The sequence below is a fragment of the Mesorhizobium sp. P3_A9 genome, assembly GCF_056402975.1.
The window spans coordinates 1-53,810 of record NZ_JBFUGJ010000012.1 but is presented as its reverse complement, the minus strand read 5'-3'; the positions used below and the strand labels follow the sequence as shown (position 1 = coordinate 53,810).

At 63.1% G+C, this 53,810-nt stretch carries 55 protein-coding genes and 1 pseudogene; 30 read left to right on the top strand and 26 right to left on the bottom strand.

Annotation, left to right across the window (positions count from 1 at the left end):
* The coding region (locus tag AC1DX0_RS04150) for a flavin monoamine oxidase family protein (RefSeq protein ID WP_477354319.1) at positions 1 to 1,209 on the bottom strand (1,209 nt) is incomplete at its 3' end.
* A gap of 145 nt (positions 1,210 to 1,354) precedes the next feature.
* Here AC1DX0_RS04150 and AC1DX0_RS04145 point away from each other — a divergent pair.
* Positions 1,355 to 2,152 (top strand): lytic murein transglycosylase, encoded by a 798-nt coding sequence (locus AC1DX0_RS04145; RefSeq protein WP_477224424.1) that lies wholly within the window; start codon positions 1,355 to 1,357, stop codon positions 2,150 to 2,152.
* A gap of 176 nt (positions 2,153 to 2,328) precedes the next feature.
* Here the strand turns inward: AC1DX0_RS04145 and AC1DX0_RS04140 are convergent, their stop codons facing one another.
* The 3 genes from AC1DX0_RS04140 to AC1DX0_RS04130 form a co-directional block, all read right to left on the bottom strand.
* On the bottom strand, positions 2,329 to 2,916 hold the full coding sequence (locus AC1DX0_RS04140) for a hypothetical protein (RefSeq protein ID WP_477224423.1): 588 nt from the start codon (positions 2,914 to 2,916) through the stop codon (positions 2,329 to 2,331).
* Positions 2,913 to 3,227, bottom strand: a complete 315-nt coding sequence (locus AC1DX0_RS04135; RefSeq protein ID WP_477224422.1) for a hypothetical protein — start codon at positions 3,225 to 3,227, stop codon at positions 2,913 to 2,915. Before AC1DX0_RS04135 ends, AC1DX0_RS04140 begins: the two co-directional genes overlap by 4 nt.
* A gap of 122 nt (positions 3,228 to 3,349) precedes the next feature.
* A complete protein-coding gene (locus AC1DX0_RS04130; RefSeq protein WP_477354316.1) occupies positions 3,350 to 4,573 on the bottom strand; it encodes an argininosuccinate synthase in 1,224 nt (407 codons plus the stop codon).
* Between the two features lie 381 nt (positions 4,574 to 4,954).
* Here AC1DX0_RS04130 and AC1DX0_RS04125 point away from each other — a divergent pair, with 381 nt between their 5' ends.
* Positions 4,955 to 7,009 (top strand): putative bifunctional diguanylate cyclase/phosphodiesterase, encoded by a 2,055-nt coding sequence (locus AC1DX0_RS04125; RefSeq protein WP_477224420.1) that lies wholly within the window; start codon positions 4,955 to 4,957, stop codon positions 7,007 to 7,009.
* A 15-nt stretch (positions 7,010 to 7,024) separates the two neighbouring features.
* Here AC1DX0_RS04125 and AC1DX0_RS04120 read toward each other — a convergent pair whose 3' ends face one another.
* Positions 7,025 to 8,386 carry a hypothetical protein gene (locus tag AC1DX0_RS04120; RefSeq protein ID WP_477354313.1) on the bottom strand — a complete coding sequence of 454 codons (1,362 nt, stop codon included), beginning with the start codon at positions 8,384 to 8,386 and terminating at the stop codon, positions 7,025 to 7,027.
* 416 nt (positions 8,387 to 8,802) lie between these two features.
* On the opposite strand from AC1DX0_RS04120, the gene AC1DX0_RS04115 reads away from it, so the two are divergent.
* Positions 8,803 to 9,444 carry a LysE family translocator gene (locus tag AC1DX0_RS04115; protein WP_477224418.1) on the top strand — a complete coding sequence of 214 codons (642 nt, stop codon included), beginning with the start codon at positions 8,803 to 8,805 and terminating at the stop codon, positions 9,442 to 9,444.
* Here AC1DX0_RS04115 and AC1DX0_RS04110 read toward each other — a convergent pair.
* From AC1DX0_RS04110 to rlmN, 3 genes are read right to left on the bottom strand one after another with little or no spacing between them, the layout of a single operon-like run.
* Positions 9,416 to 9,898: a hypothetical protein gene (locus tag AC1DX0_RS04110; RefSeq protein ID WP_477224417.1), complete on the bottom strand. Its 483-nt coding sequence runs from the start codon at positions 9,896 to 9,898 to the stop codon at positions 9,416 to 9,418. The genes AC1DX0_RS04115 and AC1DX0_RS04110 overlap by 29 nt on opposite strands.
* Entirely contained in the window at positions 9,895 to 10,344 is a 450-nt protein-coding gene (locus AC1DX0_RS04105; RefSeq protein WP_477354310.1) for a hypothetical protein, read from the bottom strand. The genes AC1DX0_RS04110 and AC1DX0_RS04105 overlap by 4 nt, the downstream gene beginning before the upstream one ends.
* On the bottom strand, positions 10,341 to 11,573 hold the full coding sequence (gene rlmN, locus AC1DX0_RS04100) for a dual-specificity RNA methyltransferase RlmN (protein ID WP_477354307.1): 1,233 nt from the start codon (positions 11,571 to 11,573) through the stop codon (positions 10,341 to 10,343). The genes AC1DX0_RS04105 and rlmN overlap by 4 nt, the downstream gene beginning before the upstream one ends.
* 129 nt (positions 11,574 to 11,702) lie before the next feature.
* Between rlmN and AC1DX0_RS04095 the strand changes: the two genes are divergently transcribed.
* A complete protein-coding gene (locus tag AC1DX0_RS04095) occupies positions 11,703 to 13,058 on the top strand; it encodes a chloride channel protein (RefSeq protein WP_477224414.1) in 1,356 nt (451 codons plus the stop codon).
* 53 nt (positions 13,059 to 13,111) lie between these two features.
* Here AC1DX0_RS04095 and AC1DX0_RS04090 read toward each other — a convergent pair whose 3' ends face one another.
* The 3 genes from AC1DX0_RS04090 to AC1DX0_RS04080 all read right to left on the bottom strand — a co-directional run bounded on the left by AC1DX0_RS04090 (position 13,112) and on the right by AC1DX0_RS04080 (position 14,677).
* On the bottom strand, positions 13,112 to 13,615 hold the full coding sequence (locus AC1DX0_RS04090) for an invasion associated locus B family protein (protein WP_477354304.1): 504 nt from the start codon (positions 13,613 to 13,615) through the stop codon (positions 13,112 to 13,114).
* Positions 13,616 to 13,889: 274 nt separating this feature from the next.
* The gene (locus AC1DX0_RS04085; protein WP_095202663.1) at positions 13,890 to 14,252 is read right to left on the bottom strand and encodes a YkvA family protein; all 363 of its coding nucleotides are present in this window, start codon (positions 14,250 to 14,252) and stop codon (positions 13,890 to 13,892) included.
* 128 nt (positions 14,253 to 14,380) lie between these two features.
* Positions 14,381 to 14,677, bottom strand: coding sequence for a 4a-hydroxytetrahydrobiopterin dehydratase (locus tag AC1DX0_RS04080; protein WP_477224413.1), 297 nt, complete (start codon positions 14,675 to 14,677; stop codon positions 14,381 to 14,383).
* Positions 14,678 to 14,781: 104 nt separating this feature from the next.
* On the opposite strand from AC1DX0_RS04080, the gene AC1DX0_RS04075 reads away from it, so the two are divergent.
* The gene (locus AC1DX0_RS04075) at positions 14,782 to 15,300 is read left to right on the top strand and encodes a low molecular weight protein-tyrosine-phosphatase (RefSeq protein WP_477224412.1); all 519 of its coding nucleotides are present in this window, start codon (positions 14,782 to 14,784) and stop codon (positions 15,298 to 15,300) included.
* Here AC1DX0_RS04075 and thpR read toward each other — a convergent pair.
* Both thpR and AC1DX0_RS04065 read right to left on the bottom strand, forming a co-directional pair.
* Positions 15,204 to 15,800 (bottom strand): RNA 2',3'-cyclic phosphodiesterase, encoded by a 597-nt coding sequence (gene thpR / locus AC1DX0_RS04070; protein ID WP_477354301.1) that lies wholly within the window; start codon positions 15,798 to 15,800, stop codon positions 15,204 to 15,206. The genes AC1DX0_RS04075 and thpR overlap by 97 nt on opposite strands.
* A gap of 128 nt (positions 15,801 to 15,928) precedes the next feature.
* Entirely contained in the window at positions 15,929 to 16,573 is a 645-nt protein-coding gene (locus AC1DX0_RS04065) for an arylesterase (protein ID WP_477224410.1), read from the bottom strand.
* Between the two features lie 88 nt (positions 16,574 to 16,661).
* On the opposite strand from AC1DX0_RS04065, the gene AC1DX0_RS04060 reads away from it, so the two are divergent.
* From AC1DX0_RS04060 to AC1DX0_RS04045, 4 genes are all read left to right on the top strand, one after another.
* On the top strand, positions 16,662 to 17,357 hold the full coding sequence (locus AC1DX0_RS04060; RefSeq protein ID WP_477224409.1) for an ABC transporter ATP-binding protein: 696 nt from the start codon (positions 16,662 to 16,664) through the stop codon (positions 17,355 to 17,357).
* The gene (locus AC1DX0_RS04055; RefSeq protein WP_477354298.1) at positions 17,357 to 19,906 is read left to right on the top strand and encodes an ABC transporter permease; all 2,550 of its coding nucleotides are present in this window, start codon (positions 17,357 to 17,359) and stop codon (positions 19,904 to 19,906) included. The genes AC1DX0_RS04060 and AC1DX0_RS04055 overlap by 1 nt, the downstream gene beginning before the upstream one ends.
* Before the next feature lie 228 nt (positions 19,907 to 20,134).
* Entirely contained in the window at positions 20,135 to 20,908 is a 774-nt protein-coding gene (locus AC1DX0_RS04050; protein ID WP_477224407.1) for a Bax inhibitor-1/YccA family protein, read from the top strand.
* 119 nt (positions 20,909 to 21,027) lie between these two features.
* On the top strand, positions 21,028 to 21,600 hold the full coding sequence (locus tag AC1DX0_RS04045; protein ID WP_477224406.1) for an N-acetyltransferase family protein: 573 nt from the start codon (positions 21,028 to 21,030) through the stop codon (positions 21,598 to 21,600).
* A gap of 98 nt (positions 21,601 to 21,698) precedes the next feature.
* Here the strand turns inward: AC1DX0_RS04045 and AC1DX0_RS04040 are convergent, their stop codons facing one another.
* Positions 21,699 to 22,085, bottom strand: coding sequence for a DUF2794 domain-containing protein (locus AC1DX0_RS04040; protein WP_477224405.1), 387 nt, complete (start codon positions 22,083 to 22,085; stop codon positions 21,699 to 21,701).
* A 635-nt stretch (positions 22,086 to 22,720) separates the two neighbouring features.
* Entirely contained in the window at positions 22,721 to 23,506 is a 786-nt protein-coding gene (locus tag AC1DX0_RS04035; protein WP_477224404.1) for a DUF1223 domain-containing protein, read from the bottom strand.
* Between the two features lie 178 nt (positions 23,507 to 23,684).
* Here AC1DX0_RS04035 and AC1DX0_RS04030 point away from each other — a divergent pair, with 178 nt between their 5' ends.
* Positions 23,685 to 24,362, top strand: coding sequence for a ceramidase domain-containing protein (locus AC1DX0_RS04030; protein WP_477224403.1), 678 nt, complete (start codon positions 23,685 to 23,687; stop codon positions 24,360 to 24,362).
* A 94-nt stretch (positions 24,363 to 24,456) separates the two neighbouring features.
* Here AC1DX0_RS04030 and acnA read toward each other — a convergent pair whose 3' ends face one another.
* Positions 24,457 to 27,147 (bottom strand): aconitate hydratase AcnA, encoded by a 2,691-nt coding sequence (gene acnA, locus AC1DX0_RS04025; protein WP_477354295.1) that lies wholly within the window; start codon positions 27,145 to 27,147, stop codon positions 24,457 to 24,459.
* A 286-nt stretch (positions 27,148 to 27,433) separates the two neighbouring features.
* Here acnA and ccmA point away from each other — a divergent pair, with 286 nt between their 5' ends.
* The 5 genes from ccmA (at position 27,434) to AC1DX0_RS04000 (ending at position 29,776) form a co-directional block, all read left to right on the top strand.
* Complete coding sequence (gene ccmA, locus AC1DX0_RS04020; RefSeq protein WP_477224401.1) at positions 27,434 to 28,042, top strand: heme ABC exporter ATP-binding protein CcmA; 609 nt, start codon at positions 27,434 to 27,436, stop codon at positions 28,040 to 28,042.
* Between the two features lie 193 nt (positions 28,043 to 28,235).
* A complete protein-coding gene (gene ccmB / locus AC1DX0_RS04015) occupies positions 28,236 to 28,901 on the top strand; it encodes a heme exporter protein CcmB (RefSeq protein ID WP_477224400.1) in 666 nt (221 codons plus the stop codon).
* On the top strand, positions 28,888 to 29,037 hold the full coding sequence (locus AC1DX0_RS04010; protein ID WP_477224399.1) for a hypothetical protein: 150 nt from the start codon (positions 28,888 to 28,890) through the stop codon (positions 29,035 to 29,037). Before ccmB ends, AC1DX0_RS04010 begins: the two co-directional genes overlap by 14 nt.
* On the top strand, positions 29,034 to 29,201 hold the full coding sequence (gene ccmD, locus AC1DX0_RS04005) for a heme exporter protein CcmD (RefSeq protein ID WP_477224398.1): 168 nt from the start codon (positions 29,034 to 29,036) through the stop codon (positions 29,199 to 29,201). Before AC1DX0_RS04010 ends, ccmD begins: the two co-directional genes overlap by 4 nt.
* Positions 29,198 to 29,776, top strand: coding sequence for a DsbE family thiol:disulfide interchange protein (locus AC1DX0_RS04000; RefSeq protein WP_477224397.1), 579 nt, complete (start codon positions 29,198 to 29,200; stop codon positions 29,774 to 29,776). Before ccmD ends, AC1DX0_RS04000 begins: the two co-directional genes overlap by 4 nt.
* A gap of 197 nt (positions 29,777 to 29,973) precedes the next feature.
* On the opposite strand, the gene AC1DX0_RS03995 is transcribed toward AC1DX0_RS04000, so the two are convergent.
* Complete coding sequence (locus AC1DX0_RS03995; RefSeq protein ID WP_477224396.1) at positions 29,974 to 30,138, bottom strand: hypothetical protein; 165 nt, start codon at positions 30,136 to 30,138, stop codon at positions 29,974 to 29,976.
* Between the two features lie 275 nt (positions 30,139 to 30,413).
* Between AC1DX0_RS03995 and AC1DX0_RS03990 the strand changes: the two genes are divergently transcribed.
* Positions 30,414 to 31,334: an SMP-30/gluconolactonase/LRE family protein gene (locus AC1DX0_RS03990; RefSeq protein ID WP_477224395.1), complete on the top strand. Its 921-nt coding sequence runs from the start codon at positions 30,414 to 30,416 to the stop codon at positions 31,332 to 31,334.
* 153 nt (positions 31,335 to 31,487) lie between these two features.
* Positions 31,488 to 31,694, top strand: a complete 207-nt coding sequence (locus AC1DX0_RS03985; RefSeq protein WP_010912352.1) for a tautomerase family protein — start codon at positions 31,488 to 31,490, stop codon at positions 31,692 to 31,694.
* A gap of 68 nt (positions 31,695 to 31,762) precedes the next feature.
* On the opposite strand, the gene AC1DX0_RS03980 is transcribed toward AC1DX0_RS03985, so the two are convergent.
* From AC1DX0_RS03980 to AC1DX0_RS03940, 9 genes are all read right to left on the bottom strand, one after another.
* Entirely contained in the window at positions 31,763 to 32,293 is a 531-nt protein-coding gene (locus tag AC1DX0_RS03980; RefSeq protein ID WP_477224394.1) for an NADPH-dependent FMN reductase, read from the bottom strand.
* Between the two features lie 39 nt (positions 32,294 to 32,332).
* Positions 32,333 to 32,953, bottom strand: coding sequence for a pyridoxamine 5'-phosphate oxidase family protein (locus AC1DX0_RS03975; protein ID WP_477354292.1), 621 nt, complete (start codon positions 32,951 to 32,953; stop codon positions 32,333 to 32,335).
* A 19-nt stretch (positions 32,954 to 32,972) separates the two neighbouring features.
* Entirely contained in the window at positions 32,973 to 33,647 is a 675-nt protein-coding gene (locus AC1DX0_RS03970) for a septation protein A (RefSeq protein ID WP_172222168.1), read from the bottom strand.
* Between the two features lie 45 nt (positions 33,648 to 33,692).
* Positions 33,693 to 35,492: a signal recognition particle-docking protein FtsY gene (ftsY, locus tag AC1DX0_RS03965; RefSeq protein ID WP_477224392.1), complete on the bottom strand. Its 1,800-nt coding sequence runs from the start codon at positions 35,490 to 35,492 to the stop codon at positions 33,693 to 33,695.
* Between the two features lie 12 nt (positions 35,493 to 35,504).
* Entirely contained in the window at positions 35,505 to 36,842 is a 1,338-nt protein-coding gene (gene mtaB, locus AC1DX0_RS03960; protein ID WP_477354289.1) for a tRNA (N(6)-L-threonylcarbamoyladenosine(37)-C(2))-methylthiotransferase MtaB, read from the bottom strand.
* Positions 36,842 to 37,726, bottom strand: a complete 885-nt coding sequence (dapF, locus tag AC1DX0_RS03955; protein ID WP_477224390.1) for a diaminopimelate epimerase — start codon at positions 37,724 to 37,726, stop codon at positions 36,842 to 36,844. The genes mtaB and dapF overlap by 1 nt, the downstream gene beginning before the upstream one ends.
* A gap of 73 nt (positions 37,727 to 37,799) precedes the next feature.
* Positions 37,800 to 37,961 carry a DUF1328 family protein gene (locus tag AC1DX0_RS03950; RefSeq protein WP_027059387.1) on the bottom strand — a complete coding sequence of 54 codons (162 nt, stop codon included), beginning with the start codon at positions 37,959 to 37,961 and terminating at the stop codon, positions 37,800 to 37,802.
* 97 nt (positions 37,962 to 38,058) lie between these two features.
* On the bottom strand, positions 38,059 to 38,625 hold the full coding sequence (locus tag AC1DX0_RS03945) for a hypothetical protein (protein WP_477224389.1): 567 nt from the start codon (positions 38,623 to 38,625) through the stop codon (positions 38,059 to 38,061).
* A 72-nt stretch (positions 38,626 to 38,697) separates the two neighbouring features.
* The gene (locus tag AC1DX0_RS03940; RefSeq protein WP_477224388.1) at positions 38,698 to 39,717 is read right to left on the bottom strand and encodes an MBL fold metallo-hydrolase; all 1,020 of its coding nucleotides are present in this window, start codon (positions 39,715 to 39,717) and stop codon (positions 38,698 to 38,700) included.
* Positions 39,718 to 39,881: 164 nt separating this feature from the next.
* Here AC1DX0_RS03940 and AC1DX0_RS03935 point away from each other — a divergent pair, with 164 nt between their 5' ends.
* The 13 genes and pseudogenes from AC1DX0_RS03935 to AC1DX0_RS03875 form a co-directional block, all read left to right on the top strand.
* Complete coding sequence (locus AC1DX0_RS03935) at positions 39,882 to 41,291, top strand: hypothetical protein (RefSeq protein WP_477224387.1); 1,410 nt, start codon at positions 39,882 to 39,884, stop codon at positions 41,289 to 41,291.
* 180 nt (positions 41,292 to 41,471) lie between these two features.
* Entirely contained in the window at positions 41,472 to 42,011 is a 540-nt protein-coding gene (locus tag AC1DX0_RS03930; RefSeq protein WP_172222184.1) for a protease inhibitor Inh/omp19 family protein, read from the top strand.
* A gap of 82 nt (positions 42,012 to 42,093) precedes the next feature.
* Positions 42,094 to 43,308, top strand: a complete 1,215-nt coding sequence (gene zapE, locus AC1DX0_RS03925; RefSeq protein ID WP_477354286.1) for a cell division protein ZapE — start codon at positions 42,094 to 42,096, stop codon at positions 43,306 to 43,308.
* Positions 43,305 to 44,156 carry an ADP-ribosylglycohydrolase family protein gene (locus tag AC1DX0_RS03920; protein WP_477224385.1) on the top strand — a complete coding sequence of 284 codons (852 nt, stop codon included), beginning with the start codon at positions 43,305 to 43,307 and terminating at the stop codon, positions 44,154 to 44,156. The genes zapE and AC1DX0_RS03920 overlap by 4 nt, the downstream gene beginning before the upstream one ends.
* 331 nt (positions 44,157 to 44,487) lie before the next feature.
* Positions 44,488 to 45,456: a malate dehydrogenase gene (gene mdh, locus AC1DX0_RS03915; RefSeq protein ID WP_477354283.1), complete on the top strand. Its 969-nt coding sequence runs from the start codon at positions 44,488 to 44,490 to the stop codon at positions 45,454 to 45,456.
* Between the two features lie 47 nt (positions 45,457 to 45,503).
* Positions 45,504 to 46,697, top strand: a complete 1,194-nt coding sequence (gene sucC / locus AC1DX0_RS03910) for an ADP-forming succinate--CoA ligase subunit beta (RefSeq protein WP_477224383.1) — start codon at positions 45,504 to 45,506, stop codon at positions 46,695 to 46,697.
* A gap of 4 nt (positions 46,698 to 46,701) precedes the next feature.
* On the top strand, positions 46,702 to 47,073 hold the full coding sequence (locus AC1DX0_RS03905; RefSeq protein WP_477354280.1) for a cupin domain-containing protein: 372 nt from the start codon (positions 46,702 to 46,704) through the stop codon (positions 47,071 to 47,073).
* A 2-nt stretch (positions 47,074 to 47,075) separates the two neighbouring features.
* Positions 47,076 to 47,573 (top strand): DUF1579 family protein, encoded by a 498-nt coding sequence (locus AC1DX0_RS03900; protein ID WP_477224381.1) that lies wholly within the window; start codon positions 47,076 to 47,078, stop codon positions 47,571 to 47,573.
* A 12-nt stretch (positions 47,574 to 47,585) separates the two neighbouring features.
* Positions 47,586 to 48,488, top strand: coding sequence for a succinate--CoA ligase subunit alpha (gene sucD / locus AC1DX0_RS03895; RefSeq protein ID WP_477354277.1), 903 nt, complete (start codon positions 47,586 to 47,588; stop codon positions 48,486 to 48,488).
* A gap of 149 nt (positions 48,489 to 48,637) precedes the next feature.
* Complete coding sequence (locus tag AC1DX0_RS03890) at positions 48,638 to 51,625, top strand: 2-oxoglutarate dehydrogenase E1 component (RefSeq protein ID WP_477354274.1); 2,988 nt, start codon at positions 48,638 to 48,640, stop codon at positions 51,623 to 51,625.
* 51 nt (positions 51,626 to 51,676) lie between these two features.
* Positions 51,677 to 52,966, top strand: a complete 1,290-nt coding sequence (gene odhB, locus AC1DX0_RS03885; RefSeq protein WP_477224378.1) for a 2-oxoglutarate dehydrogenase complex dihydrolipoyllysine-residue succinyltransferase — start codon at positions 51,677 to 51,679, stop codon at positions 52,964 to 52,966.
* Positions 52,967 to 52,976: 10 nt separating this feature from the next.
* Positions 52,977 to 53,558, top strand: coding sequence for a hypothetical protein (locus AC1DX0_RS03880; RefSeq protein ID WP_477224377.1), 582 nt, complete (start codon positions 52,977 to 52,979; stop codon positions 53,556 to 53,558).
* Between the two features lie 2 nt (positions 53,559 to 53,560).
* Positions 53,561 to 53,810: pseudogene (locus AC1DX0_RS03875) on the top strand (hypothetical protein); the annotation flags it as partial.

Sequence of the window (53,810 nt, the reverse complement as noted above, 5' to 3'; positions counted from 1 at the left end):
CGCTTCGCCCGACAGCCGCGCACCGCCGCAGGTCTGGATCAGCGGGCCGGCGAGGTGCTCGCCGGCAAAGAAGATCTTTTCCGCCACCGGCTGCATCAGCGCCGCCCGCGCTTCCGAGCGGCCCGGGCGGGCCGCCGCATAGGCGCCGCGCACGAAGCGTTCGCCTCCCCAATTGGTCATCATGGCGCGGGCGACATGCTTTCTGGTGTCGGCGCCGAAAATGCCGCACAGCCGGTCGACGACGAAATCGATGCCGGCGGCCTCGCCCGCCGCCGACATCTCCCAGGCGAAGTCGCCGCCGACGAAGCCGACCATCAAATCGAGGTCGAAGGGAAAGCACAGGAAATAGATGTCGTGCCGGGCCATGCGCTCGATCAGCAGGTCGTCGAAGGGCTGCAGGCCAAGCCTTGTGCCCCGGATCTCCACCGGCAGCTTGGTCAGCATGCCCATCGGCAGGTCGAAGAAGGCGCCGAAATGCGTGTCGGGCAGAGCCGGCGAGAATTCGATCTCCTCGAAGGCGAGCACTGCCGGCGAGGCGGTGACGATGACCGCCCTGGCGCGGACGGTGCCGCGGTCGGTGACGCAAGCGACGCCGGGCACGTCCCACAGGATCTTGCGCACCGGCGTCGACAATTCGACCGGCAGGTCGGCACCGAAGCGGGCGACCAGCGCTCCGAACCCTTCCTTGCTGAAATAGTTTGGGTCGAGATCGGCCGCGGCCTGGAAATCGCGGATCGAGATCTCGTCCTCGTCGGCGCCGAAATCCATCGGTCCGGCGAAGGTTGCGGCCGCGCGCGGCGCGTGGCCCCTGGCGAGCAGTGCGGAAAGCCGGTCGTCGTCGCCGTCCCTGACCTGATGCTTCGCCAGCAATTCGAACAGCTTCGCATCGGCGGCCTTCATCTCGGCTTCCTCTGCCTCGCTCGCCTTGTGCTGGCGATAGTAGAGGTGGTCGACGTTCATGTCGTGGTGGTGCAGCGTCCAGCCGGCAGCCCGGGCTTCGGGAAAATAGGGATTGCGGTCGGCGGCATGCAGCCAGGCACAGCCGATGTCGAAAGGCACGCCGAAATGCTGGTCGCTGGTCCAGGCCCGGCCGCCGATGCGGCCCATCGCCTCGAGCAGTTTGAAGGAAAGACCGGATGCCTGCAGCGTCCTGGCCGCGGCGAGCCCCGCCGAGCCGGCGCCGATGATCACCACATCAACGTCTTCCATGGCTATTTCGACCCCGCCACAATAATCACTTGATCGTAGGCAAATTCCCCGGCATTCGCCAGCATTGTGCCGCAGACCGTGACAAGTGCGCGTTTCGCTGGCAAATTCGCAGATGGGACGTGAATCAGGCAACCAGGAGAACAACATGGCACTTCTTGCCAAGGGTAGGATTTTTGCGGCCGCGGTGGTGGCGGTGCTTGGGCTGGCGACGGGGGCACAGGCGGCGGCCAGTTGTGGCAGCACCGGTGCCGGCTTCGATGCTTGGAAGCCGGGGTTCGCCGCAGAGGCCAAGGGCGAAGGTGTCGGCGCCAAGGGTCTGGCCGCGCTGGCTGGCGCCACTTACGCGACAAAGACGATCTCCGTCGACCGCGGCATCCACAAGGCTTTCAGCGGCTCRGTGGAAGCCTTCATGAAGCGCCGTGGCGGGGCGGCGATCATTTCCAAGGGCCGTTCGCTGAAAAAGTCGAATGCGGCGCTGTTCAGCCAGATCGAAAGCAATTACGGCGTGTCGCCGGGTGTGCTGCTGGCGATCTGGGGTATGGAGACCGGCTTCGGTTCGTCCATGGGCAACCAGAATACGGTTTCCGCCATTTTGACGCTTGCCTATGATTGCCGCCGCCCGGCGTTTTTCCACCCACATGCCATTGCGGCCCTGAAGCTGGTTGATCGCGGGGCTTTGAGCTCCTCGTCGGTCGGCGCCGCGCATGGCGAGATCGGCCATACGCAGTTCCTGCCCGGGAATGTCCTGAAATATGGCGTCGGCAGCGGAAACCTGCGCGACAAGGCGACCGCATTGGCTTCCACCGCCAATTTCCTCAAGGCCCATGGCTGGCGGCGGGGTGCGAGCGCTTCGGCCAATATCGGGGCAATTGCCGGCTGGAACGACGCAAACGTCTACCAGCAGGCCATCGTGCTCATCGCCACGGCGATCGATGGCGATTGATTGAAAGCTCTGTTCGACAGAAGAGCCCGGCCATGCGCCGGGCTTTTTTGTTGATGGAACCATCATGGACATTCGGGAATGCCTGAAGCCTCCCCAACTTCGTCATTCTAGGGTCTGCGCCGCGTCGCTACGCTCCTTGCTCCGCCCGTGGATGACGAAGCGATTGATGTTCCCGGCTAATCGCCAACATCAACCGCGTAGGAACAGCCGGCCAGCGTCTTGCCGGGGTGGGTGCCGACGGTCGAGACATTGAGCGTGATGCTCGTGGAAAGACTGATGCCGCCGGTTTCCTCGGTGCTTTCGGTCACCACCTTCTCGCCAAGGAATTTATCCGGCGTCGAGACCATCGCTGGGACCCCGAGCTGCCGGGCGAGGTCGGGCGCGGCGATGCCCTCAAGCACGGCCATCGGCCCTGTCGCGGTAAAGACGATTGTTCCCGTCTCGCGCCCGAAGACGTGGACCGGAGCGGGCAGTTCATATTGGCTGAGAAATGGATTGCCTGATGCAACCCCTTTCCAGCCAAGCGTCTCCACCGCACCCGGCTCGCCGCTCAGCCAAAGGGCAAAGCCGTTATAGGCCGGCACGTCGGCCTTGCATTCGATGAGCGCGGCGAGGTCGAGGGAGACGGGATCGAAATCCTCGGCCACGGCGGTCACGGGACTCGTTAGAACAACCAGCGGCGTCAGCCATCCGCCGAGATTGCGCAGCCAGGCTGGGCACAAAATGCCGACTCCCACCGATGGTTCCGATGCGGCGACGGTCATTTGCCCTTTATGATCCTCCAAACGTCGGTGGATTGGTTGGTCTGCAGCCTGTTTATGTCGGAGAGGGTCAGTCGCCCGCTAAGCATCGCATCGACCAGGCGTCGGCAGAAGACGGTCGGCATGTTTGCCGCCGAAACGCCCATGAAAGCGGTGGCTTCGTGCTTGGCCGTGATGTTCCAGGTCGCGACATTTGCCATGCATCGGCCAAATGCCGCCTTTGGGTCCTGCTTCACAGCCTCCTGGCTGCTCTGGCAGCCAGCCAATGCGACGATCATCGCAGACACTGTCAAAAATCGGACCTTCATGATCAATCGCCCCAAACCCGTTGCGACGAGGCTAGATAAGACCCTGTAAAGATCAAGTAAGAAAGCGCTGATATAGTGGGCTCTTCAATCAAAAACCCGGCATTGGCCGGGTTTTTATTGTTGAACAATCAGCCGTTGCGGTTGCGCGCGGCGAGCGTGCGCAGCCTCAGCGCGTTGAGGCGGATGAAGCCGGCGGCGTCCTTCTGGTCGTAGGCGCCGCGGTCGTCCTCGAAGGTGACCAGCGCGTCGGAATAGAGCGTCTTCTTCGACTTGCGGCCGGTGACGATGACATTGCCCTTGTAGAGCTTCAGCCGCACCGTGCCTTCGACGTCTTCCTGGCTCTTGTCGATCATCGCCTGCAGCATCAGGCGCTCGGGCGAGAACCAGAAGCCATTGTAGATGAGCTCGGCATAGCGCGGCATGAACTCGTCCTTGAGGTGGCCTGCACCCCTGTCGAGCGTGATCGATTCGATGGCACGGTGGGCCACGATCAGGATGGCGCCACCGGGCGTCTCGTAGACGCCGCGCGATTTCATGCCGACGAAGCGGTTCTCGACCAGGTCGAGCCGGCCGATGCCATTGTCGCGGCCGAGATCGTTGAGCGCGGCCAGCATGGTCGCCGGCGACAGCTTCTTGCCGTTGAGCGCGATCGGATCGCCCTTCAGGAACTCGATCTCGATCTCGGTGACCTCGTCGGGCGCATCCATCGGCGAAACGGTGCGCTGGTGGACGAATTCAGGCGGCTCCACCCACGGATCTTCCAGCACCTTGCCCTCGGAAGAGGAGTGCAGGAGGTTGGCKTCAACCGAGAACGGCGCCTCGCCCCGCTTGTCCTTGGCCACCGGAATCTGGTGCTGCTCGGCGAAGTTGATCAGGTCGGTGCGCGACTTGAAAGACCAGTCGCGCCACGGCGCGATGACCTTGATGTCRGGGTTCAGCGCATAGGCCGAMAGCTCGAAACGCACCTGRTCGTTGCCYTTGCCGGTGGCGCCRTGMGCGATCGCRTCGGCGCCGGTCTCYYTGGCGATCTCGACSAGGTGCTTKGAGATCAGCGGCCGRGCGATCGAGGTGCCGAGCAGRTAGGTGCCYTCGTAGACGGTGTTGGCGCGGAACATCGGGAAGACGAAGTCGGAGACGAATTCCTCGCGCACATCGACGACGCGGATGTCCTTGATGCCCATCATCTCGGCTTTCTGGCGCGCCGGCTCCAGCTCGCCACCCTGACCGAGATCGGCGGTGAAGGTGACGACCTCGGCGCCGAGTTCGGTCTGCAGCCATTTCAGGATGATGGATGTGTCGAGACCGCCGGAATAGGCGAGCACGACTTTCTTGACGTCTTTGGTCTTGGACATTTCTGCTCCGTCGATGGCGGACGCTCGGGCAAGGGCGTCACGGATTGTCGGAGCGCCTTTTAGCAGGAACGGCAAAGCGAGCAAGCGCGCGAGGCGCCAGACTGCTGATCCAGCGCGAGACGGCGGGATCATGCCTGTTTGTTGGAGCATGATCTCAGGACAAACGGAAACCGTTTGCCCGAGAAAACCGGTTGCCACTTTTCGGGATCATGCTCTGGGGAAACAACCTGGTACAATCATGGGCTGCATTTATGCCCAGGATTTAAGCAAGTTTTCATGTCCTGCCGCTAAATCAGCGAGACAGAGCTGCACTGGCCACGCGAGTGCCGAAGCGGCTTTTGCCCGCGCAATGCGGGTGTTCTCGGGCTTGGACCATTCCTGATGCGCGTTATATCATGCATCGTCACGGAGCATAATCTGTGGCTCGTCCTGCTGGCGGCGCTGATGTGCGTCACCGGCTGCTGGGTGACGATCGGTCTCCTGGACCGCGCCAGGAAAACCGTCGGCGTGCAGATGCGGGGATGGCTGTTCCTGACCGCGGTCGCCGCCGGGTCTTCGATCTGGTGCACGCATTTCATCGCCATGCTGGCCTATCAGCCCGGCGCGCCGATCACCTTCGATCCGGCGCTCACCATGATATCGCTGGTCATCGCCATGGTTGGAACCGGCGCGGGCTTCGGCCTTGCCCTGGACAAAGGCCGCGGCCTGGCGCCGGAATGGGGCGGATGCGTCGTCGGGCTGGCGATCTCGGCCATGCATTATACCGGCATGATGGCCTATCACGTGGCCGGCATCGTCGAATGGGACGCCCGCTATGTTGTAGCTTCGGTGCTGATCGCGATGGCGTTCTCCGCCGCGGCGATCGGCCAGGCGGCGCGCCGGCCCTATCGCTGGTCGCACTATCTCGGCATAGGGCTTTTGGTACTGGCGATCGTCGGCCTGCATTTCACGGCGATGGCGGCGGTGGCGGTGACGCCGCTCTCCTTCATCACCACCGGCACCAATCCCGATATCCTCGAAGCGATGGCCGTCGCTGTCGCCGTGGTCGGCATGATCGTCGCGGCCACCGGGTTCGCCAGCTATCTGATCGACGAACGCGGCCGGCTCGACAGCTTCGAGCGGCTGCAGCATCTGGCGCTGAACGACTCGCTCACCGGCCTTGCCAACCGGGTCTCCTTCAATGACCGCCTCGACCATGAGATCGAGCGGGCGGGCGAGGATAAGGACACGAAGACCGCCGTCATCGTCATCGATCTCGACCGCTTCAAGGAAATCAACGACCTCAGGGGACACGCGGCCGGCGACCAGGCGCTCAAGATCATTGCCCGCAGGTTGGCGAAACTGGCCGGCGACGGCGAGTTCGTCGCCCGGCTCGGCGGCGACGAATTTGCCGCCATCAAGCGCTTCAAGGACCAGAACGACCTGCTCGGCCTGGTGTCGCGGCTGGAAAAATCATTGTTCCAGCCGTTGCGGATCGACGATTTCGAGACAGTCACCGGCGCCAGCATCGGCGTCGCCGTTTATCCGCGCGACGGCGCCGACCGGGAGAGGCTGGTCAGCAATGCGGATCTGGCCATGTACCGGGCCAAGAACGATGTGACGCGGGCCGTCTGCTTCTACGAATCGACCATGGACGAGACGGCGCGGGCGCGCCGGGCGCTCGCCACCGACCTTCGCCTGGCGATCGAGCGCGGCGAGCTCTCACTGCACTATCAGGTGCAGACCTCGGTCGCGACCGGCGCCACCTGCGGCTACGAGGCGTTGCTGCGCTGGACCCATCCCGTGCACGGCATGGTCCCGCCGGCCGAATTCATTCCGATCGCCGAGGAGAATGGCTCCATTCTGCCGATCGGCGAGTGGGTGCTGCGCACCGCCTGCCGCCAGGCGGCGTCCTGGGACAATGGCCACAAGATCGCGGTCAATCTGTCGCCGGTGCAGTTCGCCCATGCCGACCTCGCCAAGCTCGTCCATCAGATCCTGATCGAGACCGGCCTTTCGCCGAAGCGTCTCGAGCTCGAGCTCACCGAATCGACGATCGTCGCCGACAAGGTGCGCACGCTGCACGTGCTGCGCCAGATCAAGGCGCTGGGCGTGACGATCGCGATCGACGATTTCGGCACCGGCTATTCGTCGCTCGACACGCTGCGCTCGTTCCCGTTCGACAAGATCAAGCTCGACCGCTCCTTCATGGCCGATGTCGAGCGCAGCCCGCAGGCCAAGGCGATCATCCGCGCCGTGCTGACACTGGGGCGCAGCCTCGACATTCCCGTGCTTGCCGAAGGCGTCGAAACCCACGTCCAGCTCACCATCCTGCAGGTCGAAGGCTGCAACGAGGCGCAAGGCTATTTTCTGGGCCGCCCCAAGCCGATCGATCAGATTTTGTTGACCGGAACGGCAGCCCTAGTGCTGGCCGAGATGGATCTGTCGGCGGCCTAATCCCGTTCGAACGCGTCACGTCCCCGACTTGGCCAGGACAAGTTCGAGGAACATGCGTACGAAACGGGTCTGCACGAACGCGTTGTGGACGGCTGCTGTGACCTTGGTGTCAGGGCTACATCCGTACTGGCAGCTGTCGCTTAGATCATTGCGACAATCGTTGCTGTTTCCCTTGCCGGGTGCATCGATGCCTTCCTCGTTGGTATGCACGTTCCACATCCAGCCTGGCGCGGAGGCATATCTCTCCGGAGGTCCTACACGAGCTAATTTCGATAGGTAGAATTGAGAATCACACTGGGTTTCAGGGCTGAGATAAAATAGCTGTACATTTTTTTCCTGCTTTCCGGCATCAATCTGGTACCATTGCGTCTGCCTCGGATATTTGTCGRCAAAAGGGAAATCCGGCTTCTCCGTGTCTGAAATAAAACACTTGCCGACCTTGAAACATGCGCCCCCGTCTGGACACGCTTCTCCAGATGGGACCCAAGGCATTTCGAGCGTGTGGGTAAGATACGGCGCGTAGTGTCCAATTGATCTGAATGCGCTTTTTGGGAAAATCTTGTCGGTGATGCCGATCTCCAGGCCAAGCATCCGGCCAATGGATGCCCCTATCGGAAAGCCCAAATCAGTGGCCCAATCGTCGCTTGATGTGACGTTGATCCAATAGGGCAGTTTGGAACCGTTGGGATAATGGGCCTGCATGAAGTCGTCGAAGGCATCCGCGCCGATCGCCGGATTGATGGTTGCCACCAGGCTCCTGGGACCAAACGGCTGAACCGGGCCGTGTGCCAGCTTGGCCTGCTTCAACATGTATCGCGATAGCAGCCTGCCGCCGAACGAATGGCCGATGACCAACACAGGCGTTACGACGCCATGTGGTGGGTTGACCGCATCGTTGATGCGCTTCATGTCGGCTGCGAAACTATCTGAATTGCCGATAGCATCTGCTGCGCTGCCAATCTTGCCTGCATTCAGGTAGTTGGAATCCGGCCCGCCATTCCAGCCGATGTAGATACCAAAAACCTTCCGGACTTCTTTCTGTTCGACCTTCTGTTCGCCTTGCTGTTCGCCGAGTTCGTATTTGGTCTTGGCGAGAACATGTTTGAAAGCCAGCAGGTTGCCATCCTGGTTGTAGGGCCGGTCGCCGCCCAACCTGATCCTGGTGCTGTCTTCCCTGGCGTTGTGATGCCAACCGTGCGCGAAGATAACCAGCATGACCGGCCCCTCCGCCACGAGTCTATGAAGCTCGTCGACAATCGCATCGGCCTGCTGGCAATCTAGGAGCTTGCCGGCCTCCGGGCCGCTGGTACTATACTCGAGTGTGGCATATTCGAAAGGCTGCGGCTCAAGTCTGCCATCATCTGGCAAGGCATCCATGCGACTGGTATCCCATCCATCGTTGCCGACACCGAAACACCTATCCCTCTTTTCACCGGTACATTCGTCTCTGTGCTGTATGTATGCTGAAAGAGGAGCACGGTCGACGCTCTTCAGTGTGTTGCATATCGAGTGATAATTGACGTCCGGATCGGAATCGAAGGCCTTCGACAACAGGATTAGATAGAACGGCAAGATCAAGAAAGCCGCGATTATACATCTCTTCCATCTGCTTTTCATATTGATTCCCCCAGGCACCCAAGAAAAAGTGTATAGTGGAATTACCTGAAGGTAAATTCGCGGCCCAATTCCTTGTCTGGTGGCACTGTCGTTATCAGAAGCCGGAAGAAATCTCGGGATATTGACGAGCGATCGGAATGTCAGAATGGTCGGGTCCGCCAACACAGGAACCGCCCATGTCCTTCATTCCCGACACCACTACGCTGATCCAGTTCGCCATAGCCACGGTCATCCTGGCGATCACGCCTGGGCCTGACATGACCTTGTTCGTCTCGCGTACGCTGAGCCAGGGGCGTGCCACCGGCTTTGCCTCGATGGCCGGCGCGCTGTGCGGCACGCTGATCCACACCACGCTGGTGGTGGTCGGTGTCTCGGCGCTGATCGTCGCCTCGCCGATGGCCTTCTTCGTGCTGAAGATTTTTGGCGCCGGCTATCTCGTCTTCCTGGCCTGGCAGGCCATCGCCAAGGGCTCGGCCTTTTCGCCCGAAAAGAAGACGGGACCGCAGATCTCGCTGTTGCGCAGCTGGGCGGCGGGGCTTGGCGTCAATTTGCTCAACCCGAAGATCATCCTGTTCTTCATGACCTTCCTGCCGCAGTTCGTCTCCGCCCATGATCCGCACGCACCGGGAAAGCTGTTCTTCCTCGGCGCCATGTTCATCGTGCTGTCGATCCCGGTAACAGTGCCGATGGTGCTGGCGGCGGAGAAATTCTCGGCGGCGATGAAGGCCAGCCCGCGCGTCACGCGAGTGGTCGACTATCTCTTCGCCGGCGTGTTCTCGGCCTTCGCGCTCAAGATCCTGACGGCCCAGGCGAAATAGGGGCGTTTCCGTCCTTCCACCAGCTTCCGGCCCAGCGACCGGCGCTCAGCCAGTAGAAGATGCCGCCGACCATGCCGCCGCCGATCACCGCCATGATGGCGCTGGTTTCGGTGACCGCGAAGGTGGACTCTTGGGCATGGTCGACCAGGCCGAGGAAGACGGCCGCCACCACCGCACCCGCCAGCGCATAGTACAGCCAGTCACGCCGGCCGAGGATTTCGGCAACCAGGATGACGACTGCCGCCGGCAGGAAGGCGAAATAGGCGACGAACAAAGCGACGAAGGGGATCGAGAAATACAGCGAAGCCGTTGCCGTCGGGTGCGTGTGATCAGGCGTATAGCCGAGCGAGGCCAGGAACAGGATGTTGAGGAAGGCGCTCGCCGCCAGCGAGGCGACGGCATAGCCGAACAGGATCATGGCAAAGCGGACGAGGTAGGAGACGAAGCGGGTCATCCCGCATCCCGCTGTTTGAGCTGACCGGACCCGCGCCCGGCCAGAAGCCAGTAGACCCAACCGGCGGCGGYGCCGGCCGTAGCCAGAAAACCAAGAAAGCCCGGATTGAAAACAAACCCTCCCGCCGAGCCCGGGACCAAGACACCAAAGGCGGTGGAGGTGATCGCGCCCGTGGCTGCGAAGTAGAACCATCCTTGCAGCGACCGCCATTCAGCGAGAACGATGGCAGGGCCGACGATCAGCAGCGCGCAGATCGCCACGGTCAACACGGCGAGCGGAAAGGAGCCCAGCCAGTCGAAGGTGAAGACCAGGGACCAGTTGCCATACTCGATTCCTTCGAGAAGGGTGATCAGCAGCACAGGCACCAGGATTGAGGTCAGCACAGCGGCGATATAGCCGACTGCTATGATAACGAAGCGCTGCGACCAGGCGACGAGACGGCTCACGCCTCGCCGTGCCCCGCGATCATCATGGCTTCCAGCGCCAGCCGGTCGACCTTGCGCATGCGCTCGGAGTCCGACTTCAGCTGACCGCAGGCGGCGAGGATGTCGCGGCCGCGCGGCGTGCGGATCGGCGAGGCATAGCCGGCATTGTTGATGTAATCGGCGAATTTCTCGATCGTCTCCCAGTCCGAGCACTGGTAGTTGGTGCCCGGCCACGGGTTGAACGGGATCAGGTTGATCTTGGCCGGAATGCCCTTGAGCAGCTTTATCAGGCCCTTGGCGTCCTCGATGGAATCGTTGACGTCCTTCAGCATCACATATTCGAAGGTGATGCGCTTGGCGTTCGACAGGCCGGGATAGGCGCGGCAGGCAGCAATCAGCTCTTTCAGCGGATACTTCTTGTTGATCGGCACCAGCAGGTCGCGCAGATCGTCATTGGTGGCATGCAGCGAGATCGCCAGCATGACGCCGATCTCCTCGCCGGTGCGGAAGATTTCCGGCACGACGCCGGAAGTCGACAGCGTGATGCGGCGCTTCGACAGGGAAAGCCCGTCGCCGTCGGAAGCGATCAGCAGCGCCTTCTTCACCGCCTCGAAATTGTAGAGCGGCTCGCCCATGCCCATCATGACGATGTTCGACACTTTGCGGCCCTCGGCCGGCACGATGGCGCCGTCCGGCGTGTCGCGGTCGGGGAAGTCGCCGAGCCGGTCGCGCGCGGTGAGCAATTGCGCCAGGATTTCCTCAGCGGTCAAATTGCGCACCAGCTTCTGCGTGCCGGTGTGGCAGAACGAGCAGGTCAGCGTGCAGCCGACCTGCGAGGAGATGCAGAGCGTGCCGCGGCCTTCCTCTGGGATATAGACGGTTTCGATCTCGACCGGCCGGCCGGCGCCGCGCGGCGGGAAGCGGAACAGCCATTTGCGGGTGCCGTCGGAAGAAATCTGTTCCTCGACGATCTCGGGCCKGGCGACGGTGAARTGCTTGTCSAGYTCGGCGCGCAGRTCCTTGGAGATRTTGARCATGCCKGSGAAGTCGGAGACGCCGCGCACATACATCCAGTGCCAGAGTTGCTGGGCGCGCATCTTTGCCTGGCGTTCCGGCACGATACCGGACGCGACGAGCGCCTCTGCGAGCTCGACACGCGTCAGGCCGATCAGCGACGGCTTTTCGGGCGCGGCGCGGGCGCGCAACGCGTCACGGGCACCCTCAGTGGTGAGGTCGAAGGAAAGGGTCATGGTTGCACTGATATAAGCGGTTTACGGCCGATTTCATCCATCGCGCCTGATATGAAGCGCGGCGCATAGCACAGGTTGACGTGAGAGTCATGCGGCGCTAGGCCGAACCACCCCCCTCCGAGAACAGACATGGCCGGCACATCGCGAAAATACCCCATGCTGCGGCGTTCGCGCTCCATGCTGGGTTCACGGCGCGTGTGGCAGCCGCGGCTGGTGTTCTGGGCCGGCGCGGTTGGCATCGGTGTGATCAGCGTGCTGTTTGCGGTGCTGGCCGACAAGGCGCAGGCGCTGTTCCACTTGATGACAGGAAACGGCGGCGACCGGCGTTTCTACCTGCCGCTCATTGTTACGCCGCTGGGTTTCGTGCTGTGCGCCTGGCTCGCCCATGCTTTTTTCCCCGGCTCGCAAGGCAGCGGCATTCCGCAGGCGATCGCCGCTCGGCATCTGCGCGACGACGACGATCGCAGTCACATCCTGTCGCTCAAGCTGGTGGTCGGGAAGATTGCACTCACCGTCGTCGGCCTGTTCTGCGGCGCTTCGATCGGCCGCGAAGGCCCGACCGTGCAGGTCGGCGCCTCGCTGATGCTGCAGGCGGCGCGCTGGGGCGGCATGGCGCAGGCGCGCGGTCTGATCCTGGCCGGTTCGGCGGCCGGCATTGCGGCCGCGTTCAACACGCCGCTGGCTGGGATCGTCTTTGCCATCGAGGAGATGGGCCGCACCTATGAGGCGCGTACCAACGGGCTGGTGCTGACGGCGGTGATCCTGGCCGGCCTCGCTTCGCTCGGCCTGCTCGGCAACTACACCTATTTCGGCGTCTCGAAGGAGACGATCTCGTTCGCCGCCGACTGGCCGCTGGTGCTTGGCTGCGGCGTCATTGGCGGCGGCCTCGGTGCGCTGTTCTCGCTGCTGGCGCTGAAGACAACGCGGCGGATCCGGCGCTGGCACACGCAGCAGCCCTTGGCGCGCGCACTGCTGGTGGCCGCTGTCTGTGGGCTTGCCGTGGCGGTGATCGGCATCGCCTCGGGCGGACTGACTTTCGGCACCGGCTATGCGCAGGCGCGCGGCGCCGTCGAAGGCACACCGCTGCCATGGTTCTTCTTTGCCGAAAAGTTCCTCGCCGGGCTGCTGTCGATGGTTTCGGGCATTCCCGGCGGCATCTTCGCGCCATCGCTGGCGGTCGGTGCCGGCATCGGCAGCTCGCTCGGCCTGCTGCTGGGCGCCAGCACCGGTGCTGCAGCGCTGCTCGGCATGGCCGGCTATTTCGCCGGCGTCGTGCAGGCGCCGATGACGGCCTTTGTCATCATCCTGGAGATGACCGGCAATCACGACAATGTCATTGCACTGATGCTGGCGTCGATGCTGGGCTATGGCACGGCGCGGCTGATCTCGCACGAGCCGCTCTATCACGCGCTGTCGCGCGTCTTCATCGCCGAGGCGATCCGGCGGCGGCGGGCGGAGGCGGAACCAGAGCCGGGCCATGGCTGAAAAGCAAAAGGCCGGGATCGTGGCCCGGCCTTCGGTTCAAATACGGCTTGTGCTCACTTGCACTTGGCGATCGATGTCAGCGCCGCCGAAATGCCTTTCAGGGAGAAGACATAGGAGGTGGGATTGCCGCGGCCGGACTTGGCCGTCACCTTCATGTCGGTGCCGGTCTTCATGGCGGCGATCAGCACCGGTTCCTCGGCGGCGTTCTCGACCCAGGCCGACTTGCCTTTCGTGAACATCGAGAAGGACTTCTTGTCGATGGTGACGGTGGCCTTGGAGCCTTCCTGGAAGGTGTAGCCGGCAATGAACTGCGGCTCGTAAGACACCTGCTGTCCCGGCCGCTGGCTGACGAAGAAGAACATGTCGCCATGGTCGAGCGTCGGCGGCTGCTTGTCGGTCGGCACGGTGAGCACGTAGCAGACCTTGCCGCCCGATGCCTGGTAGCTGTAGGTGCCCCAGGCATTGTGCTGGCCGATCTTGGTCGCCTGCTGCKCCAGAACAGGCGCTGCCGAGGCCACCAGGACCAGACTCGAAACTAGTGCTATCAATCCGCGCATCGTCTTTCCCGTATTCCAAATGGTGCGGAGGCGGGCCGCTTGGCGTCCTGCCGTCGCTTCATTTTGATTTAATCTGGGTYACCAAACGGTGAATTTCCCTCAACAAAAGGACGCTCACCCCAGGAAACCGCCGCCATTTCCGCGCCGCCGCCTTGTCAGCGGTCGGCGCGACGTCCCTTCGGCGACTTGGAGGCCACGAAAGCGGCAAGAGTTTGACTTTTTCGCCGGCCGCTGAAGGCCTGGGATCCAGGGGACACGTGCCGGCTGAAGGCGCTCAGCCCTTGTCGGCGATGGCGTCCTTGGCGGCCTGGCGATGCGCCGGCGTGATGTGGGCGCTGACGGCGGTGATCGCGGCGGTCAGCACGGCGATGTCGTCGGTGAAGCCGAGCCCGAAAATGAAGTCGGGGATGAGGTCAAAGGGCAGGACGAAATAGCCGAGCGCGGCCACCAATATGCCCTTGGCGCGCATCGGTGTGTTCTTGTCCATGGCGCAGTAGTAAGCGGCGACCACGTCTTCCATGAACGGAATCTGCCGCGCGGCCTTCTTGGCCGTGCGCCAGAATTTTTCGCGCACTTCGCTTTCGCCGCCGAGCTTGTCGCCAAAGCCAAAGAAATCAAAACCGGGTTGCTGCGCCATCAATCACTCCTTGCGGGTCTCATGCGCATCCTGGCGCACGCCTCGCGAGGGAAAATGTGGTGAAAGCTGAACCCGGCTACAAGATGCGGGCGCCGATTTGGGATCGACGCTTGCGGCCAAGCGTACATTCAGCCGCCGAAATACCCGTTCATCTTCTTTGCCAGCGCTATGTCGAGCGCCGTGACGCCGCCAGCGTCATGGGTGTTCAGCGTCACGTCCACGGTCTTGTAGACGTTTGACCAGTCGGGGTGATGGTCCATCTTCTCGGCTGCCAGCGCGACGCGGGTCATGAAGGCGAAGGCTTCGGAAAAATTCTTGAAGACGAAGCTGCGCTTGATCGAGGCGCCGTCCATGGCCAGCGACCAGTCGCCGAGTTCCGCAAGGGCAGCGGTGATGGCGTCCTTGCTGAGTTTTTCTCTCGTCATGATGATTTCCCGTGCTATCTCGAATTTGACCCTCACCATAATGCAAGTCGTCCAGAAGTGCTTTGCGGTTTTAGGGTTCCAAATGCACAAACGGCGCATATCGAATGAGCATAAAGCCCATAAATTCCATTCTCTTCGTTTGCCTCGGCAACATCTGCCGGTCGCCGCTGGCCGAGGGCGTCTTTCGCGCCGTCTGGGCAGAGCATGGCGGGGGCCGGGATATCCAGCTCGATTCAGCCGCCACCAGCGCCTGGGAGGTCGGCTCGGCGCCTGATCCACGCTCGATCGCGATTGCCTTGCGTCACGGCATCGACATTTCCGGACAGCGGGCACGCAAGGTCACGCCGCAGGATTTCTCCCGTTTCGACCTGATCCTCGGCATGGACGGCTCGAATGTCGCCGATCTCAAGGCACTGGCGCCGGCGGCTGCGCGCGACCGGGTGCAGTTGTTCCTGGAGTTCGCGCACGGACAGGCGCGCGACGTGCCGGATCCCTACTATGACGGGGCGGAGGCCTTTGCCGAAGTCTACCGCATGATCCGCGAGGCGTCGGAGGCGCTGGCGACGCGGCTGGCGGCACGCGCATCGGTGCCTGACAGCGGCCAGGCTTCCTCGACGATGTAGGGACCGCCACCGACCGAATCGCGCGACGACATCAGGACGAAGCGGCCGATGCGGAACGGCAGCGTYGARAAATTGCCGCGYGCCGAMAGRTAYTGSGCGACGTCSAGCGGGSTCGAATTGCGCAGSCGCGCCAGCGTCACATGCGGSRTGAACTTGCGCGGRTCGGYTGGRATGCCGAGCCGCTGGCAGATGCGKTCGATYTCRCCCTGMAGGGCGGMRAGATCGKGCGARGCKGARRCGCCGGCCCAYACMGCATGCGGCTTCTTCTGGCCGAARGCGCCGACACCSGACARYGTCAGCGAGAAGGAGGGGCGTTGAACCCGGTCGAGCGCGTTGGCGATCTCATCGGCGACATGACCGGGGACATCACCGATGAAGCGCAGCGTCAAATGGTAGTTTTCGACGTCGATCCAGCGGGCGCCGGGCAGGCCGCCCCGCAGCAGGGACAGCGAAAGGGCGGCGTCACGCGGAATTTCGAGGGCGGTGAAAAGACGCGGCATGATGAGCCTCCCTTCCTCGAATCGAACTGTCATCCCTAGCGAATCATCGATAGTCAAACGGGGCAAGAGGTTTGTTGGTCACAGGTGTCGCAAAAAGTTTCCCCAACGGAAACAGGCCAAGATCGGCCTCATCTGCCTCCGGGCACCGCCGCCATGGCCTTCTCGACGGTGGGCAGAATGCGCTCGACCATCACGTCGACACCTCTGGCATTCGGATGCAGACCATCCTCGAGCTGCAGGCCAGGCTGGCCGGCGACGTCGTCGAGGAAGAACGGATAGAGTGGGACGCCGTACTTCGCGGCCAGGTCCGGAAAGATGGCGTCGAAGGTGGTCTGGTAGTCGGCGCCAAGATTGGGCGCGGCGCGCATGCCGGCCAGCAGCACCGCGATATTGCGCTGTTTGAGCTTACCCAGCATCTCGTCGAGGTTCTTCCGGGGGATATCAGGCGAGACGCCGCGCAGCATGTCGTTGGCGCCGAGTTCGAGGATGACCAGCTGGGTTCCGTCCGGCACCGACCAGTCGAGCCGCGCCAGGCCGCCGCTGGTGGTGTCACCGGAAACGCCGGCATTGGCGACGGTCACGTCATGGCCTTTGGCGCGCAAAGCTGCCTGGAGCTTGTCGGTAAAACCCTCGCCCGGCCCGAGGCCGAAGCCCGCCATCAGGCTGTCACCGAAGCCGACGATCTTGAATGGCTCGGCCCGCGCCGACGAAATGGCGCCGCAAACGGCGAGGAAAAGGATCAAGCATGCGGCTATCTGGCGTTTGAAAGACATGCGGCAGGCCCCATATGACAAAAATATTCTTCCGGGCGACTGCTTCCGGCAAGCAGAGCCTTCACGTTCCATATAGGACACTTTCATTTTGACAGAAGCCGTCATCGCGCTGAAAGACGTATCGCTGACGCTCGGCGAGGGCGCTTCGTCCGTCCATGTGCTGAAAGGCGTCAGCCTCGAGGTGGCGCGCGGCGAGGCGACCGGCATCGTCGGGCCGTCTGGATCCGGCAAGTCGACCTTGCTGATGGTGCTGGCAGGCCTGGAAAGGGTCGATTCGGGTACGGTACGAATCGCTGGCGAGCTGCTCAACGGCAAAAGCGAGGATCAGATTGCTTCGTTTCGTGGCCGAAACATTGGCATCGTGTTCCAATCCTTCCATCTCATCCCCAACATGACGGCGCTTGAAAATGTCGCGGTGCCGCTGGAACTGGCCGGCCATGCCGATCCCTTTTCTGTGGCGGCACGCGAACTGGCGGCGGTGGGCCTCTCCGACCGCGTCACCCATTATCCCGGCGAACTCTCCGGCGGTGAACAGCAGCGCGTGGCGATCGCCCGGGCGCTGGCGCCGTCGCCGCGCATTCTCATCGCCGACGAGCCGACCGGCAATCTCGACCAGGCGACGGGGCGGCAGGTCGCCGACCTCCTGTTCGCCGAGGCGGCCGAGCGCGGCATGACGCTGGTGCTGGTCACCCATGATCCTGCACTTGCGGCACGCTGTTCGCGACAGGTCTCGATGCGCTCCGGCCGGATCGAAGCGCCGGCGCCGGTCAAGGTTACTGCCTGATGCCGTTGGCGCAGACGCTGAAGCTTGCCGTCCGCTTCTCGCTGCGCGAGATGCGTGGCGGCCTGTCCGGCTTCCTGATCTTCCTCGCCTGCATCGCGCTCGGCGTCGCCGCGATCGGCGGCGTCAATTCGGTTGCCCGTTCGATCAGCGCCGGCGTCGCCGATCAGGGCCAGACGCTGCTCGGCGGCGATCTGCGCTTCCAGATCAACCAGCGCGATGCCAGCCAGGCGGAGCGCGGCTTCCTCGATGGGCTCGGCACCGTTTCGCGCACCGCCAGCATGCGCTCGATGGCGCGCCTGGCCGATGGTTCGGACCAGGCGCTGGTCGAGGCCAAGGCGGTCGATGACGCCTATCCGCTCTATGGCGCGTTGGAAACCGAACCGAAGCTGTCGAAGCAGGAACTGTTCGGCGAAGAATTTGGCGTCTTCGGCGCGGCGGCGCCCGATCTGTTGTTCGAACGGCTGCATCTCAAGCTCGGCGACCGGCTGAAGCTCGGCACCGCCACTTTCGAATTGCGCGCCAGGCTGGTCACCGAGCCGGATGCCGTGTCCGACGGTTTCGGTTTCGCGCCAAGGCTGATGATCTCGACCGAAGGCCTGGCCGCCAGCGGGCTGGTGCAGCCGGGTAGCCTGGTCGAAAATGCCTACAAGATCCGGCTGCCCGCCGACGCCGACGAGGCGCGGCTGAAGGCCATCCAGGACCAGGCAGCGAAAGATTTTCCCGAGGCCGGCTGGTCGATCCGCACACGCAGCAATGCGGCACCGGCACTGTCCTCCAACATCGAGCGCTTCTCGCAGTTCCTGACGCTGGTCGGGCTGACGGCGCTGGTGGTCGGCGGCGTCGGCGTCGCCAACGCGGTGCGCGCCTATCTCGACGGCAAGCGCGGCGTCATCGCCACCTTCAAGAGCCTCGGCGCTTCCGGCGGCTTCGTCTTTGCCGTCTATCTCGTGCAGATCCTGATCATCGCCGCACTCGGCATCGTGCTCGGCCTGGTGCTTGGCGCGCTGATGCCGTTTGCCGCGAGTGCCGCGCTGCAGTCCGTCATCCCGGTGCCGGCGGAGGGCGGCTTCTATCCCGGTGCGCTCGGGATGGCGGCGCTGTTCGGGCTGCTGGTGACGCTGGCCTTCGCGCTGCTGCCGCTTGGCCGCGCCCGCGATGTGCCGGCGACTGCGCTGTTCCGCGAAATGGGTCTGGAAGGCCGTGGCTTGCCGCGTCCGATCTATGTCGCCTCGGCCATTGGCATCGCGCTGCTGTTGGCGGCGCTCGCCATCCTGTTYTCSGGCGACCRSCGCATCGCCTCGATCTTCGTCGGCGCCACCATTTTYGCCTTCCTGGTGCTGCGYCTGGTTGGYGSRCTGGTGCAATGGGCGGCAAGGAAGAGCCCGCGCGTKCGCTYCGTGGCGCTCAGGCTSGCSRTCRGCAAYATCCATCGSCCRGGCGCSYTGACSCCRTCGGTGGTGCTGTCGCTSGGSCTCGGGCTGACRCTSYTGGTGACGCTGGCGCTGATYGACGGCAATCTSMGGCAGCAGATCTCCGGCAGCCTGCCGGAGCGGGCGCCGAACTTCTTCTTCGTCGACATCCAGGGCAGCGATGTCGACGCGTTCTCCGCTTTGATCGGCAAGGAGGCACCACAGGGCACGCTGGCCAAGGTGCCGATGCTGCGCGGCCGGGTGATGGCGCTCAACGGCGTCGATGTCGACAAGGTCAAGGTGCCGGCCGAAGGCGCCTGGGTGTTGAAAGGCGATCGCGGCCTGACCTATGATGCCAAGCAACCGGCAAATGCGACGCTGACCGAGGGCAAATGGTGGCCGGACACTTATGCCGGCGAGCCGCTGGTTTCGTTCTCGGCGCAAGAGGGCAAGCAGATCGGGCTGAAGCTCGGCGACACCGTCACCGTCAATGTGCTTGGCCGGAATGTGACGGCGAGGATCGCCAATTTCCGCCAGGTTCAATGGGAAACGATGGGCATCAATTTCGTCATGGTGTTCTCGCCCAACACATTCGCGGGTGCGCCACATGGCTGGATGGCGACGCTGACCGAGAAGAGCGCGACGACGGCCGACGACGCGCGCATTCTCAATGCCGTCACCCGCGCCTTCCCGGCGGTGACGACAGTGCGCGTCAAGGATGCGCTCGATGTCGTCAACCGGCTGGTCGGCCAGCTCGGCACGGCGATCCGGGCGGCGGCCGGCGTGGCGCTGATCGCCTCGGTGCTGGTGCTGGCCGGTGCGCTGGCCGCCGGCAACCGGGCGCGCATCCATGACGCGGTGGTGCTGAAGACGCTCGGCGCCACCAGGAGAACGCTGATCACGGCGTTTTCTCTCGAGTACATGCTGATCGGACTGGCCACCGCACTCTTCGCACTGGCCGCCGGCGGCATCGCGGCTTGGTACATTGTCGCCCGCATCATGACRYTGYCGTCGCATTTCATGCCSGAGGTGGCGGTGGCGACCATCSTGTTTTCGCTGGTCATTACCGTCGGCATCGGCCTTGCCGGSACSTGGCGGGYGCTSGGYCAMAAGGCAGCSCCGGTGCTGCGCGAGCTGTAATTTCGGGGCCAGAGCGGCCATTCCGGATTAAATCTTGGTAAGGATGCCGGTTGGAAAGCCCGCGAATCGGCCTTTCGGCCTCTCACGAACCGTTACATCCGGTTACGGTCTTGTTCTTGACGCGAATAACCATCATATTTCGCCACAGGCATGCTGGAGTCCCGCCAGCGGCGCCTGGGTCCGCAAGAGGCCCGACACCGGACGGGGCAGAAGCAATAGAGGATTCCAATGGCTGATCCCATTCGCAACTATCAGACGTCGGCGGTGCCCGGCGTCCGCGCCGACATCGATCAGGGTCTGCGCGCCTATATGATCAAGGTCTACAATTTGATGGGGCTTGGCCTCCTCATCACCGGCCTTGCCGCCGTCGGCACGATCATGCTGGCCACCACCACCGATCCGGCCTCGGCTGTCGCAACGCTGCCGAGCGGCGAGATGCTGACGTCCTTCGGCTATGCGATCTTCGGGTCGCCGCTGCGCTGGGTGGTGATGCTGGCGCCGCTGGCCGCCGTGTTCTTCCTGTCGTTCAGGATTCAGTCGATGAGCGTCGCTGCCGCGCAGACGACGTTCTGGGTCTATGCCGGCCTCGTCGGCCTGTCGCTGTCGTCGATCTTCCTGGTCTACACGACGGCCAGCATCTCGCAGACCTTCTTCGCCACCGCCGCCGCCTTCGGCGCGCTGTCGCTGTTCGGTTACACGACCAAGCGCGACCTGACGGCGATGGGTTCGTTCCTGATCATGGGCGTGTTCGGCATCATCATCGCGTCGGTGATCAACATCTTCCTGCAGTCGTCGGCGCTGTCCTTTGCCGTATCGGCGATCGGCGTGCTGGTTTTCGCCGGCCTCACCGCCTACGACACGCAGAAGATCAAGGAGATGTATTTCGAGGGCGATGCTTCCGATGTCGCCGGCCGCAAGGCCATCATGGGCGCGCTGAGGCTCTATCTCGACTTCATCAACCTGTTCATGTTCCTGCTGCAGTTCATGGGCGACCGCCGCTAAGGCTTCGCATCATGGTCTGACTGGACCATAGGTTTTGGAAAGGGCGGCCCAACGGCCGCCCTTTTCTTTTGCCCCGGTGTTTGCTGTTATCGGAGGCAGACAGAAGGCCTGCATAAAAAATGAGCAATATTGTGATTCGGCCGGCCAGCGCGGCCGACCTCGACACCATCACCGAAATCTACGCCGATGCAGTGACACATGGAACGGCGAGCTATGAACTGGAGCCGCCAAGCCGTGCCGAGATGGGCACGCGATTCGACACGCTCACGGCCGGCGGCTTTCCCTATCTGGTGGCGGAAAAGGACGGCGCCGTGCTCGGCTATGCCTATGCCGGCGCCTTCCGGCCACGCCCGGCCTATCGCTTCGTCATCGAGGATTCGGTCTATGTCGCGCCTGAAGCCAAGGGCCAGGGTGTCGGCCTCCAGCTGATGCAGAGCCTGATCGCGGCGGCCGAGGCGGCGGGTTTCCGCCAGATCATCGCGGTGATCGGCGACGGCCATGCCGACAGCGCCTCGGTCAGGCTGCACGAAAAGCTCGGCTTTCGCCATTCGGGCCGGCTCGAAGGCTCCGGCTACAAGCACGGGCGCTGGCTGGACACGGTGTTCATGCAGCTGTCGCTGAACCGCGGGGCGACGTTGCCCCCGGATCCGGCTTCTCTGCCGGAGCGGAAGTTTCGGGGGGAATTGAACTGAGGAATTGAAGAATTTGGGAATTGAAGAACAAAAACCGGCGCTTACATCAGACGCCGAGTGCCATTTTCCTCAATTCCTCAGTTCTCCAATTCCGTAGCTCAAGCCTCCACAACCCTGAGCTTGCTGTCGAACACGCCAAGCACGCGGCCGAGTTCCTGGCCGCGTTTGAGGATGCGGCCGCCGGCGGCGATGACGGCGAAGGCGCCTTGCTTGCGCGCCAGTTTCGGATCCTTGACGATCTGGAACAGCGGCACTTCGCTGGCACGGCGGAAGACGGAAAACACCGCTCTGTCGGTGAGATGATCGATGGCATAGTCACGCCATTCATTGGCGGCGACCATGCGTCCGTAGAGTCTCAGGATCTGGTCCAGTTCACGCCGTTCGAAGCGTACCGGCTGGTCGAGGCGCTCTCTTCGCGCCTCGTGCAGCGGGATCAATATTGCGGATGCGTCACCATCCCCCGTCCCGCCGCTGTCGTCAGTCATGCCTCGATCCTTCAAATGAATCTTTGCCAACCAAAATTGGCCTCTTCGCGCTGCAATTGCAAGAGCCGGCGAAGCGGTGGCGGCGGCGCGCCTTTTCCGTCACGTCCAGTCACGTTTGCAAACCGCATGTTGGAATTGGTGATGCTTCGCCACATTTCTGCCTTTTTTTATCCGCGCTCATGCCCCAATGTCCGACGAATTTACCGGTGTTGCCTGAGACGGTTCGGTCCGGCACCGGCTCGTAAACCCCAAGCCCCCCGCCCACGGGTCTGCGTCGGATCGAACCAACCTCGGTTTTTCCTCGGAAGAATCGGGTGCGACGATCCCAAAACCTAAATGACCGACGTCAGAAGCAAGCTGACGTCGGTTTTTTCATGGGCTGATGCGCTAGGCCTTCCTTCTCCCCTTGTGGGGTGAGCAGCCGGTTCGCGTAGCGAATTCATCGTGCCAGTGGCACGATGAAAGGCCAGCGAACGCCGGGACGCTGCGAAGCAGCGGGGACCCGGCAGGTGGATTGGCCACTACCGGCCCTTCGCAGGCTCAGGGCGTTCGAASCTCGAAAAGCCAAGCAATTGGCTTTTCGTCCGCTACGCGGACCGCTTCTCACCCCACAAGGGGAGAAGGGAGAGAGCCAATCAAGGCTTGTGAATAAACGCGGCGCCGAGAATGGGACCCGGCATGCCGTCCTTGCCGACCGACTGCAAAAGCACGGCGCAGCCGCCCTTCTTGGTGATCTCGCTCATCGGCAATTCATAGCGCTGCGCCTTGCCGTGCCACATGCCGGCGGTCTGGATGCCGGTGACCGCGTTCCAGTAGGTCATCTTGCGGCCGGAGTTCTCGCCCTGGGCGATCTTGACCGTCTGTGGCTGCTCGAAATAGACGATGACGACATGGGCGTCGCTCGGACCGGTGCCGGCATCGCCGGCGTCAATGATGACGCGGTCGCTGGTGCGGCTGACCTTGACGGGCACGTGCATGCCTTCGCCGGATCTCGCCATGCGGGCGAGTGCGCCGTCAACCTCGCCGCGATTGGCGCCGTTGACGTGCACGCGGCCATTGAGAACCGCCTGTGGCGTATAGACGGAGCGGCTGCCGAAGGAGCGCATGTAGTCATATTGCCGCTCGGTGTTTTCCTTGCGGCTCAGCGTGTCCTTCCAGCCGAGATAGTCCCAGTAGTCGACGTGATAGGAGAGCGCGACGATGTCTTCCTTGGTGGCAAGYTCGGCRAAGAASGCRTCGGCCGGCGGACAGGAACTGCAGCCCTGRCTGGTGAACAGTTCGACCACCCCGAGCGGTTTGTCCTGCTGGGGCTTGTCGGCCTGGATTCGTTCGGCCTCGCCCGCATGGCCGGCACCGGCAGAAGCCGAGAAGGCCAGCGCAAAGGCTGCCAGCCAAAGTGATCTTCGCCAGGCCATGACCATTCCAATTCCCGCCGGTGGCGCCGGCTTTGTTCTGATTGTCTGAAATATGTGGCAGAAGCGGAAGTCAACGGGAAGTCACGTTGAGGTGAAATTTTGCCATTGCAGTTGGAGGTAAGGCCGCAATAGGAGAGACATTGCATTTCACGACGTGTTTCGATTCGGGGACGGCATCATCACCATGTGGCAAACTCTCCTGACCCCCGTCGATCTCTATTGCGAGCGGACCGGCCCTGGACTTTGGGCTGAGCCGACAAATGCTTTGACCAACCTTGCTTTCATTGTCGCGGGATTGTGGGGTGTGCGGGAAGTACGGCGATGCAAGGCCGGCACCTTCGCCGAGGTGCTGGCCTGGTGGGTCGTGGCGATCGGCATCGGCTCGACGATCTTCCATACCTTTGCCACCAAGGGCACGATCTGGGTCGATATCCTGCCGATCGCCGGCTTCACGCTCGCTTACACGCTGTTCAATCTGCGCCGCTTCCTCGGCATGGACTGGGGCAAGGCGATTGCGGTCTTCGTCGTCTTCTATCCGGTGGCCGGCGCCATAACCTTCGCCGTGCCGGACTGGCTGCGCCAGGCGTCGAACGGCACGACGGGCTACCTGCCGCCGTTCCTGGCGCTCGCCTTCTTCGGCATTTGGGTGACGGCAAGCGGCAACCGGGCCGGCTTGTACAATCTGGCGGGGTCGGCGATCTTCGTGGTGTCCGTCATCTGCCGCATGATCGACCCGATGGTCTGCGGCAGCTTTCCGCTCGGCACGCACTTCCTGTGGCACATCTTCAACGGGCTGATGTTGGGGGTGCTGCTGGCGGCGACGGCGCGATTTGGAGCGCCGAAAGTAGGCAGTAGGCAGTAGGGCGGTAGGGCAGTAGGGCAGTAGGGCAGTAGGGCAGTAGGGTGTCTGCTTCCTTGCCCTACTCCCTTACTGCCCTACTGCCTTATTCCCTTACCTACGCTGCCAGATCGCGCAGCACGTATTGCAAGATGCCGCCGTTCTTGAAGTAGTCGAGCTCGTCCAGCGTATCGATGCGGCAGATGATCGGCACGTTCTTCACCGTGCCGTCGCCATAGGTSACCTTGGCGGTCATSGTCTGSCGCGGCTTGATGCTGCTCAGCCCGTCGATCTCGACSAKTTCGTCRCCCYTGAGGTTGAGCGAGGCCCATGAGGTGCCGTCCTCGAAGACGAAGGGGATGACGCCCATGCCGACCAGGTTCGAGCGATGGATGCGCTCGAAGGACTGGGCGATGACGGCGCGGACGCCAAGCAGGTTGGTGCCCTTGGCTGCCCAGTCGCGCGACGAGCCGTTGCCGTATTCGACRCCGGCGAAGATGACCAGCGGCACGCCTTCCTTCTTGTAYTCCATSGCGGCGTCGTAGATCGATTCCTCTTCCTTCGACGGATAGTGGATGGTGTAGCCGCCCTCGCGGCCGTTCTCGCCCAGCATGTGGTTGCGGATGCGGATGTTGGCGAAGGTGCCGCGCATCATCACCTCATGGTTGCCGCGCCGCGTGCCGTACTGGTTGAAGTCGGCAACGCCGACGCCGTGGTCGGTGAGGTATTTGCCGGCCGGCGAGGCGGCCTTGATCGAACCCGCCGGCGAGATGTGGTCGGTGGTGATCTTGTCGCCGAAGAGTCCCAGCACGCGCGCGCCCTTGATGTCGCCGATCTTGCCGAAACCGGCGGTCATGCCGGCGAAATAGGGCGGGTTCTGCACATAGGTCGAGTTGTCGTCCCAGGCATAGGTCTGGCCTTCCGGCGCCTKSACSTTCTGCCAGTRYTCGTCRCCCTTGAAGACGTCGGCATATTTGCGGGCGAACARYTCGCGGGTGACGTTCTTCTCGATGAAYTCCTGGATCTCGGCSGAGCTCGGCCAGATRTCCTTGAGGTAGACCGGATTGCCGTTCTTGTCCTCGCCGAGCGGTTCGGTGGTGAGGTCCTTGGTGACGGTYCCGGCCAGCGCRTGGGCTACGACCAGSGGCGGCGACGCCAGGTAGTTGGCCTGCACGTCGGGCGAGACGCGGCCTTCGAAGTTRCGGTTGCCGGAAARSACYGCGGCAGCRATCARGCCCTTGTCGTTGATGGTYTTCGAGATCGGCGCCGGCAGCGGGCCGGAATTGCCGATGCAGGTGGTGCAGCCGAAGCCGACCAGGTTGAAGCCGATCTGGTCGAGCTCCTTCTGCAGGCCGGATTTTTCGAGATATTCGGCAACCACCTGGCTGCCGGGGGCGAGAGAGGTCTTCACCCACGGCTTCTGCTTGAGGCCGAGGCGGTTGGCGTTGCGGGCCAACAGGCCGGCGCCGATCAGCACGCTCGGGTTCGAGGTGTTGGTGCACGAGGTGATGGCGGCGATGACGACGTCGCCATGGCCGAGGTCATGGTCGGTGCCTTCGACGGCATAACGCTTGTGGATTTCGGCTGCCTTCTTGTATTCGGTCTCCATCGCCTTGGCGAAGCCTTCCGGAATGCCTTCCAGCGCGACACGGCCTTCGGGGCGCTTGGGGCCGGCCATCGACGGCACGACGCTACCAAGCTCAAGCTCGAGCAGATCAGTGAAGACCGGGTCGGCGGAGCCGGTGTCGCGCCACAGGCCTTGCGCCTTGGAATAGGCCTCGACCAGCGCGATGCGATCCTCGCTGCGGCCGGACATTGTGAGGTAGCGGATGGTCTCGCTATCAACCGGGAAGAAGCCGCAGGTGGCGCCATATTCGGGCGCCATGTTGCCGATGGTGGCACGGTCGGCCAGCGTCATGTTGGACAGGCCCGGGCCGAAGAATTCGACGAACTTGCCGACGACGCCCTTCTTGCGCAGCATCTGGGTGACGGTGAGCACGAGGTCGGTGGCGGTGACGCCTTCCTTGAGCTTGCCGGTGAGGCGGAAGCCGATGACTTCGGGCAAAAGCATGGAGACCGGCTGGCCGAGCATGGCCGCCTCGGCCTCGATGCCGCCGACGCCCCAGCCGAGCACGCCAAGGCCGTTGATCATGGTGGTGTGCGAATCGGTGCCGACGCAGGTGTCGGGATAGGCCGTGGTTTCGCCGTCCTCGCTGTTGGTCCACACGACCTGGCCGAGATATTCGAGGTTGACCTGGTGGCAGATGCCGGTGCCGGGCGGCACGACGCGGAAGTTGCGGAACGCCTGCTGGCCCCATTTGAGGAACTTGTAGCGCTCCTCGTTGCGCTCATATTCGAGCTCGACATTGCGGGCAAAGGCCATCGGCGTGCCGAACTCGTCGACGATGACGGAGTGGTCGATGACGAGGTCGACGGGAACCAGCGGGTTGATCTTCTGCGGATCACCGCCGAGCGAGGCCATGGCGTCACGCATGGCGGCGAGATCGACCACGGCCGGAACGCCGGTGAAATCCTGCATCAGCACGCGGGCCGGGCGATAGGCGATCTCGACGCCGGCGGTGCCCTTGTCGGTGAGCCAGCCGGCGACCGCCTGGATCGATTCCTTGGTGACGGAGCGGCCGTCCTCGTTGCGCAGCAGGTTTTCCAGCAGCACCTTCATCGAATAGGGCAGCTGGGCGATGCCGGTGAGGCCGTTCTTCTCGGCCTCGATGAGGTCGAAATAGGCATATTCGGTGCCGCCCGCGGTCAGCGTGCGACGGCAATTGAAACTATCGAGGGATTTTGACACGTGCGGTCCGTCCTTGTCTGTTCAGCCTGAAAGGGAACGGACGCCGATGGCATGCAATCACGCGCAAAGGTGCGGGTACGGCCATTTCCGCTGTCCGTTCCCAAGCAACCCGAGCCGTTCAAGGCGGCGCGTGCGCTGGTTCGGCGCAAATTCTTCTTCCCGTGCCGACCGCTGGCACGGATGACCCGCATATAGAGAATTTTCTGGAATAGTTCTAGACAGTCGGAGAGCAAATTTGTGCGATGCGGCAGCGCTCGCGAAACATTGTTTTCAGGGCAGGCGAGGGATGCGGCTTATCGCCGAAAATCTGGGCGGCGAACGCGGCGGCGAGCCGGTTTTTTCCGGCATCGGTTTTGCGCTCGGTCAGGGCCAGGCGCTGGTCGTCACCGGGCCGAACGGATCCGGCAAATCGACCCTATTGAGGATCATTGCCGGGCTGCTGCCGGTGGCGGAGGGCCGGTTGCTGCTCGAAGGCGGTGGCGAGGCGTTTCCGTCTGTTGCCTCGGCCTGTCACTACCTTGGTCACCAGAACGCGATGAAGCCGGCGCTCAGCGTGACGGAAAATTTGCGCTTCTGGCGCGATTTCAATGGCGGTGGCGATTCGAGCGTCGATGAGGCGCTGGAGACGGTTGGGCTTGATGGCATTGGTCATCTGCCGTTTGGGTATCTCTCGACCGGGCAAAGGCGGCGCGCGGCGATCGCGAAGCTTTTGGTCAGCCATAGGCCGCTATGGCTGCTCGATGAGCCGACAGCGGGACTGGACAAGGCTTCGGAGGCGCGGTTTGCGGGGCTGATGACGAAGCATTGTGCTGGGGGTGGGATGATTGTCGCGGCGACGCATTTGCCGCTGGGGTTGGACGGGGCGACGGAATTGAGGATGGGGGAAACGGATTGATGACGGTGCGAGGCACCCCCCTCTGTCCTGCCGGACATCTCCCCCGCAAGGGGGGAGATCAGATGTTGTCTCGGCCTTCGCCAATCTCCAACGTTCGAAGGCTGGCGAGGCGTATGAACTGCCAATCTCCCCCCTTGCGGGGGAGATGTCCGGCAGGACAGAGGGGGGTGCCTGGGCGCAGACATCTCGAATCATGCTAGCCCTCTTCCTCCGCGACATCCGTCTCAACATCCGCGCCGGCGGCGGGGCGTTGACCGGCGTCATCTTCTTCCTCGCCGTCATCGCCACCATTCCGTTCGGCGTCGGCCCCGACCTCAAGCTGCTTTCGCGCATCGGTCCGGCGATCCTGTGGATCGGGGCGCTGCTGTCCTGCCTGCTCGGCCTCGACCGGCTGTTCCAGGCCGATCGCGAGGACGGCTCGCTCGATCTGCTGGTGCTCGGCAATGACCGGCACATGCTGGCGCTGACCGTGCTGGTCAAATGCCTGGCGCATTGGGCGGGCAGCGTGCTGCCGCTGGTCATCGCCGCGCCGCTGCTCGGCCTGTTCATGAATATGGAGCCGCTGGCCATCGGCGCCACCGCGCTCACACTTCTGGTTGGCACGCCGGCGATCACCTTCATCGGTGCCGCGGGTGCCGCGGTGGCAGTGGCGCTGCCGCGTGGCGGGCTGTTGATCTCGGTACTGGTGCTGCCGCTGACCATTCCGGTGCTGATCTTCGGCGTTTCGGCGAGCTATGGCGCGACGGCCAATCCCGATCCCTTCCTGCAGCCCTTCCTCATTCTTGCCGCGCTGACGTTGTTTCTTGCGGTGCTCGGCCCAGTCTCGGCGGCGCTGGCGCTGCGGCATGGAACAGATTGATGTGGCCGCACAAGCCTGGAGCCGCGACGCGGCGTCCGATTGCGAAGCCGGTGGCGCGAGGCTAAGGGAAGGCATGTTTGAATTGGGCGACAGGATCCGTCTGGAAAGCGGCGCTTCGGCGGGGCCTGCCGCATGAGCGCACACGCCCTTTATGTCACCGCCGCCTATGGCATCACTGCGATCGTGCTGGCTGGGCTGATCGGCTGGATCCTGTTCGACCAGCGGGCGCGCAAGCGCGAGCTCGCCGAACTGGAAGCCGCCGGCGTGCGCCGGCGTTCCGACAAGGTCGCCAAGCAATGAGTTCAGAGACGGAAACCCCGACGCGCGGTCGCCGCCTGTTCGTGCTGTTGCCGCTGCTGGTCTTTCTCGGCCTGGCCGGCCTGTTCCTGTCGCAACTGCTTTCTGGCCGCGATGTYTCGGAAGTGCCGTCGGCGCTGATCGGMYTGCCGGCGCCGCCGACCAATCTGCCGGCGCTGGACGGGTCAAACCTGCCAGGGCTCGATTCCAGGGCGTTTGCCGGCAAGGTCACGCTGGTCAATGTGTTTGCGTCATGGTGCGCGCCGTGCCGGGAAGAGCACCCGGTGCTGTTGGCGCTGTCGCAGGACAAGCGCTTCGTGATGACGGCGCTGAACTACAAGGACCGGTCGGAAAATGCCCGCCGGTTCCTCGGCGATCTCGGCAATCCGTTCCAGGCGATCGGCGTCGATGAAGCCGGCCGTACGGCGATCGACTGGGGTGTTTACGGCGTGCCGGAGACCTTCGTCATCGGCAAGGACGGCAGAATAGCCTACAAGCATGTCGGCCCGCTGACGGCGGAGTCGGCGCGGGATTTATTGCTACCACAGATAGAAAAGGCGCTGGCGGTTTCGGGTTAGGCGCTGGCGCCAGACCCCCTCATCCGGCCGCTGCGCGGCCACCTTCTCCCCGTGGGGGAGAAGAGATGACGCCGGCGCTGACCAGCTCCTCTCCCCTCGGGGAGAGGTCGGATTGCCCCGAATTGCCTTTGCAATTCGGTTTCGGCAATCCGGGTGACGGGACAATGCCCCGCTGTCCGGAAAACCGACTGGAAAGATCAGCCGTAGATCTGCTTGTGGATCTGGTAGAGCATTTCCGAGCGGTCGGCACGCATGTCGGCCAGATCGCGGCTGGAGAAGCTGTCGATTTCGGCGACGAGGCGGTTGTAGTGCTTGCGCTTGGCGATGCTGCTGCGAGCGCGGGTCATGAGATCGAAGATCATAGCAAGGGTTCCTTCTGTGCCGCATTCTGGCGGCCGGTTCTTCCTCCCTTGGTCAGTACGGAACATGACATAGTAATGGTGCGTTGCAAAAAGAAGATGTTGCAATGCACCATTGCACGCAGCGCATAGCCGGTTAATCGAGTCCTAAGGCGAGCCAGCCCTGGTCGCGCGGCTGGCTCCTCTCCGTTTTGTCATACAAATTGCGAAGGCCCCGTCTTGCCAGATCGATCGCGGGCTGGCTTGATCCGGCGTCACCTGATGCCGGGAGGAAATGCATGGCGGCCGAAGATTATTACGAAATTCTCGATCCGCGCTTCGCGCGCCTGTTCAACGGCAACGCGCAGGTGGAGAAGCTGTTCACCGGATGCCGCTGGGCGGAAGGGCCGGCCTGGTTCGCCGCCGGCCGCTACGTCGTCTGGTCCGACATTCCGAACAACCGCATGCTGCGCTACGACGAGACGGACGGCAGCGTCAGCGTCTTCCGGCAGCCGTCAGGCAATTCCAACGGCAACACCGTYGACCGGCAAGGCCGGCTGGTCACTTGCGAGCATTCGGGCCGCCGCGTCAGCCGCACCGAGCATGACGGCTCGGTCACCACCATTGCCGCCAAGTGGAAGGGCAAGCGGCTGAATTCGCCCAACGATGCGGTGGTGAAGTCCGACGGCTCGATCTGGTTCACCGACCCGACCTATGGCATCGACACCGACTATGAGGGCGACAAGGCCGAGAGCGAGATCGGCGCCTGCCATGTCTACCGGGTCGATCCCGATACCGGCGAGATCGAGGCCGTCATCACCGACATGGTGAGACCCAACGGGCTTGCCTTCTCGGTCGACGAGAGCCTGCTCTATGTCGTCGACACCGGCCGTACGCATGGCGCTGAAAACCCGGCGCATATGCGGGTGTTCAATGTCGGCAAGCACGGCAAGAAGGTGTCCGGCGGCAAGGTCTTCGCCGACTGCACGGCCGGCCTGTTCGACGGCTTCCGGCTCGACGTGGACGGGCGCATCTGGACGAGTGCCGCCGACGGCATCCACTGCTACGATCCGGACGGCACGCTGATCGGCAAGATCAAGGTGCCGGAGGTGACCGCCAATTGCGTGTTCGGCGGCGCCAAGCTGAACTGCCTCTACATCGCCGGCACCACCTCGCTCTATTCGGTGCGGTTGATGGTGAACGGGGCCAAGACTTTTTGAGGCTGCTTCGAACTTTTCTCTGGCGGGCCTTGATGGCGTTTCTACGCATGCCCGTGGCGCCACGGCTGCCGGCACCGCCACCATTCAGTTCGCCCGAGGGGATATCGAAGCAGTCTCTTGCCGGAAACCAGCACAATTCAAGGGGAGGACGTCATGCCATTCGTCAACATCCGCATCGTCAAGGAAGTGATCGCCGCCGATCCGGCAGGCAAGAAGGCTGATATCGCCAAAAAAGTCACGGCGGCCATCATGGAGGCCACTGGGCTCGGCAATGACGATGTCTGGGTGGTTTTCGAGGAGGTCAACGCCCGCGATTGGTATGTCGGCAAGACCGATGTCGAGACGTTGAGGAAGGGGTAGTCGGCTGCAGCCGTAGTGCGAACGTTATGAAAGGCTGGCGGGACACCCATCGCATGGTGGCCGCGGGCTCAACGCGTGCGGATGAACTCCGTGAAACCCTGCACCGCATCGCGCATCGCCAGCACATTCGCGGGCTCAGCCAAAATCGCCTCCACCTCCGGCGGCTTCTTCCCCAACAGCGCAATCTCCAGCCCGTCGTCATACATCGCGAACGACATCGTCCGCATGATCTCGGCCAAGGCGGCGCGGGCGAACAGCGAACGTGGCGAGGCGTGCGCCAGCATGGCCGGTTTGGCGACGGCGGCGTCGCGCGAGACCAGCCAGTCGAGCGCGTTCTTCAGCCCGCCCGGCACGCCATGGGCATATTCGGGACAGGAGACGATGATGCCGTCAGCGCTGGTGACGGCGTCGATCAGGTATGCCGCTTCGCGCGGTGTCCGCTCGCCCTCGTCGTCGGGGTTGAAGATCGGCAGCCGGCCAAGCCCGTCATAGACAGTGACGCGGCAGCCAGTCGGCGCGTTGCGCGCCAGTGCCGCGACCAGGGCCGAATTGGTGGAGGCCGCGCGCAGGCTGCCGGAGATGGCGAGGATGTTCAGCAAGGTGTGGAGCCAGTTCGGACGAATCGTCGTCCCGAAATCCTACCACATGGTCTGCTTGTAATCGTCGTCCAGCCAGCGGTCGGTCGCCTCGACGGAGTCGGCGAGCGCCAGCTGGTCGCGCAGGATCTGACCGAGCGTCGGCAGCGTCGCGCGGTCGTACCAGCTCTCCGGCTTCCACAGATCGGAGCGCATGAAGGCCTTGGCGCAGTGCATGTAGGCGGCCTTGACGGCGACGACGATGACGCTTTGCGGCTCCTTGCCGTCGACCGCCAGSCGCTCGCGCAARCYGGCRTCGACGGTGATGCGGGCRTCGCCATTGAYGCGCAGCGTCTCGTTCATGCCGGGRATGAGGAAGAGCAGGCCGACCGAGGGATTGCGCAGGATGTTYTCCAGCGTGTCSAGCCGGTTGTTGCCGGGCCGGTCGGGGATGGCGATGGTCCKGTCGTCGAGMAYSGCGGCGAAGCCSGGCYTGTCGCCCTTSGGCGTCACGTCGGCATTGCCTTCGCCGTCGGAGGAGCCGATCAGCACGAACGGGCTCTTGCCGATGAAGGAGCGGCAATGGCCGTCGAGTGCCTTCAGTTCCTTGCGGATCGATCCATCGGTCGGGCGCGGCGTCTTGTAGATCGTCCTCAATTCCTCGCGCGTGGAGACAAATTCCATGGCTCTCCCCCTATTTTGACTACTTGCCGGGCTTTTCTTCCCCGCTCGCCTTGTCGTCCAGCGAATGATGCAGGATCAGCGGCATCTGGCTGAAGGTGAACAGAAGCGTGATCGGCATGATGCCCCAGACCTTGAAGGTAACCCAGGCGTCGGTGGAAAAATTGCGCCACACCACTTCGTTGACGACGGCCAGGAAGATAAAGAACAGGCCCCAGCGGAAGGTGAGTTTCCGCCAGCCTTCGGCATCGAGCTTGAAGGCGGAATCGAAGACATAGCCAAGCAGCGACCTGCCGAAATAGAGGCCGCCGAGCAGCACGCCGCCGAACAGCGTGTTGACGATGGTCGGCTTCATCTTGATGAAGATGTCGTCCTGCAGATAGAGCGTCAGCGCGCCGAAAATGAAGACGACGACGCCTGACACCATCGGCATGATCGGCAAGGTGCGCGTCAGCAGCCACGAGGCGATCAGCGCGATAGCCGTGGCGGCCATGAACAGGCCGGTGGCGACGAAGATCGGGCCGCCGAATTCACCGAGAACGGGGAATTTCTGCACCAGCCATTCGCCGCGCGCATTGGCGAAGAAGAAGACCAGCAGGGGTCCCAGCTCCAGCACCAGCTTGAGCACGGGATTGACGCCTTCCTTCTTCTCTTTCTGCGGGTCGGACGGATCGCGTTCGAGAATGGGTGGGTTCATGATCTTCCTTCTTACACACGGTCCCGCTCAAAAGGGATCATGCCGTTACGCCACTCCGGCGATCGCCCTGGCGAATTCGCTTGCGGAGAAAGGTTCGAGGTCGTCGACCTGTTCGCCGACGCCGATGAAATAGACCGGCAATTTGTGCTTTGCCGCGATTGCTACAAGAATACCGCCGCGCGCCGTGCCGTCCAGCTTGGTCATCACCAGGCCGTTGACGCCGGCGATGTTGCGRAARATCTCGACCTGGTTGAGCGCRTTCTGGCCGGTGGTGGCRTCGACCGTCTGCAGCACGGTGTGCGGCGCTTCCGGATCGAGCTTGCCGAGCACGCGGACGATCTTTTCCAGTTCCGCCATCAGCTCGGTCTTGTTTTGCAGCCGGCCGGCGGTGTCGATGATCAGCACGTCGGAGCCTGCCTCTTTCGCCTTCTCGAAGGCATCATAGGCTAGGCCGGCGGCATCGGCGCCGATCTTGGAGGCGATGACAGGCGATTTGGTCCGCTCGCCCCAGATCTTCAGCTGTTCGATCGCGGCGGCGCGAAAGGTGTCGCCAGCGGCGAGCATCACCGACAGGCCGCCATCGGTGAGTTTTGCCGCCAGCTTGCCGATGGTCGTGGTCTTGCCGGTACCGTTGACGCCGACCACCAGGATGACATGCGGCTTGTGCGAGAGATCGAGCTCCAGCGGCCGGGCGACAGGGGTCAGCACCTTCTCCACCTCGGCCGCCATGACGGTGCGGACATCCGTATCGGAGACGTCCTTGCCGTAGCGGCTGGCGGCCAGCGCGTCGGTGATACGAAGCGCGGTCTCCATGCCGAGGTCGGCGCGGATCAGCACATCCTCGAGGTCCTGCAGCGTCTCTTCGTCGAGCTTGCGCTTGGTGAAGACGCCGGCGATGTTGCCGGTGAGTTCGCGCGACGAACGGGCAAGACCGTCCCGCATGCGCTGGAACCAGGAGCGCCTCGGCGCCGGCTCCGGTGCTTTTACCGGCTCGGCCTTCTGCTCGACCTTTTTGGTGACGGTCACCTTGCCGGGAGCGGGTTTCGGCTCCGGCAGGGGTTGTGGCGCAGGTGGCGGGATGGGCTGCGGCTCGGGCGCGATCTCGGCAATGACGGGCTGCGGCGCGACCGGCGCCGGCTGGCGAATGGGCGGGGCGATTTCCGCTGCCGGGGCTTCCGGCGACACCTCGATGGTTGGCGCTTCCTCTTCGATGTCCGCAGGAGGAGGCGCGGCGCCAGCCGCTGAAGCTGGCTGCACTGAAGTCTCTGCCGATGGCGGCACTTCAACTGGTATCTCAACCGGAATCTCGGCAGGCGGGGCCGGCACTTCCATCGGCGCCGGTGCGGGCTGCCTTTCCGGGCGCGGCGGCGCAATCTCCGGCTCGGCCGGCGCGGGAGCAGGGACTTCTTGCGGCTGCGGTTCCGGCGTGGGTTCCGGAGCAGGCGTGGGGAGCGGAATTTCCTCAGGTGCCGGCTGCTCTGGGGTCTCTGGAGCGGGTGCCGGTTCCTCTTTCGGCGCGGGCTCCGGCAGTGGTTCCGGTTCGGACGGTACAGTCGGCTCAGGCGTTGGCGGGATGATCGGAGAGGGCTCGGGTACTGGTTCTTCGACAGGCGTCGGTTCCGGCTGCAGCGCTACAACAGGCTCGACCGCCGGTGCCGGCACGACCTCTGCCTCGGGCACAGGCTCGCCGCGCTTCAAGAACTCCGGAACAACCTGTTCGGCCGCCGGCTTCAGCGCATCGAGCTGGTCCCATTTGATCGGCGGCAGGGGCGCGGTCTCGTCGACGCGCTCTTCGACAATTTCTTTCTTGCCGAACGAAAATATCTTCTTGAAAAAACCAGCCATGCTTTGCGTTTCTCAGGCGGCGCGTGCGGCAAGCGGGGCTGCGATCAGCCTGATACCATCGTGGCCAGTAATTGTCGCTTCGACGATTTCGCCCGGCGTGCCGGTGCCGAGCGCGGCAAGCGTGAAGCCTTCGGTGCGGCCAAGGCCGTCGCGTTCGACCAGGATCGACTGACGGGTGCCGGGCAGCGAGGACAGATGGCGCCGATACGCGGCCTCACCGGCGGTACGCAGCCGAGCGGCGCGTTGCTTGACCACTTCGCGGCGCAGCTGCGGCATGCGCGCGGCGGGAGTGCCCTCGCGCGGTGAAAACGGGAACACGTGGAGGTGGGTCAGGCCGCATTCCTGGACGATTTTTTCCGAGTTCTCGAACATGGCGTCGGTCTCGGTCGGGAAGCCGGCAATGATGTCGGCGCCGAAGACGATTGCGGGGCGCARYTTKCGCACWTCCTCGCARAARCGGATSGACTGGTCRCGCAAATGSCGGCGYTTCATGCGTTTCARGATCATGTCGTCGCCCGATTGCAGCGACAGATGCAGATGCGGCATCAGCCTGGGYTCGGTGGCGATGGCGTCGAGCAGATCGTCGTCGGCTTCGATCGAATCGATCGACGACAGCCGCAGGCGTTTYACRTCGGGCACCTGCTTGAGAATCGTCTTCACCAGCTTGCCGAGTTTCGGTGCGCCCGGCAGGTCGGCGCCGAAAGACGTCATGTCGACACCGGTCAGAACGATCTCTGCATAACCGTTGCCGGCCAGCCGCTTGACCTGTTCGACGACGGCGCCCATCGGCACCGAGCGCGAATTGCCGCGGCCGTATGGGATGATGCAGAAGGTGCAACGGTGGTCGCAGCCATTCTGCACCTGAACGAAGGCGCGCGCCCGGCCCTCGATGGCGTCGACCATATGGCCGGCGGTCTCGCGCACCGAGAARATGTCGTTGACGCGGGCCTTCTCGGTGTCGTTGACGCCGAAATCCGGCAGCGCGCGATAGGAGTGCGCCTTCAGCTTCTCTTCATTGCCGAGGACGAGGTCGACCTCGTCCATGGCGGCGAATTTTTCAGGCTCGGTCTGGGCGGCGCAGCCGGTGACGATGATGCGCGCCTGCGGGTTGTCGCGGCGCGCCTTGCGGATCGCCTGCCTGGCCTGGCGCACCGCTTCGCCGGTGACGGCGCAGGTGTTGAAGATCACGGCGCCGCCTTCCAGCGTCCCGAGCCCGGCGCTTTCGGCCTCGCGCCGCATCACTTCGGATTCATAGGTGTTCAGTCGGCAGCCGAAGGTCACCACGTCAATGCGGCTGGCGGCCTCGGAGAGCGAATCCTCGTAGGCCGGGCTCTTCGACAGAGCCGACATCAGGCCGCGCTTTCGGTGTCGCGGGCCCAAATGCCGGTCGAGGGATCGAAGCTGCCGGAAAATTCCCATTCTGCGGCACCGGTCAGGATGACGTGGTCGTCGTCGCGCCATTCGACATGCAGCGTGCCGCCGCCCGGGGTCAGCAGGTTGACGCTGCGGCCGGTCCGCCTGGTGCGGGCCGCGGCCACCACGGCGGCACAGGAGGCCGAGCCGCAGGCCTTGGTCAGGCCGGCGCCGCGCTCCCAGGTGCGGATGATCATGGTTTCGGGCGAAGTCACCTGCGCGATGGTGATGTTGGCGCGCTCGGGGAAGATCGGGTGGTTCTCGAGCAGCGGACCGAAGCGTTCGAGCTCATAGGACCAGACGTCGCGGTCGACCCAGAAGATGGCGTGTGGATTGCCCATCGAGACGGCGGAGGGCGAATGCAGCACCGGCGCGTCGATCGGGCCGATCTGCAATTCGATCATGCGGGTGTCGCGGAACTCTTCCGCCAGCGGAATCTCCTGCCAGCCGAAATGCGGCATGCCCATGTCGACCGAGATCGAGCCATCGGCATGTTCCCGGGCATTGAGAATGCCGGCGCGGGTCTCGAAGGTGAAGGTCTTTTGCCCGGTCTCGGCGGCGAGCGCCTGGACGACGCAACGCATGCCGTTGCCGCAGGCCTGCGCACTGGTGCCGTCGGAATTCAGGATGTCGACATAGTAGGCGGTGCCCGGCGTCTTCGCATCATGGATCGCCATGATCTGGTCGAAGCGTGTCGCGGCATCGGCGTTCAGCGCAAGCGCGGCGGCCGCCGTCACCTGATCGGCACGGCCACGCATGTCGGCAACGATGATCTCGTTGCCGATGCCGTTCATCTTGGCGAAAGGGGCAGTGCTTGCCATTGCTCCGCGAAATTCCGTGTCCGTTTGGCGCTATATGGCGGAAACGGGCAGGAATTACCAGTGCGCAGGCGTTTTACGTGACGGCGAAAATGCCGAGCACCACCAGCAGGAAGATGACCAGAACGATGCCGATGAGGACGCGCGCGCCGGTGGCGGCCGCACCCGCCAGCGCCGGCATGCCGAGCAGGCTCGCCGCGGCGGCGACGATGAGCAGAATGATGATCCATTTGATCATGGGAATGCCTCGCAAACCGACAGATTTTAAAACCGCATGAAAACGCGGCTGTCGTGCTTGGGTTCCGTAGGCTGCGAGGCTATGTCCCTGGCAAAAACTAGCCGGCGATCTCGATGTCGGTGCTGAACGGTGCCGTCTTGGTCGAGTTCTGGTCATGCATGAGGAAGTTGCACTTGTATTTCCCGGCCGGCAGGCCATCGAGGGACAGGTCGAGCTTGAAGAAGAGTTCGCGGTTGTGCGAGCGGGAGGCGACCTGAACGCTGCCGATCTTCTCGAACGTGCCCAAAGCTTCGCCTGAGTCGGAAAGCACGGTGAGGTCGACGGCAAGCGCGATCTGGCTGTTGCCGAGGCCGTCCGAGCCGTAACCGTAGCCGACAGGCTCCATGTAGAGCACGACCTTCTCGCCTGGCTTATAAATGTGATTGGGGCGTTCACTGTAGATGCCGAAGCCGCCGGCCGAGTCGACCTGTTTGACGTTCTGCACGGCAAGTGGCATCGCTTGCCACAACGCCTCCTCGGCACTGCGGAATTTCTCCAGCGCGCCGGCGCCATCGCCGGCTTGCAGCGCCTTTTCGGCTTCGGCGGCATGATCGGCGATTTCCCCTGCGAAAGCCGCCGGCGCCGAAATTGCCAGCGCCATCAGAGCTGCAACGATCGATTTCATCTGAAGTCCCCCTTTTTTGCTGGCCGGACCATCGGCGAAAATGACCGTGCCGTAAATGGCCAATGCAGGACTTCAGCCTTGTTCGACCTCCGGTACCGTCCAGACCTCACCGGGCAGCAAGGCACGGAAACGTTCCTGCCGGATGTCTTGATCCTCGAGCGCCTCGGCCAGTTTCCGGACCGGCTCGTCCATCGGTTCGTCGGTGAGCTGAAAAGTGCCCCAGTGGCAGCCGGCGGCGAAGGCGGCATTGCACAGTTTCATGCCTTGCACCGCCTCTTGCGGATTCTGGTGCTGCGGCGCCATGAACCATCGCGGCTCGTAGGCGCCGATCGGCAGGATGGCGAAGCGGAAGCCGCCATGCTTGTCCGCCATCAGCCGGTAGTTGATGCCGTCGTGGAAGCCGGTATCGCCGGCGAAATAGATGTTTCCGCCCGGCGTCTCGATGACGAAGCCGGCCCACAGCGCCATGCGGCGGTCGCGGGCGCCGCGCGCCGACCAGTGATGCGCCGGCTCGATGTGGACGAAAACGCCGTCACCGATCTCAACCCTGGCGCCCCAGTCATGCGCCGACAGCCGCATGTTGGGGACCGCCTCGCCGATCAACACATCGTTGCCGAGTGGCGTCACCACCAGAGGGTCGTGCTTTTCCTTTAGCCGTTTAAGCGTGGCGAGGTCGAGATGGTCGTAGTGGTTGTGGCTGACCAGCACGAGGTCGATCGGCGGCAGATCGTCAAAGGCGATGCCCGGCGGATTGACGCGTTTTGGTCCGGCGAAGGAAAACGGCGAGGTGCGTTGCGACCAGACGGGATCGGTGAGGATGTTCAGCCCTGCCGTCTGGATCAGCAGCGTGGAATGGCCGACCATGGTCACGGTCAGATCGGAACCGTCGACACGTGCGGCCGGCTTTGCCTGCGGAAAGGGGCTCGGACTGGTCGCCGGCCATTTCGCACGCTGGCCGTTCAACTGCCATTTCAGCAGATCGGTGAAGCGGCCGGGCATCTGGCCGCCGGGATTGAAAAACAAGGTGCCATCGAAATGGTCGCTGGGTGGGCCGCGATAATAGCGGTTGGCGGCGTTCTTTCCTGCGGCCAAGGTTTGCGCTCCAGCGGTTTCGGCTCCTTGACATAGGTCCTGTGCCGGTTGGCGCAAGCATTGCTTTGCGGAATTCCAAGGTCGCGGCGCCTGGGCAGCAGGCTGCGCGCTGTGACGGCCGCAACTTTCGGTGTACCATCGGCAGGCGCAAGGAGGGTCTCGCCATGCGGCGGCTGGCAATTCTGGTCATCGCAATCGCGTCGATGTCGTCGATGGCCGCGGCGCAGACACGGCAAGACAAGCCCGGCGCCTGCAGCCATGCACCAACCATCATGGCGGCGACCGATTTTCTGCTCGCCGAGCCGGCAAATTTTCCGAATTTCTGGCGCGATCGTTACGGGGACGACGCTGCGTATCTGAAGATACGCTATGGCGATCTCACCTATGCCGACGGTTCGGCGCTTCTGGCTGACTTGGAAAGACGCAGCCATCCGCCGCTGCGCATTGTCGAACTGAGGCTCGCTTATGCCAAAACAGCGGATCGGGCGGCGATGATTGCCGGCATGCAGCCGCAGCCCAATGCGAAGTCGATTTTGCCTCAGCTTGGGCCACCTGCCTTGCGCGTGCTTGTCACCGAGGATGGTGGCGATTGGCTGCTGGGCGAACTGGGTCACTTGCAGACGTTGGATCTTTACCAGGCGTTAGACGCCGCCAAAGCAATTGCGGGCGCGCTGTCCGTTCTCGATGACGAGGCAAAGTCTCGGTTCGCCCAAAGGGCCGAAAATGCAGGCGTTTGGCCGCTGGCTCTCGAGATGCGGGCAGTCAAGGACGACCTCTCCGACTACGTCGCGTACCTCGACAAGCTTCCACCCCACAAGGGCAGTCGTACGGGGTTTATCCGCAATGCCCTTTACTCAGCCGATCTTCGCCCTTCGTTCGATATCTCCAAACAGCCAGCCGAAGTGCAGGCGCTCGACCGTCAAAACGATATGGGGCCGGCTATCCGACAGATCGGGCGGCTGATTGACTATGCTCCTCAGGCCGCGATCTTGCTGCCTCTCGTCAACCAGACCGGCGACCTGCGCCTCGGCACCACGGTGGCAGCTGGGCTCAACGCGCAGATTGCCGAAAAGCAGCTCGACCCGATCAACGATCCCGATGCTGTTACGACAGCCATGCTCGACGGGATCGATTATGTTCTTGGTCACCGCGACCGGGAGGATAACCTGCGTCACGCTCTAATCTTTGAAATGGGCGAAACGGCAGAGTCGTTCATCGACAGGGCGTTGGCCCGGTCGACGTTGGCCTCCTTCATGCAAGGCAATGGCGCCAAACCGCCACCTCGCCCGAAACTGCTCACAGCGGCCTTCCCTTGGGAACAGTGGGTCGGATTGGCCGGGAGACTGAAGGCCGGCGAAGCCATCGCGCCGGAAGATCGCATCGTTGCGGCCGATCTCATGATCGCAGCCGACCGTCCTGCGGATGCGTTGGCCTTGCTGAAAACGACCGGCGATTGGAAGACGGCAGTGCGGCGCTCTCATGAGCTGGCGCTTGGGCTGGACCGCCGATGCGCCGACCTGCTGCGGCCACCGATGCCGATTTGGCAGCCGCTCTACCGGTTCGAGTCGCGCTAGGGGCGCCTCCGATGACCGACGAGCGCGCCTTTGGCCGGATGATTGCGATAAATTTGCAACAATTCTTGCCGCAAACCCTATTTTAACCATATCAGGTTGAAATTTCGCCACCTTCTCCATCTTGGTGGAGGTGAGATTGCGCGGACGGCATCCCCCCAGCCGGATCCGACGGAGGTTGGAATGAATTTTTCGAAAAGCGGCCTTGTGGCCGTATCGCTGGCTGCGCTCGTTGCGAGTGGCTGCTCGACCACACGCTTCTCGTCGATGGACGACCAGCAGCCCGCGCCGCTGCCCGCGGCTCCGGCCGGCCAAGTGAGTTCCAACCAGCTGCCGCCGCCGGCCTCGCCCGGCACCACCGACCCGTCGCAATTCCCGACCGCACCGGCAAACACGCAGGTTGCGTCCTTGCCGCCGGACGGCTCGGCGCCCGCCGGTGCCTCGGATCTCAGCGCGGCTGCCGTCGCCGGCGTCTGGAACGCCAGCGTTTCCGGCCAGAGCTGCAAGATTGCGACGCCGCAGACCAAGTTCGGCGCCGGCTTCCGTGCCGGGCCGCTGCATTGCCCAGCCCCGATCGACGGCATCAAGTCGTGGAACGTCGCCGGCAAGCAGCTGACGCTTTATGATGAGAATGGCGGCTCGCTGGCCCGGCTCTATTCCTCGGGCGGCTCGAAATTCGATGGCCAGACCTCCAGCGGTCAACCGATCTCGCTTACAAGGTAAGCTCGACCTCTCCAGTGCATGTCGCCCAAAACCGGTGCCCGGTTTGGGTCAACGACATGCATAAGAACAAACGACGTGACCGATGCATCTGCGTGACGGCCTCCAGACCCATGCGACCGTCAGGCAGCGCTACGACCATCTGGTGGACACCGGCGCGATCGAGCGCGATCCGGCGCAGGAACGCATCGCCGCCGCGCTCGACCGGCTGACATCGGAAATCTCGGCAAAACGGCTGGCGCACAAATCCAGTGCGCTGGGCTGGCTGTTTGCCCGCAAGCGCGAGACGCGGGAGATCGTCAAGGGCCTCTACATCCATGGCGGCGTCGGCCGCGGCAAGACCATGCTGATGGACATGTTCTTCGAGCTGCTGCCGGTTCGGCGCAAGCGCCGCGTCCATTTCAACGACTTCATGGCCGACGTGCAGGACCGCATCCAGAAGCACCGGCAGGCGCGCAAGGACGGCACGGTCAAGGAGGACGATCCGATCCCGCCGGTGGCAAAAGCCTTGGCCGAGCAGGCCTGGGTGCTGTGCTTCGACGAATTCTCGGTCACCGACATTGCCGATGCGATGATCCTGTCCAGACTGTTTTCGGCGCTGTTCACCAGCGGCGTCGTGCTTGTCGCCACCTCGAACGTGGCGCCGGAAGATCTCTATCGCGACGGGCTGAACCGCCAGCTGTTCCTGCCGTTCATCAGCATCTTGGAACGGCACGCGCAGGTGCTGTCGCTCGACAGCGACAAGGATTACCGGCTGGAAAAGCTCGCCCGCACGCCGGTCTATGTCATGCCAGTGGACGCGGCAGCCGACCGGGCGCTCGACGAGGCCTGGCGGACGATGACGCGCGGCGCGCCGACAGAAGCGACGTCGCTGACGCTGAAGGGAAGGCAAGTGGTGGTGCCGGCYGCCGCCGGYGMTGCGGCGCGGTTTTCCTTCGCCGATCTSTGYGAAAAGCCGCTCGGCGCGCGCGATTTCCTGGCGATCGCCGGGCGCTTCTCGACCATCTTCATCGATCACGTTCCGGTGCTGGGCGAAGGCAAGCGCAACGAGGCCAAGCGCTTCATCCTGCTGATCGACACGCTTTACGATCATCACGTGAGGCTGGTGGTGAGCGCCGAGGCGCCGCCGCAAGAGCTTTATGTGGCCAAGCGCGGCGTCGAGGTGTTCGAGTTCGAACGTACATCGTCACGCCTGATCGAGATGCAGAGCCGCGACTGGCTGGAGGACTGGGCGGAGCGGCGCAAGGCGAAGGCGGCGAAGGCATCCGACGAGCCGCGCGCCGGGCAGGCCGCGCAATGATCGACGGCAGGCGCGACCGGGCGATCGGTGCGCTTGTCGGCCTTGCGGTCGGAGACGCGGTGGGGACCACGCTGGAATTCGTCGAGCGCGACAGCTGTCCGCCGATCACAGATATGGTTGGCGGTGGTCGTTTCGGCCTGAAGTCTGGTCAATGGACCGACGACACTTCGATGGCGCTCTGTCTGGCCGATTCCCTGATTGCCAAAGACGGCGCAGTCGTGCCGCGCCATCTTCTGGCTTGCTTCGTCAACTGGTGGCGCCATGGGTTGAATTCGGTAACCGGCGCCTGCTTCGATATCGGCATGGCCACGTTCGTTGCACTGGACGCTTTCGAACGCAATGGCACGCTCGAAAACAATGCCGATCCCGAGCGCCAAGCCAACGGATCGATCATGCGGCTTGCGCCGGTGGCGTTGTGCGCCCGCTCCAGGAGCGAGGCGGTCACGCTTGCGCTGGCGCAAGGCAGGACGACGCACGCCGCGCCGGTACCGCAGCAATGCTGCGGGCGATTGGCGGCCTTTCTCTGGGAAATGATCGAGACAGGCATTCTGCCGCAAAATGTATCGGCGAAAGGCGACTGCGATCGTCGTGATGTGATCAGCTCCGGCCACGCCCCCGCGACGCTCGACGCTGCCTGCTGGTGCGTGGCGACGACCGGTGATTTCGGGTCAGCTGTGCTCAAGGCAGCCAATCTCGGCGACGATGCCGACACGGTCGGCGCTGTCACCGGGCAGCTTGCGGGCGCGCTCTATGGCCTGTCGGGAATTCCGTCGGACTGGCTGGAAAAGCTGGCCTGGCGCGACGACATAATTGGGCGGGCGGAGAAATTGTGGCATCTTCGGTCTTGATGCCGTCCGGGCTCACAGGCTCGTCGAACACATTCCCCGGAGACCTGCATCACAAGGGCGTCATCGCCTCTTCAAGCCTTCTGATTGCCACTCTAATTGTATAATGTCCAACAAGTCGGCTTACAAACTTTGACGTTTACGTAAATCCCAAACCATCTAACCGATTGAAAATGCTCACCCCAAAATAATCGTTTGAATTTATCTCGCACCGGGGCTATTGGGTGCGGCGAAATCTCGCGGGTTTCCGCTGCATTCCGGCCTCTTCCTCGACGCCGTCATCAAGTCGTCAAAGATTTGGGCGCAGTCACAGACAAAGGGAAAACATCCTCACATGGCACGCAACAAGATAGCGCTTATCGGCTCGGGCATGATCGGCGGCACACTGGCCCACATGATCGGCCTCAAGGACCTCGGCGACGTGGTGCTGTTCGATATTGCCGAGGGCATTCCGCAGGGCAAGGGGCTCGATATCGCGCAGTCGTCGCCGGTCGATGGTTTTGACTCGCGGCTGACCGGCGTCAATGACTATGCCGGGATCGAGGGTGCGGATGTCTGCATCGTCACCGCCGGCGTGCCGCGCAAGCCGGGCATGAGCCGCGACGACCTGCTGGGCATCAACCTCAAGGTCATGGAACAGGTCGGCGCCGGCCTGAAGAAGTATGCGCCGAAGGCTTTCGTCATCTGCATCACCAACCCGCTCGACGCCATGGTGTGGGCGCTGCAGAAGTTTTCCGGACTGCCCAAGACCCATGTAGTCGGCATGGCCGGCGTGCTCGACAGCGCGCGCTTCCGCTATTTCCTGGCCGAGGAATTCAAGGTTTCGGTCGAGGATGTCACCGCCTTCGTGCTCGGCGGCCACGGCGATTCCATGGTGCCGATGATCCGCTATTCGACGGTGTCGGGCATTCCGCTGCCCGACCTCGTCAAGATGGGCTGGACCTCGAAGGARARGCTCGACCAGATCGTGCAGCGCACCCGCGACGGCGGCGCCGAGATCGTCGGCCTGCTCAAGACTGGTTCGGCCTATTACGCGCCGGCCGCCTCGGCGATCCAGATGGCCGAAGCCTATCTCAAGGACAAGAAGCGCGTGCTGCCTTGCGCGGCGCACCTCTCCGGCCAGTATGGCGTCAAGGGCACCTATGTCGGCGTGCCCGTGGTGATCGGCGCCGGCGGCGTCGAACGCATCATCGAAATCGACCTCAACAAGGCCGAGCAGAAGATGTTCGACAGTTCGGTGGCGACCGTGCAGGGCCTGACCGAGGCCTGCGTCAAGATCGCGCCGCAGCTCGCCTCGAAGTGAACCTCGCCAAAAAACAACCCCGGCAAAAGACCTGGAGATAGTTCCCGATGAACATCCATGAATATCAAGGCAAGGCGCTGCTGAAGAGCTTTGGCGCGCCGGTGGCCGAAGGCGTGCCGGTGTTCAAGGCAAGCGAGGCCGAAGCCGCCGCCAAGGCGCTGCCCGGCCCGCTCTATGTGGTGAAGAGCCAGATCCATGCCGGCGGCCGCGGCAAGGGCAAATTCACTGAGCTTGGCCCCGACGCCAAGGGCGGTGTGCGGCTGGCGAAGTCTGTCGCCGACGTCGTCACCAATGCCAACGAGATGCTCGGCCACACGCTGGTGACCAAGCAGACCGGCCCGGCCGGCAAGCAGGTCAACCGCCTCTATATCGAGGACGGCGCCGACATCGAGCGCGAGCTCTATCTGTCGATCCTGGTCGACCGCTCGGTCGGCCGCGTCGCCTTTGTCGTCTCGACCGAAGGGGGCATGGACATCGAGGCGGTGGCGCATGACACGCCGGAAAAGATCATCACCGTGGCCATCGACCCGGAAAAGGGTGTCACATCGGCCGATCTGAAGGCGCTTAACGGTGCGCTGATGCTCGACGGTGACGCGGCCAAGGACGGCGATACGCTGTTTCCGATCCTCTACAAGGCCTTCGTCGAGAAGGACATGAGCCTGCTCGAGGTCAATCCGCTGATCGTCATGAAGAACGGCCGGCTGCGCGTGCTCGACGCGAAAGTGTCGTTCGACAACAATGCGCTGTTCCGCCATCCGGACGTGCTCGAACTGCGCGATACCACCGAAGAGGACGAGAAGGAGATCGAGGCGTCGAAATACGACCTCGCCTATGTCGCGCTCGACGGCAATATCGGCTGCATGGTCAACGGCGCCGGCCTCGCAATGGCGACGATGGACATCATCAAGCTCTATGGTGCCGAGCCCGCCAACTTCCTCGATGTCGGCGGTGGCGCGTCGAAGGAGAAGGTGACGGCGGCGTTCAAGATCATCACCAAGGATCCGGCTGTCAAAGGTATTTTGATCAACATCTTCGGCGGCATCATGAAGTGCGACATCATYGCCGAGGGCGTCATCGCCGCGGTCAAGGAAGTCGGCCTGAAGGTGCCGCTGGTGGTGCGTCTCGAAGGCACCAATGCCGAGCTCGGCAAGAAGATCATCAATGACAGCGGCCTCAACGTCGTGTCGGCCGATGACCTAGACGACGCAGCCAAGAAGATCGTGGCGGCGGTGAAGGGCTGAGCCTGTGCCTCCGTGCAAGATAAACCTCGTCGAGGCGGCGGACGCGAAGATCAGCAAGGTCTTCGATCCGCATATCGCCGGCGACGTGAACGACAGCCAGGCCAAGGTCGCCAAGTTCGGCGAGGCTTTCGACTGGCATGCGCATGAGCATGAGGACGAAGCCTTCCTCGTGCTGCGCGGGCGTATTGCCATCGATTTTCGCGATGGTCCGGTCGAGCTCGGCGAGGGCGATTTCATCGTCGTGCCGCGTGGCGTCGAGCATCGGCCGCGCTCGCTGACCGCAGAGCCCGTAGTGCTGATGTTCGAGCCGTCGACGACGCTCAACACCGGCAATGCCAAGAGCGACCTCACCGTCRCCGACCTGAAGCGGCTCTGACCATGAACGCTGCATCCTTCTCTTCGCTCTCGGCCGATCACCAGCGCCTGCAGGCGCTGGTCGGCGCGTGGCGCGGCGAGGAAGAGGTGGCGGACACACAATGGGCCGATGGCGGCCCGGCGACGTCCGAAGTGCTGGCAGAGGCTCAGTTCGGCGGCCTGTTCGTGGTGCAGCGCTATCGCCAGCGTCGCGACGGCACGATTTCCTTCGGCGCGCACAGCGTGTTCGGCTTCGACCAGCAGAACAGCCTCGTCACCATGCACCAGTTCGATTCGATGGGCTTTGTGCCGGCGTCGCCGGCCACGGGCAGCTGGAACGGCAGCGAGTTGGTCCTGAAGCGGTCGTCGCCGCGCGGGTCTGCCCGCGTGACGTATATTTTTGACGATGCCGACATCTACCGCATGCGACTGCATTTCAAACCTGCCGGCAGCGATGCCTGGCAAGACATGGTGAGCGGCGTCTACAAGCGCGTCTCGCCTTCCTCGATCAACGGTTTTTAGAAAAGGGCTCCGATGTCCATTCTCRTCGACAAGAACACCAAGGTGCTGGTGCAGGGCCTGACCGGCAAGACCGGTACGTTCCACACCGAACAGGCGCTGGCCTATCACGGCACCAAGATGGTGGGTGGCATCCACCCCAAGAAGGGTGGCGAGACCTGGACCGGGTCGAAGGGCGAGAGCCTGCCGATCTTCGCCACCGTCGCCGAAGGCAAGGAAAGGACCGGCGCCAATGCGTCCGTCGTCTACGTGCCGCCGGCGGGCGCCGCCGAAGCCATCCTGGAAGCGATCGAGGCGGAAATTCCGCTGATCATCTGCATCACCGAAGGCATTCCGGTGATGGACATGATCAAGGTCAAGGCGCGGCTCGACCGTTCGACCTCGCGGCTGATCGGCCCGAACTGCCCGGGCGTGCTCACCCCCAACGAATGCAAGATCGGCATCATGCCGGGCAGCATCTTCCGCAAGGGCTCGGTCGGCGTTGTTTCGCGCTCGGGAACGCTTACCTATGAGGCAGTCTTCCAGACCACCAATGTCGGGCTCGGCCAGACCACCGCCGTCGGCATTGGCGGCGACCCGGTCAAGGGCACCGAGTTCATCGATATGCTCGAGATGTTCCTCGCCGACGACGAGACCAAGTCGATCATCATGATCGGTGAGATCGGCGGTTCGGCCGAGGAAGACGCCGCGCAGTTCCTCAAGGACGAAGCCAAGCGTGGCCGCAAGAAGCCGATGGCCGGCTTCATCGCCGGACGCACGGCACCGGCCGGCCGCACCATGGGCCATGCGGGCGCGGTCATCTCCGGCGGCAAGGGCGGCGCGGAAGACAAGATCGCGGCGATGGAATCGGCCGGTATAAAAGTTTCGCCCTCGCCGGCACGTCTCGGCACGACGCTGGTCGAGGCGATCAAGGGTTAAGGCAGTAAGGGAGTAGGGCAGTATGGCAGTAGGGGAATAGGAAGAACGGAACGAGCGGCGGCAACGCCACTTTCCCACTGACCTATTGCCTTACTGCCCTACTCCCCTCCAAACGCAAGGAGACGGAGCCAGGGCTCCGCAGGCAAAAAATGGCAAGACAAGATCAGGCCAACGACCAGTTTTCGCTYACCTCTTTCCTSTAYGGCGGCAAYGCCGAYTAYATCGASGCGYTGYAYGCCKCCTATGAGGAYGATCCGGARTCGGTMAAYCCCGARTGGCAGGASTTCTTCKCKGSGCTGAAGGACGATGCCGGCGATGTGCGCAGGAACGCCAAGGGCGCTTCCTGGGCGAAACCCTCCTGGCCGCTGCAGGCCAATGGCGAACTGGTGTCGGCGCTCGACGGCAATTGGGGCGTCGTCGAAAAGCACCTGGAAAAGAAGGTCAAGGACAAGGCGGTCACCAACGGCGTCGTGCTCTCCGATGCCGACGTGCACCAGGCGACGCGCGACTCCGTGCGCGCCATCATGATGATCCGCGCCTACCGCATGCGCGGCCATCTGCATGCCAATCTCGATCCGCTCGGCATCGCCAAGCCGCTCGAGGATTACAACGAATTGTCGCCCGAGAATTACGGCTTCACCGAAGCCGACTACGACCGGCCGATCTTCCTCGACAATGTGCTGGGGCTCGAATTCGGCTCCATCCGGCAGATGCTGGAGATCCTGACTCGCACCTATTGCTCGACGCTGGGCGTCGAGTTCATGCACATCTCCGATCCCGAGGAGAAGGCGTGGATCCAGGCGCGCATCGAAGGCGCCGACAAGGAGATCTCGTTTACCGCCACCGGCAAGAAGGCGATCCTCTCGAAGCTGGTCGAGGCGGAAGGCTTCGAGCAGTTCATCGACGTCAAGTACAAGGGCACCAAGCGCTTCGGCCTCGACGGCAGTGAAGCGCTGATCCCGGCGCTGGAGCAGATCGTCAAGCGCGGCGGCCAGCTCGGCATGAAGGAAATCGTGCTCGGCATGGCGCATCGCGGCCGGTTGAACGTGCTGTCCCAGGTGATGGCGAAGCCCCACCGCGCCATCTTCCACGAGTTCAAGGGCGGCTCGGCCGCACCCGACGAGGTCGAAGGCTCCGGCGACGTSAAGTACCATCTCGGCGCCTCGTCGGACCGCGAGTTCGACGGCAACAAGGTGCATYTGTCSYTGACCGCCAAYCCSTCGCATCTGGAAATCGTCGACCCGGTGGTGATGGGCAAGGCACGCGCCAAGCAGGACTATCTGTTCGGCCGCGGCCGCGAGGAGATCGTGCCGCTGGAAGAGCGGGCCAAGGTGCTGCCGCTGCTGTTGCACGGCGACGCCGCCTTCGCCGGCCAGGGCGTGATCGCCGAAATCCTCGGCCTGTCAGGCCTGCGCGGCCATCGCGTTGCCGGCACGCTGCATTTCATCATCAACAACCAGATCGGCTTCACCACCAATCCGCGCTTCTCGCGCTCGTCGCCCTATCCGTCCGATGTTGCCAAGATGATCGAGGCGCCGATCTTCCACGTCAATGGCGACGACCCGGAAGCCGTGGTGCATGCCACCAAGGTGGCGATTGAATTCCGCATGAAGTTCCACAAGCCGGTGGTCGTGGACATGTTCTGCTACCGCCGCTTCGGCCACAATGAGGGCGACGAACCGGCCTTCACCCAGCCGCTCATGTATCGCAACATCCGCACCCACAAGACGACGGTGCAGATCTATGGCGAGCGGCTGATCGCCGAGGGCCACATCAGCCAGGCCGAGCTCGACCAGATGAAGGCCGACTGGCGTGCGCATCTGGAATCAGAATGGGAAGTCGGCCAGCACTACAAGCCCAACAAGGCCGACTGGCTGGATGGCGCCTGGTCTGGCCTGCGCACGGCCGACAACCAGGACGAACAAAGGCGCGGCAAGACCGCCGTGCCGGTCAAGACGCTGAAGGAAATCGGCAAGAAGCTGACCGAGGTGCCGAAGGGTTTTGAGGCACACAAGACGATCATCCGCTTCCTCGAGAACCGTCGCGAGGCGATCGATTCGGGCGAAGGCATCGACTGGTCGACGGCCGAGGCGCTGGCTTTCGGCGCCATCCTGCTCGACGGAAATCCGATCCGCCTGTCGGGGCAGGATTCCGAACGCGGCACCTTCTCGCAACGCCATTCCGTGCTCTACGATCAGCGCGACGAGACCCGCTACATCCCGCTCAACAATCTATCGGCGGCACAAGCCGGCTACGAAGTCATCAACTCGATGCTGTCGGAAGAAGCGGTGCTGGGCTTCGAATATGGCTACAGCCTGGCCGAACCGAAGGCGCTGACCTTGTGGGAAGCGCAGTTCGGCGACTTCGCCAACGGCGCCCAGGTGGTGTTCGACCAGTTCATTTCCTCGGGCGAACGCAAGTGGCTCAGAATGTCGGGCTTGGTCTGCCTGCTGCCCCATGGCTATGAAGGCCAGGGTCCGGAACATTCCTCGGCCCGGCTGGAACGCTTCCTGCAGCTTTGCGCCGAAGACAATATGCAAGTGGCAAACTGCACCACGCCGGCCAACTACTTCCACATATTGCGCCGGCAGCTGAAGCGCGACTTCCGCAAGCCGCTGATCCTGATGACGCCGAAGTCGCTGCTGCGCCACAAGCGGGCGGTGTCGACGCTGCCGGAAATCTCTGGCGAAAGCTCGTTCCACCGGCTGCTGTGGGACGATGCCCAGCTGCTTTCCGGACAGGCGATCAAGCTGGTCAAGGATTCGAAGATCCGCCGCGTCGTGCTGTGCTCGGGCAAGGTCTATTACGACCTCTACGAGGAGCGCGAGAAGCGCGGCATCAACGACATCTACCTGCTGCGCGTCGAACAGCTCTATCCGTTCCCGGCCAAGGCGCTGATCACCGAACTGTCGCGTTTCCGCAACGCCGAGATGGTGTGGTGCCAGGAGGAGCCCAAGAACATGGGCGCCTGGTCGTTCATCGACCCGTATCTGGAATGGGTGCTGGCGCATATCGATGCCAAGCATCAGCGCGTCCGCTACACCGGCCGGCCGGCGGCGGCGTCGCCGGCGACCGGGTTGATGTCCAAGCACCTTGCCCAGCTCGCCGCCTTGCTCGAAGACGCGCTTGGCGAATAGAGCAGAATTGGGCGAATAAAGAACAGAACCGAAAGAAAACGGACAGGCACAATGGCTACCGAAATCCGCGTTCCCACTCTCGGCGAATCCGTCACCGAGGCGACCATCGGCAAATGGTTCAAGAAGGTCGGCGATGCCATTGCCGTCGACGAGCCGCTGGTCGAGCTCGAAACCGACAAGGTGACGGTTGAGGTTCCGGCCGCCGCTGCGGGCACGCTGAGCGAAATCACCGTCAAGGAAGGCGAAACGGTCGGCGTCGGCGCTCTGCTGGGTTCGATCTCGGCAGGCGGCGCTGCCGCCGCCCCGGCGACCAAGCCACAAGCGGTGTCGCAGGCCTCGTCGCCGGATGCGGCACAGACCACCAAGCAGGCCGCGGCCGAGACCGCCAAGATTGCCGGCGATGCCGGCGCGGTCGAGCCGCGCAGCATGCCGCCGGCGCCTGCGGCGGCCAAACTGATCGCCGAGAACAATCTCGCGGTCGACCAGCTTTCGGGTTCCGGCAAGCGCGGCCAAGTGCTGAAGGGCGACGTGCTCGACGCCATCTCCAAGGGCGCGCCATCGCAGCCGGCCGAGACGCCCAAGGCAGCGCCGGCACCGGCAGCACCGATTGCCGTGCGTGCGCCATCCTCGGGCGACGATGCTTCGCGCGAGGAGCGCGTGCGCATGACCAAGCTGCGCCAAACCATCGCGCGCCGGCTCAAGGAAGCGCAGTCGACCGCCGCGATGCTGACCACCTTCAACGAGGTCGACATGTCAGCGGTGATGGCGCTGCGGACCAAATACAAGGATGTGTTCGAGAAGAAGCACGGCGTRAAGCTCGGCTTCATGGGCTTCTTCACCAAGGCCGTMACSCAYGCGCTGAAGGAAATCCCGGCSGTCAAYGCCGAGATCGACGGCACCGACATCATCTACAAGAACTATGCCCATGTCGGCGTCGCYGTCGGCACCGAGAAGGGCCTSGTCGTGCCKGTGGTGCGCGATGCCGACCAGATGTCGATCGCCGAGATCGAGAAGGAGATCGGCCGCCTGGGCATCGCCGCGCGCGACGGCAAGCTGTCGGTCGCCGACATGCAGGGCGGCACGTTCACGATTTCCAATGGCGGCGTCTATGGCTCGCTGATGTCGACGCCGATCCTCAATGCGCCGCAGTCGGGCATTCTGGGCATGCACAAGATCCAGGACCGGCCCGTCGTGGTCGGCGGCCAGATCGTCATCCGGCCGATGATGTACCTGGCGCTCAGCTACGATCACCGCATCGTCGACGGCAAGGAAGCCGTGACCTTCCTGGTGCGGGTCAAGGAAAGCCTGGAGGATCCGGAACGGCTGGTACTTGATCTCTAAGGTTGGTTCGGTGGCTGAATCTGTCGAGCCAATCGATCTGTTCGAGCTTGTAACGACAGGCCGGGCGGGACCTTTGGAGCTCGGCAAAAGCAGCCGCGAAACGGTTCGAGACCTGATAGATCCGGAGGATCTGCGCGCCGATAATCATTTTCGCCACGGAGACACCGAGTCGGCGTGGTGCATCTACGGTGCGAATTGCGAGTTCTTCTTCAGTCCCGATTTTCGCTTGCGGTCGATTAGCGTAGAGCCCGTCTTCGGAAGATTGCAATCGAGTGGAACGACGGCGACCTGGTACGGCCATCTGGACGTCAATGTGGGGCGGCATCCCGTAACTTTTGCAGGCACAAAGCCGATAGCCATACATACTTTGCCCAAGGCACTGCAGTTTTTGAACAAGAGTGCATTCAAGTGGGCAATCGGCGGCGGTCGTGAACGTGACGTTCATATCGAGCTGGCGGAGAGTTCTCGCAGCTTGACGCTCAAATGCGAGGTGAACACCATTCCGGTCGATAGGGATGGAAACGTGGCATTCGAGATAGACTATTTTCTTTCGACAGTCTTCATTCTCGATCAAGCTGTTCAAGGCGGATAGCAGTGATGATCCGTTCCTTCTTGTCCAAAAGCCTCGCGACTGCATCGATAGCGGTCAGCGCGGCCATGGTCCCAGTGATCGCTTTCGCCGCCTGCCCGATCGAACTCGCTGTCTATGGCGACGCGCAAAGCGGCAGCGAGATCGATTTTACGCCGACCGGCCCATCGGCTGTTGTCACCAACAGCTTCCGCATGATCCTCGACAACAATGTGGTGCTGAACGGCATCGTGATGTGGAGCTCAGGTGAAGCGC

Coding starts and splice junctions, on each gene's coding strand:
- AC1DX0_RS04140 (WP_477224423.1), bottom strand. CDS start 2,916: ATGACCGTCGCCGCATCGGAACCATCGGTGGGAGTCGGCATTTTGTGC.
- AC1DX0_RS04125 (WP_477224420.1), top strand. CDS start 4,955: ATGCGCGTTATATCATGCATCGTCACGGAGCATAATCTGTGGCTCGTC.
- AC1DX0_RS04115 (WP_477224418.1), top strand. CDS start 8,803: ATGTCCTTCATTCCCGACACCACTACGCTGATCCAGTTCGCCATAGCC.
- AC1DX0_RS04110 (WP_477224417.1), bottom strand. CDS start 9,898: ATGACCCGCTTCGTCTCCTACCTCGTCCGCTTTGCCATGATCCTGTTC.
- AC1DX0_RS04095 (WP_477224414.1), top strand. CDS start 11,703: ATGGCCGGCACATCGCGAAAATACCCCATGCTGCGGCGTTCGCGCTCC.
- AC1DX0_RS04085 (WP_095202663.1), bottom strand. CDS start 14,252: ATGGCGCAGCAACCCGGTTTTGATTTCTTTGGCTTTGGCGACAAGCTC.
- AC1DX0_RS04080 (WP_477224413.1), bottom strand. CDS start 14,677: ATGACGAGAGAAAAACTCAGCAAGGACGCCATCACCGCTGCCCTTGCG.
- AC1DX0_RS04075 (WP_477224412.1), top strand. CDS start 14,782: ATGAGCATAAAGCCCATAAATTCCATTCTCTTCGTTTGCCTCGGCAAC.
- AC1DX0_RS04065 (WP_477224410.1), bottom strand. CDS start 16,573: ATGTCTTTCAAACGCCAGATAGCCGCATGCTTGATCCTTTTCCTCGCC.
- AC1DX0_RS04050 (WP_477224407.1), top strand. CDS start 20,135: ATGGCTGATCCCATTCGCAACTATCAGACGTCGGCGGTGCCCGGCGTC.
- AC1DX0_RS04045 (WP_477224406.1), top strand. CDS start 21,028: ATGAGCAATATTGTGATTCGGCCGGCCAGCGCGGCCGACCTCGACACC.
- AC1DX0_RS04040 (WP_477224405.1), bottom strand. CDS start 22,085: ATGACTGACGACAGCGGCGGGACGGGGGATGGTGACGCATCCGCAATA.
- AC1DX0_RS04030 (WP_477224403.1), top strand. CDS start 23,685: ATGTGGCAAACTCTCCTGACCCCCGTCGATCTCTATTGCGAGCGGACC.
- ccmA (WP_477224401.1), top strand. CDS start 27,434: ATGCGGCTTATCGCCGAAAATCTGGGCGGCGAACGCGGCGGCGAGCCG.
- ccmB (WP_477224400.1), top strand. CDS start 28,236: ATGCTAGCCCTCTTCCTCCGCGACATCCGTCTCAACATCCGCGCCGGC.
- AC1DX0_RS04010 (WP_477224399.1), top strand. CDS start 28,888: ATGGAACAGATTGATGTGGCCGCACAAGCCTGGAGCCGCGACGCGGCG.
- ccmD (WP_477224398.1), top strand. CDS start 29,034: ATGAGCGCACACGCCCTTTATGTCACCGCCGCCTATGGCATCACTGCG.
- AC1DX0_RS03995 (WP_477224396.1), bottom strand. CDS start 30,138: ATGATCTTCGATCTCATGACCCGCGCTCGCAGCAGCATCGCCAAGCGC.
- AC1DX0_RS03985 (WP_010912352.1), top strand. CDS start 31,488: ATGCCATTCGTCAACATCCGCATCGTCAAGGAAGTGATCGCCGCCGAT.
- AC1DX0_RS03970 (WP_172222168.1), bottom strand. CDS start 33,647: ATGAACCCACCCATTCTCGAACGCGATCCGTCCGACCCGCAGAAAGAG.
- dapF (WP_477224390.1), bottom strand. CDS start 37,726: ATGGCAAGCACTGCCCCTTTCGCCAAGATGAACGGCATCGGCAACGAG.
- AC1DX0_RS03950 (WP_027059387.1), bottom strand. CDS start 37,961: ATGATCAAATGGATCATCATTCTGCTCATCGTCGCCGCCGCGGCGAGC.
- AC1DX0_RS03945 (WP_477224389.1), bottom strand. CDS start 38,625: ATGAAATCGATCGTTGCAGCTCTGATGGCGCTGGCAATTTCGGCGCCG.
- AC1DX0_RS03935 (WP_477224387.1), top strand. CDS start 39,882: ATGCGGCGGCTGGCAATTCTGGTCATCGCAATCGCGTCGATGTCGTCG.
- AC1DX0_RS03930 (WP_172222184.1), top strand. CDS start 41,472: ATGAATTTTTCGAAAAGCGGCCTTGTGGCCGTATCGCTGGCTGCGCTC.
- AC1DX0_RS03920 (WP_477224385.1), top strand. CDS start 43,305: ATGATCGACGGCAGGCGCGACCGGGCGATCGGTGCGCTTGTCGGCCTT.
- AC1DX0_RS03900 (WP_477224381.1), top strand. CDS start 47,076: ATGAACGCTGCATCCTTCTCTTCGCTCTCGGCCGATCACCAGCGCCTG.